Raw genomic sequence first — 57,671 nt, 5'->3', positions numbered from 1 at the left:
CGCTCGGTGCGGTAACCGATGGCTGTCAGTGCCTTGATGCCGCGCTCGTCGAGGCTGCGCCACTTCTTGCCGCTGGCTTCGACGGTCTCGCGCACGGCCTTCCCCATCCCCTTGGGGACGGACTCCATGAGCTGTGGCAGGTACTGGATGGCGAGTTCCGCGGCTCCCTGGTTGGCCTCGAGCATGGGCAGGAGGATCGTCTGGATCAGGTCGCGGCGGGCGGATGGGTTCGTGACGTTCGCGGCCCGCCACAGGTCGAGAACGGCGCGGCGGTCGGGATTCCGGGATGCGCGGTCGTACCTCTCGATCAGCAGCTCGGCCGTATGGGCGTCCGGGAGCGACGGCCATCCGGCCGAGGTCAGTGTCTGGGTGGGCAGGCGAGTGCCTGGGCCTGCGAGCAGATCCTTCCAGAAGCCGGCCTGGTCCTGCGTTGGCAGAGCGGCCAGCCGTGAGGCCACCGCCTGAAGCAACGCCGCGTCGGCGTGGGTCGGCGACTGTTGCCGCAGGCCTGCCGATACGGCCTTGAGTAGCTCCGATGCCGAGGGTTCTTCGAGCGTGATCCACGCGGCCAGTGTTTCGCCGGCGTGGTCGGGATTTTTCCGGGCGTGATCGGCCATGGCCGCTGCCGTCGGCAGCGGCTGAAGACCGTCTCTGTCGATGCCGCCGCTCGCCAGCAGATGGTGTGCGCGGACCCGCAGGCGAGTGTGCTCGTTCCCGGGCAGCCAGTCGCTGTGGTCAAGGGCGTTTACCAGAGCGCGGGCTTCTCCGGGGTTCAACGGAGCGGGACCGGCAGCGACCAGGTCACGTAGGCAGTTGTTCACGAGGGACTCGATGTAGGTCAAGATCGCGCTGTCGTGTGAAACGAGGAGGTCATCCCCGTCGGTGAGCAACTCGGTGACTACTGCCGCCTGGTGGCGAACGAAGGCTGCGCGCTCCAGCAGACCGCTGTTCTCCAGTGGCTGCAGCACGTCGAGCAGCCGCAGTTGCTCCCCGGCTTCCTCGTCGGTCGAGGGACGAGACAGCGCCGGCAGCACGAAAGGCGTGATGTGTGGATGCTGGCCCGGGGGCTGGTTGTCGAAGAGCCGCATGAGGCTGCCCGCGGTGCGGTCGACCTCCTCCGGTTTTGGAGTGTTGGTGGGGCTGCTGGCCAGTGTCCACAGCTTCTTGAGCAGGGTGTTGAACTCGCCGGTCATTTCGGGGATAGCTGATCGTGGATCCAGCAGTCCCAGCCACGCCGGCCAGTAGGGGAGTGAACGCCGGTGGGAACTCGACAGCACCGCCCGAGCCAAGGCGGTCTCCCGCACGGTGGGGATATTGTCGGCGTGCTGTTCGACGATGTCCCGGCCCGGCTTGCTGTCCGACGCCAGCAGCAGTCCTACGACGGAGTGTGCCGCTTCAGAGCGCTCCTCGCACCAGTGCTCCAGAAGTTCCTCCAGCCTCCGCAGCGCCTCGTCGGGACTCCTCGGCTCCGGAGACGGAGCCGACGGGACGGCTGCCGGCTGGTCTTGCGCTCTTTCCCATTCCTCGTGTTTCTCGATCAGCGCCCGCAGTTCCTTGGCAATGTGGGGCCCGACCTGCTCCATGAGGATCGCCGCTTGAGAAGGGGGGAGTTCGGCGAGCATTTCGGCCATGTCCTCCTCGTCGCCCAGTAGATGATGTGACACCAGTTGCTGCACGAGGCCGGGGTCTGCCGTCAAGGCCGACTCGACATAGCGCATCACCATGGCGGCTGTGGAGGCACTGTCTCGGACGGCAGAGTGCCGCAGGACGATCGTACGCATTTCGATTGCTGCCGGACGGTCACTGGCCAGTGCTAGCCGCCAGCATCCGGGCAGTACCTCATCCGGCAGCGCATGCGGGGAGTTCGTCAGGATTGGTGTGAGTGTTTCGACCGCAGTGTCCGCTGTGCCGTTCAGGGAGAGAGCCGCGTCACCGCAGACGGCCAGGACGGCGTGGGCGACGTTCTCCTCCTCCAGACCGATCGCGTCCCGTGCCTGCTGGAGGAGGAGAGCCAGCGCGGCAGAACGGTCCTCGGCAGGAAGACCGCCGACGGAGGAGAGTACCGCGTCCAGTTCGGCGTTCTGTGCCTGCTGCTCCAGTGTCTCGGCCGCAGTGGAGGGCAGTCCGAACACGCTGCCGCTGGTCTCCATGAAGATCAGGTCACGGCCCGGGCCCGGCACGATCCGTGTCTTCTTGAGATAGGCAACGAGTTGCTGGCCGTGATGCTTTCGGATGTCGTCCGCCTTCTGGTCCTCGGTCTCGATCTCGTCAGGGTCCTCAGGGACACTGAGATGCTGGTCGACGGCTGCGTCGAGGTTCGCGTAGCGGCGGGCGGCCTCCTTGGCCTGCTCGCTCACGGCGAAGCCCAGGTCGGCCTCGGGGTTGGAGTCCAGCGCCAGTACGAACGCGCACAGCCGGTGGTCGAGCAGCAAATCCCGGGCGAACAGCGGGAACTCCACCCGGAGGCAGACCAGTTTGGCGATCTCCTCGACCCGCGTGGCTGGGTCGATCTCCAGCAGCCCGTCCGCGGCACGCCGCTGAGCCAGCCGGTACGTCAGAACGAAGGTGTTCAGCAGCGCCTTGACCCGGCGGGGACTGCGCACGTGCGAGGGCACGAGAACGCTCACAACCAGATTGACGTCGACCGTCGCCCACACGCCGCCCCGCCCGCGCACCAGGTCGGCGGCGAAGCTGGTCACCTTGGGCACCAGCAGTGGAGGGAGACTGAGCTGGTACTGGAACACCTTGTCCAGGTAGCCGCTTCCGCTGCTGTAGTACGGGTTTACGGCGTCGGTAGGCGTGGCCTGTTCCAGGGCACGGGTGAGTGCTTCTTCCAGGACCTGCTGGTCGGCGGCGACGACGAAGACGCAACCGCCAACGCCCAGAAACGTGCGCAGGGCGTCCAGGGTCGCTACCACGTCGGAGGGTTTACACCGGTCCAGCTCGTCGACGAACACGACAAGCCGTTCCACTCGGGAGCGTTTGACGAGGTCGGCGAAGAGCTTCTCGAACTGTTCGTCGCTGTCGGCGGCTTCCGTCTTGTGCTCGCGAGTGAGAGTGCGCGAGACCAGGACCATCAAGGAGGTCAGCAGCGCGGCCGGCGCGAGCCCCGCCTTCAGCGCTCCGGCCGCCATGTTGGCGAACGTGGGCCGGAACGCCCCTCCGTGCAACCAGGCGAAGAACGCCATGGCGGCGGCGAAGAACGCGACGACAGCACCGAACATCCACGCGAACATCTTCAGGAGGCGTCGGACGTCGCCCTTTTCGAACTGAAGCTTTACGGCGGCTCGCCCGCCGTACAATTCCTCGTGGAACTTCGCGTCCTTGATTCCGAGGGCGGTGGCGGCCGCGATGATGAAGTTCCTGCGCAGTGGGTTCTCTGCGTACTTGAAGGCGTCGAACCGCACGAACCGCACGTTCCGCTGCTTCTCGAGCAGCCCCTTCAGGAGATTGGCCACGCCCGACTTGCCGGAACCCCAAGGACCCCACACCGCGATGTTTGTCGGTGTGGGGACCGAGAGCGCCACGTCATTGAGCTGCTCGGCGATGTGACTGTGGGCCAGCCGGTCACTCTGGGCGTTGTCGACCTCGCGGTCCCGTATCAGGTCGTCCGGTTCTATGCGGCTGCTGTCCCTTGGTGCCACTGCTGCCCCGCTTTCGGGCTCTGTGCCCACGTTCCCCTGAAGTGCACGGTCGGCACCGTTACTTCACCTGGGCAACACGATAAACGGCAGCACCGACAACGGGACGCGCCCGCGGTCACGGGCGGGATCCGACCTTGTCGTTGGCGCCGAGCCGCACAGACCGGCACACATACCGTCGACTGTGCGTTGGGCGGGCACGGTCGGCGGTGGGTCATCGTGACGGCGGGCCGGACCTCACACTCTTCTCGGAACCCCAGGGCCTTCCAATGGCGTGCCAAGCCTGTTGTCCCGACCGGGGAGGGGAGCGGGGCGCCGACGGCTCGTACGACGACTTCGTCGACCGCTATATGTTCGCCTTCTGGCCGCTCATCACGCAGGGTGTCGCAGCCGCCGCCCGGCCCGTCGCGGGCCCGCACCCCTTGGCCGTCTGCCGCAGCCGTTACCAGCGCAGGGGCCCGCACGCAGAACAGTCGAAGGGAACGTTCATCGTTGTCCCGGTGCGAGTGTCCAGTGCAGGTCCTCCGACTCCGGGCAGAACCGCCACCCGTCCAGAAAGCCGTTCGCCGTCAGGCGGCTCAGTGCGCCCGGGAATTCCTGCTCGCGGATGCCGCAGCTGTGGACGACCCGGTCGGACTCGATTAGTCCCTCTCCCGAGGATGGCTCACTGTGCGCGCTGAGATAGACGCCCAGCAGCCGTAGTTGGGGCTCTGTCGCCCCCGTCCGTGCAGGGCCTGCGCATTGCCCAGTCGGCAGCCTGTCCCGCGTGAAAACCCGAGTTCGGGCCCCTGATCAGGACGTTTCGCTGCGGGACGGTCGTGGACCGGGGAATGATCGAGATCCATGCGGTGGTCATGGATCCATCTGCTGACGCGCAGGTCGCTGGAGCTGGCAGGCCTGCGGCTGCTGGGCGACGTTGCCAAGGACGTCGAACTGCTGGTGCTGCGGCACCAGCTCGCTGCGTTCCAACGCCAGCTCGGTAAACCGAAGTTGGAACCGGCCGACCTTGTCCTGCTGGCCGCCCTGTCGCGTCTGCTGCCTAGACAGAGCTGGAGCAGCTTCTTCGTCACCCCAGCGACGCTAGTGTGCTGGCACCGAGAGCTGATCGCCGGCAAGTGGACCTACCCCCACAAGAGCCCCGGTCGGCCGCCGATATCGGAGGAGACGCGGGAGCTGATCCTGCGTCTCGCGCGGGAGAATCCGCTGTGGGGACAGCGCAGAGTGCAGGGAGAGCTGGCCCGGTTGGGCATCACGGTCTCCGCCGCCACCGTCCGGTCAGTACTGCTGCAGGGCAACACTCCGCCCGCGCCCCAGCGGGCTCACGACACCTGGGTCTCCTTCCTACGCGCCCAGGCTTCCGGACTGCTGGCCTGCGACTCCTTCCATGTGGATACTGCATTCTGCCGACGGCTGTACGTGCTGTTCGTCATGGAAGTCGCAACGCGCCGAGTGCACGTCCTCGGCATCAGCGCGCACCCGAACCGAGACTGGGTGACCCAGCAGGTGCGGAACTTGATGATGGACCTCGAAGGCCGGGTGGACCGGTTCCGGTTCTTCCTGCGCGACCGGGACGGGAAGTTCTCCGACGCCTTCGACGCCGTGCTCGCCGACGCGGGCGTGTAGGTACTACTTTCCCCGCCGAGATCCCCGAAGGCAAACGCCTTCGCGGAACGCTGGGTCGGCAGCGTCCGCCGCGAGTGCACCGACCGCCTACTCATCATGAACGAACGGCACCTGCGCACCATCCTGAACACCTACACCGACCACTACAACCGGCACCGCCCCCACCAAGCCCTCCACCAACGATCTCCCCAAGCCTCGGAGACCGGCCAGACGACACCTGCCATCCCCTTCGGACGCCGCGTCCGCCGCACTCAACTACTCGGCGGCCTCCTCAACGAGTACCGGCAAGCAGCCTGACGGCAGACAGACAAACGGCCTGATCAGCAGCCCGAACCAGGATTTTCGCGCGGGACAGGCGCCGCCTGGCTTTGCGTGACGTTCAAGGCCCAGCGGATGGACCCGGTCCGGAACCGGGTCTCGGTCACCACCCGGACCGGACCGGACGGCAACGGCCCCGCCCTGGACGGCGCCGCACGCGAACTCCTGCGCGCCACTGCTGCCGAGTATGGCGCTGGAGGCGCCGCTGGCATGGGGGCGATCTTGGCCCGGCGGGCTTACACGGCCTCAGCGTTGGTCGTGTGGGTTCTGGTGCATGGAGAAGATCTTCGCCGAAGCCGATCCGGGCCGTACACCGGTAGACGTCTTGGTGACGGCTGGAATTGATGACGCGCGCATGACACGACTGGTGTGGTTGATCCGGGCCCAGTCTCGCTGCGTAGCGGCACGGACCAGCGCTGCAGCTGGTCCAGCGAGATGTGGGATCTGGAAGCAGCCAGGGCTTCCGGAAGTACGGTAGCACCGGGGTTGCGGTGATCTTGGCTCCCACCGCCTCTTCGAGGCCCTCGCCACCTGACGCCGGGACCTGGAGGTCGCCGTCAACCGTTCACCCCCGTGTAGTGGTCCAGGCTCCAGTGCCACAGCAGCCGCGCGCCGAGGTACGCGAGTGCTCCGAGTAGCGGGGAGGCGGCCGCCAGCCAGTACGGGACACCCGTGTCGTGGCCGTGGCCGGTGAGGACCGCGGCCGGGAAGTAGGCGACGAACGCGAGCGGGAGGCCGAAGGTGAGGAAGCCGCCCACCGCCCGGGGCAGCACGTTCAGCGGGTAGCTGCCGAAGGTGCCGAGCAGTTCCTCCAGCCAGCGGCCCCAGTAGTCGGCGGCCGGGAAGCGGAGCGAGGCGCAGGCGACCGCCGTGAACAGGGCGGCCTCCAGCAGCATGCCGCCGATCAGGCAGGTGATGAGGTACGTGATCCGTCCCGCCGTCCAGTCGAGGTGGCTGCGGGACAGGGCGCCGGCCATCAGGCCGGCGGCCACCGTGAGGTCGCCGATCGCGTTGGTGGGGAAGTACTGCAGCTGCACCTGTCGGTGGACCGGCATGGGCCGCAGCAGATAGATGTCGATGCGTCCTTCCTGGATATATCGGCCGAGGCCGTGCATCCGGCCCAGGACCAGTACGAACAGCCCGTGCGCCAGCATCCGCGTCGCGGGGATGAGCAGCACGTCCGAGCTGTCCCAGCCGCCCATGCCGGTGAACCGGGTCAGCAGCACGGTCGCGAACACGATCACCGACACCTGCCAGATCGCGCCGATCGCGATGTTCAGCAGGAACTCGACCCGGTATTCCATCTGGGCACGGATGTTGAGGCGCGTGATGCGCCAGGCGATCCGGACGGCGTTCACAGGCCTCAGCCTCCTTGGGAGATGACACGGCGGGCGGCCCGCCGCCACAGGAACCGGGTAAAGAGGAAGAGCACGACGACCCAGCCGGCCTGGATGGCCAACTGCCTGCCCGCATCGGACAGTTGGATCCGACCCACGTAGAGGGACAGCGGCACGTTGAGCGTCGCCTGGAAGGGCAGGTAGGTGCTCAGGGTGCGGAACCAGCCGGGGAAGAACCACAGCGGGGCGTACACCCCGGACATCAGGTTCTGCGCGAAGATCAGGATCAGCACGGCGGAGGTGTTGCGCAGCATCCAGAAACACCACTGGTCGATGAGCAGCATGATGAAGTACAGGATCAGTTGGCCGAGCAGCAGGCTGAGTACGAACACCCCGGCCACGGCGGCAGACTTGGGCGGCTGGACGACCCCGACCGCTAGGCACACCGCGAATCCGGCGAGCGCCCACGCGGCTCCGTAGATCTGCTCGCCGAGGGCGCGCAGCGCGTGGTAGCGGGCGGGCGGCAGCGGTCGCAGGTACCAGTAGACGATGGTGCCGAAGTGCACGTGCTGGATGACGGTGTCGCGGCCCGCGTACTGGTCCAACTCCCGTAGCCGGGAGGCCAGTGCGGCCAGCACGGCGTACGAGATGGCCTGTTCGCGGGTCATGCCGGCCGTGGCGCCGGTGTGCGCGTACAGGCCGCTCCACAGGGACGCGACCAGGACCACCTGCACGGTCAGCCGGACGAGGACGGCCGTCATACGGGGCGGTGCGTGCAGTTCGCCGAGCGGGGTGACGCGGGCGGTGCGCCACGCGTGCAGGACCGCCATGTCAGGCCCCTTCCGCTGGCGGGCCCGCGTGCGCGTAGGCGACCCGCATCACGTCCTCCAGGTCCGCCTCGTCGATGGCGATGTCCGTCACCTCGTACCGCTCTATGACGGCCTTGAGTGCCTGGTGGACCGTGGGAGCCTCGGATCCGTCCGGGCCGAACACCACCTGCGGGCCGTCCTGCCGCAGCAGCGCGATGCCCGGCGGCGGTACGACGTCGGTGTGCCCGTCGGCGAGCGTCGCCCGCACCTGCCAGGTCGAGCCGAACTTGCGGCGGATCTCGTCGAGGGTGCCGTCCAGTACCAGCCGCCCGTGGTTGATGAGCACGACCCGCTCGGCGAGCCGCTCGACCTCGGTCATGTCGTGCGTGGTCAACAGGACGGTACGGCCGCGTTGTTCGACCTGATGCCGCAGGAATTCCCGCACCTGCTCCTTGACCACCACGTCCATGCCGATGGTCGGCTCGTCGAGGAAGACCACCGGTGGGTCGTGCAGCAGGGCGGCGGCCAGGTCGCAGCGCACGCGCTGGCCGAGGGAGAGGTGGCGGACGCGGGTGTCCCAGAAGGCGGACAGTTCGAGGATGTCGTCGAACTCCCGCAGGCGGGCGGAGTGTTCGGCCTTTGGTACGTCGTAGATGTCCCGAAGGATGGCGAAGGACTCCTTGACCGGCAGGTCCCACCACAGCTGGGTGCGCTGCCCGAACACGGCGCCGATGTTACGGGCGTTGCGCTCCCGCTCCTCGTACGGCACCACGTCGGCGACCCGGGCCTCGCCGGAGGTGGGTGTGAGGATGCCGGTGAGCATCTTGATGGTGGTGGACTTGCCGGCGCCGTTCGGGCCCAGCAGGGCGAGGAGTTCGCCCGGTGCCACGTCGAAGCTGATGTCGGAGACGGCGTGCTTGGCCACCCGCTCCGGGTTGACCAGGGAACGCAGCGCGCCGGCGAAGCCGGGGCGGCGGACGGTGGTGTGGAAGGTGCGGGACAGGCCGCGGACCTCGATACTGCCGGTCAATCGAGAGACCTCCGGGTGAGTTGGATTAGCCAGACGGTCGCCGCGAGCGAGGCGGCGGAGAGCACGGTCAGCAGCAAGGGGACGGCGTGGATGCCCAAGGCCTCGATGCCCACCCCCAGCAGCGGGGGAGCCGCCACTCCGCCGATCATCGACGCGGCGATGACCCAGGCACCGGCGCGCCTCGCCTGGGGAAGGGCCCTGTTCAGCCAGGGCAGTCCGGTCGCGAAGCCGAGACCACCGAGGAAGGCGGCGGCGAGGGCGAGGGGCCAGTCCGGGGCGAGCGCGAAGCACGCGGCGCCGAGCGCCATCAGGCCGTAACTCGCCGCCAGCAGCGCCCTGTTGTTGATCCGGGAGTGGATTGCGTTGAAGGCGAGGACGCCCGCGACGCCGCCCGAGAAGTGCAGGCTCAGACCGAGTCCGGCGCCGGACGGGGACAGGCCGAACTCCGTGCGCAGGCCCGGGATCGCGGGGCCGTACAGCGCCTGGAGCATGCCGATGAGGACGAAGCCGACGCAGGACGCGACCGCGGCCGGCCGACTGAAGAGCCGGCCGACCGCAGGGGACCGTATGTCCGTGTCCGTCAACTGATCTCCGAGAAGACGAAGGAGAACTCGACGGGTTCGGCGCGCAGTTGGTACTGCGGCAGCACGCCCGGGCCGCAGGAGCCGGTGCCGATGCCGTGCAGGGCGTGGTCGAGGTTGACCCAGACCGTCTCAACGGCCTTGAGGTCGGTGAGGTGGGCGGCCGCGTCCAGCTGCTCCGTCGTCCAGCGGCGGGCGGTGAGGAAGAACTCGGGGTCGCCCTCGATGCGCAGCCCGCCGAGCTCTGCCCAGCGGACGTCGGCACGGGCGCCGTTCTCCTGCGGGCGCAGGTAGGGGGTCTGCAGCCCGTCGACCGTGGACTCCCAACGGTCAAGCCTGGAGGCCGACTTGGTGTCCGGGTAGCCCTCGCCTGGACCGCCGCCGTACCACTTGACACCGTCGGCCTGTGCGAGCCCGAAGCGCACACCGAGGCGCGGCAGGGGCACCGGCCACTCGCCTTCCGGCCCCACGGACACGGTCAGCTTCAGCCGGTTGCCGTCCGAGGTCCAGCGGTACACCGCGGCGAGCCCGAACTCCCAGGCGGCTGGCGCCACCCGGGTCCGCACCGTCAGTGCGTCGTCGCCCACCTCCACGCCGTCGAGGCGGTGCCGCATGCGGTGCAGGCCGTACTTGCGCCACAGTTCGGCGTAGCGGGTGCCGGTCTGCCACTCGGCGCCCTCGTCGTTGTCGGTGGTCGCCCGCCACACGTCCAGGCGAAGGCCGCTCACCTCGACACCGCCGATGGTCCTCAGCGCACCGGTGCGGGCGTCGAAGGAGGCCGGGCCCAGGGTGATCACGCCGTCGCCCGGCACGGGACCGTCAGAAGCAGCGATCGATGGCAACGCCCTTGCTGTGCCCGGGAGTTGGCCCCAGGCCACCTCGTGGCCCTCCGGCCCCCAGGCGGTGTCGGCCGCCAGCAGCGCCCGTACCGTCCACTGCGACTCGCCGCCACCGTGGTCGGCCGGCGGCTCGGGCAGCTTGACGTCCGCGGACGCGCCCGGGGCGAGCGCGGGTACGGACAGGGAGCCCGACTCGACCGTCTCGCCGTCCACTTGGTAGGACCACTCGAAGGCGAACGCGGAGAGGTCGGCGAAGTCCTGCTTGTTGGTCACCCGCACGGTGCCGTCCGTGCCGTCGCCCTCGATGCCGACCGGCTCGATGACCTTCTTGAACTCCAGCAGGCCCGGGGAGGGCCGCCGGTCGGGGAAGACCAGACCGTCGCAGACGAAGTTCCCGTCGTGCAGCTCCTCGCCGAAGTCGCCGCCGTAGGCGTAGCCCAGCTCGGGGTGGGTGATGCCGTGGTCGATCCACTCCCAGATGAAGCCGCCCTGGAGGCGGTCGTACTTCTCGAACAGCTCCTGGTAGTCGGCGATGCCGCCCGGGCCGTTGCCCATGGCGTGCCCGTACTCGCAGAGGATGAAGGGGAGTTCGCGGCGCTTGTGCGTGCCGCCGTCCAGCTCCTGGCCGATCTGCTCGATCTCGGCGTGGGAGGCGTACATCCGTGAGTACATGTCCGTGTCACGGGAGTTCCAGTCGCCCTCGTAGTGCACGAGGCGTGAGGCGTCGCGGCCGTGGATCCACTCGGCCATGGCGGTGAGGCCGCGTCCGGTGCCGGCCTCGTTGCCCAGGGACCAGATGACCACCGACGGGTGGTTCTTGTCGCGCTCGACCATGCGGGCGGCGCGGTCGAGGAGGGCGGGGGTCCAGCGGTCGTCGTCGACGGGGTTGTCGCGCCAGGCCTGCTCGGTGAAGCCGTGGGTCTCCAGGTCGCACTCGTCGATGACCCACAGGCCGTACTCGTCGCACAGGTCCAGGAAGGCCGGGTGCGGCGGGTAGTGCGAGGTGCGCACGGCGTTGAGGTTGTGCCGCTTCATCAGCAGCACGTCCGCACGCATGGTCTCCAGGTCGAGGGCGCGGCCCTTCTCCGGGTGCCACTCGTGCCGGTTGACGCCCTTGAAGAGCACCGCCCTGCCGTTGACCTTGATGAGGCCGTCGGCCAGCTCGACGGTACGGAAACCGATGCGCAGCGGCACCCGCTCGCCCTCGGTGACCAGCTCGCCGTCGTACAGCTTCGGCACTTCGGCCGACCACGGCTGGACCGCTGCCGTAACTGTTTCCCCGGTTGCGACATCGATGTCCAGGGCGGGCACGGACACCCGCCCGTCGACGTCGGAGTCGACGCGCAGGGTGCCCTCGCCCGTGATGTGGTCGTAGGAAGCGTTGACGAAGAAGTCGAGGACGCTGCCCGCCGGGCGGTGCAGCAGCGTGACGTCACGGAAGATGCCCGGCAGCCACCACTGGTCCTGGTCCTCCAGGTACGAGCCGGCGGACCACTGGTGGACACGCACGGCGAGCACGTTTCCGCTGGGCTTGAGCAGGTGCCCGACCGTGAACTCGTGCGGCAGCCGGGAGCCCTTGAACTCGCCGATGTCCGTGCCGTTCAGCCAGACGCGGGCGCAGGATTCGACGCCGTCGAAGCGGAGGACGGAGCCGCCCTCGGAGGGCCAGTCCTCGGGCAGGTCGAAGAGGTGCAGATGGTCGCCGGTCGGGTTCTCCGTGGGGACGTGCGGCGGGTCGACCGGGAAGGGGTAGAGGTGGTTGGTGTAGATGGGCAGGCCGAAGGCGCCGTCGCCCTGGAGGACCCAGTGGCCGGGGACCGCGACCTCGGCCCAGTCCCCGGCGTCGAATCCGGGCTCGGCGAACGAGTCGTCCTCGGCGTCGGCGGTCGGCGACACACGAAGCCGCCAACTGCCGTTCAGTGACAGGGACTTCGCGTCCGAGGATGCGTACCAGGCGCGGGGCGGGAGGGCCCCGCTGCCCGGTGAGACGTCCTCGACGTAGTCGATGGCCGATGGGGAGGTGCGGAAAGACATCGGTCTCCAGGTCGTGAGTGGAGGGCGTCAGCCCTTGATGCCGGTCTGTGCGATTCCCTGTACCAGCCAGCGCTGGAGGAAGAGGAACACGAGCACAAGGGGCAGGATGGAAATGGCGGTGGCCATGAAGATCAGGTGGTAGTTGACCGTCTGGTTCGTCATGTACGAGGAGAGCGCGACCTGGACGGTCCACGAGCTCGGGTCCTGGCCGATGACCAGCGGCCACAGGAAGGCGTTCCAGCCGTTGATGAACGTGATCGTCGCCATCGCCGCGAAGAAGTTCAGCGAGTTGGGAACGACGATCCGCCAGTACGCCGTCCAGTAACCCAGCCCGTCCACCCGCGCCGCCTCCTCCAGCTCCTTCGGGAACCCGAGGAAGTACTGCCGAAAGAGGAAACAGGTGAAACCGCTGAACAGGCCCGGAATGATCAGGCCCCGGTAGGTGTCCACCCAGCCGAGGGACGAGACCAGCACGAAGCTGGGCACGAACGTGACGGCGGTGGGCACCATCAGGGTGGCGAGAACCGCGTAGAAGACCTTGTTGGCGTGCCGGTAGGGGATACGGGCGAGACCGTATCCCGCCAGGGAGCAGACCAGCAGGATGCCGGCGGTCATCAGAACGGCGACGACCAGCGAGTTCCACATGGACTGGGCGAAGTCGACGGTCGGATCGTCGAACAGCTCGGAGATGTTGCCCCACTGCAGACTCGTGGGGAAGAACTGCCAGTTCTCGCCCGTAATCTCCTGGTCCGTGGACAGGGCGTTGCGGACGATCAGGTAGAAGGGGATCAGGAAGAGCAGCGCGGCGATGCCGACGGCGACGTAGAGACCGGTGTTTCCGAGGAGGCCCCCGCGCTTGGGCCGACGTCCCTCGCCGACCTGGGGTGCGGTGGTGGTCACTTGGACTCCTCCCCCCTTCCGAAGCCCATGAACTTGCCCTGCAGCAGGGTGACGGCGCAGATCAGCACCGTCAGGATGACAGCGCCCGCGCTGCCGGAACCGTAGTCCTGGTTCGCGCCAAGTGCCGTTTTGTAGAGGACCATCAGGGGCGTCTGACCCCAGGTCGCCCTGGTCGAGATGATGTTGTAGAACTCGTCGAACGCCTGGTAGGCGGCGACGAGCAGCAGCAGGATCACCGCGGTCGAAGTGGCGCGCAACTGGGGCAGCGTGATGTACCGGAAGGTCTGCCAGCCCTGCTTCGCACCGTCGATGGCGGCGGCCTCGTACAGCTCCTGCGGGATGTTCTGCAGCGCCGCCAGGAACAGGATCATGTAGAAACCGGCCTGCAACCACAGGCGGACGGTCAGGATGACCAGCCAGTACCAGGGCGGGCTCGGGTTGGAGACCCAGGCGACGTTGTCGGCGGCGAACCAGCCGATGACCGTGTTGGCCAGGCCGAAACGGACGCCGTTGAAGATGGACATCTTCCAGATCAGCGCGGCGGCGACGTAACTGCACGCGGTGGGCAGGAAGAAGACCGAGCGGAAGAACGCCCGCATGAACCGCAGCCGGTGCACCAGCAGGGCTAGGCCCAGCGAGAGCGCCCAGGTGGTGGGCACGATGAAAGCGGCGAAGACGGTGAACGTCACCAGCGAGCCGGTGAAGGCGCTGTCCGTCAGCATCTGCCGGTAGTTGTCGAAGCCGACAAAGTGGCTGGGGGTGACCGTGAAGCGGGCTTCGAAGAAGCTGAGCCAGATGCTCCAACCGATGGGAACGAAGACGAAGATCACCAGGCCGATGAGGAACGGGCCGGTGAAGAGCCAGAAGTTGAGGGTGTTGTTCGCCGTGAGCCCCCGCCGCGGCCGGGCCTTGGAAGGCTTGGCCGCGGCGGGGCGGGCGACCCCGCGGGTGGTGGTGGTCGACATGTCCTTGGTCCGTCCGCCGGCCTATCCGAAGAGCTTCTTGAGCTCGCGCGTGACGGTCTTGTCGGCCTTGTCGAGCGCGGCCTTCGGGTCCCCGCCCTTGCGGACGGAGTCGGCGATGACCGTGTCCAGGGCGGTCCACATGGCCTGGGTCCAGCCGATGTTGTCGAAGTGGCCGTAGGTGTTGAAGAGCTTCACGCCTTCAGCCGGCAGCCCCGACTGGAGCTTGGTGGCCTGCTGGGCGATCGAGGTGCGCGGCGGGATGTGGAAGCCGTAGGAAGTCGCGAAGTCCTCCTGGTTCTTCTTCTGCTCGATCCACAGCCACTTCACGTACTCCTTGGCCGCCTCGACGTTTTTGCCCTTGGCGTTGACGAACATCGACCAGCCGCCGTTGTAGACGGACGGCTTGCCGGCGCTGCCGACCTTCGGGAAGGGGAAGATACCGAGGTCGTCGCCGAGTGCCTTCTGCATCACGGGCATCGCCCACATGCCGCAGAACTGGATCGCGCACAGGCCCTGGTCGAGGGCGGAGGGGTCCCAGAAATCGGCCGGGGCGTCCAGCAGCAGGTTGCCGCTGGTGAACAGCTTGCGCAGCTGGCTCAGACCGCCGGCGACCGCGTCGGTGTTGAAGCCGACCTCGTTCTTGTCGGTGAGGGTCTCGGCACCGGCCGACCAGATCAGCGGGGCCTCGATGGCGTGCAGGTCGTTGCCGAGGAAGAGGCCCTTGACCTTGGATGTGGTGAGCTTGTCGGCGGCCTCGATCAGCTCGTCCAGCGTGGTCGGGACGGCGACGTTCGCCTTCTCCAGCATCGACTTGCGGTAGAAGAAGAACTGGGGGTCGTCGATCATCCGGACGCCGTAGATCTTGCCGTCGACCTTGTGCGAGGCGATATCGGCCTGGTTGAAGTCGCCCATGACGGGCTCGATGATGTCCGTCAGGTCCGCCACCTGACCGCTCTTGACGAGCTGGATCTGCGGGTGGAACTCGAAGACGTCCGGCGCCTGCTTGGTGAGCAGGGCGGCGAAGAGCTTGGTCTCGTAGTCCGAGCCGGTGATCCACTGCGTGGCCACATTGGCCTTGGTGTACCCCTTCGCGTACCGCTTGACGGCCTGCTCCACGCCCGCCTCTCCGTAGGCGTGGAAGTACTGGGTGAGCTGCGTACCCGAACCGCCGCTCCCGCCCCGGCCGTTGTTGCTGCCGCACGCGGCCAGCGTGCCGGCGGCGGCCATGCCCGCGGCGGCCCGGAATATGGACCGGCGGGAGAAGTTGCTGTTGCTCATTGCCGACATGCTGACGTCCTTGTCTCGATTGCGGCTGCGGCTCCACGGCTTCAGCGCTACGCGGCTGCTACGTGGCTCGAAATGCGTTGCGGTGCGGGGACGTTAAACTTTTTAGTATGACTTAGGCAAGGGGTTGGACGAAGTCTGCTCGAAGCGTTGTATCCGGTTCAGAATGACGAACATGGGGGTGGTGCAGGGGGGTTGAGGGCCGCCGGGGCAGGGTGTGGCCGGCGGCCCTCGGTCGTGAGGGTCAGGTCGGGTCAGGTCAGGGTCAGGGCGGGGTCACGCCTTGTTCCAGGCCTCGTTGGTCCCGCCGTTGCAGCTGTACAGGATCACTTTGCTGCCGTCGGCGGTCGCCTGTCCGCTGACGTCCAGGCACTTGCCGGACGCCTCGCTGAGGATCTGGCCGTTGGCGTTCAGCAGCCAGCGTTGGCCTGCGTCACCGGTGAAGTCGGCGGTCGTCGTCAGGCCCGAACTCCCGGCCGTCAGATACCCGCCCGCGCCCTTCAGGGTCCCCTTCGCGTCGTACGACCACGACTGCTCGGCCCCGCCCGTGCACGTGTTGATGGCGGCCCCGGACGTGTCCGCGGTCAGGCACTTGCCGGACTGCTTGCCCTGCAGCGCACCCGTGATCGCCGAACTGCCCTTGCCCTTCTGGTCGAAGACGTACGTCGTGATGGAGCGGGCCGCGAGAGTCGAGGAGACCGTGCCGCCGCTCACCGTCGGCTTGGCGACGTTCGCCCAGTCCTCGGTGGCCGACGTCCGTACGGCCTGCGCGGCTCGTACCGGCGACTTGTTATTGAAGTGCAAACTCAGCGGTGTGTCGGTGGAGTTGTGGTTGTTGACCACGACCACCCACTTGCCGTCCCGGTCGTACGACGACACCTCGACGCCGTCCGGCGCCCCGGTCACGTTGTGCGCGACCGAGCCCGGCCGGACGAACCTGCTGTACTGGCCGAGCGCGTAGTACCGCTTGGTGAAGTACAGCTGCTGGTTGCCGTTCGTCGCGTAGTCGGGGTCGTAGTAGATCAGGCCGTCGTTCCAGCCCACGTCGTTCTTCTCGGTGGGGGAGGTGCCGTAGCCGCTGGCCAGGGCCACCCACCACTGGAACGCCGAGTCGTGCGAGCTCGCGAAGTCCTTGTAGATGATCCGGGACATCAGCAGGGCGTTGTCGATGGTCGGGTCGTACTCCTGGTTCCAGCCGGTCGACCCCTTGCCGAAGCAGCAGATCTCGGTGGCCCAGGACTTCTTGCCGACCGTCCTCGACGTCTCGTAGACATTGGCGAGCTGGCCGTCGTTCGGGTTGTTGTACGTGTGGTGGGCGAGCGCGGACACGTACTGCCCGGTGCCCGGCTGCGAGATCCACTGCGGGAGCTCGGAGGTGAACTGCGTGGTCTTGCTGGACTCGTCCGCGATGATGCCCGTGCGCTGATGCCGGGCCTGCTGCTCGGCGCCCAACGCCCGTACGATGTCGTCGCGTTGGTCGACCGTGACCTGCATGCCCTCCTGGCCGCAGTCCCCGAAGTCGTTGTCCGGCTCGTTGAAGGGGCTGATGTAGTCCAGTTTCGCGCCCTGCTTGGCGAAGTGGTCGGTCACATCGGCCACGTACTTGGCGTAGTCGGACTCGTTCTCCGCCTTCAACTGGCCGCCGCAGGACTGACCGTTGGTCGTCCACCGGGCCGGCGCGCTGTTGATGAAGCCGATCAGGTCCTTGACGCCGTACCGGGCGGCGTACTTGAGGAACGTCTGACCGCCCTTGTCCTTGCTCCAGTCGTACGAGCCGTCGGCGTTCAGGAAGTCCTCGGCGGCGCGGGCCGGTGTGGTGACCGCGGTGCCGCCACCGCCGATGTTGTAGCGGTAGGAGCTCAGGGCCAACCCCTGCTGGGAGAACAGCAGTTGGGCGACCCGGGCCTGCACCTCGGGCTTGAAGTGCTGCAGGTCGTTGACCCACCAGGCGCCCGACGCACCGATGTCGTCGATGGTCTGGGCCGCATGGGGGGAGACCTCGGCCGCCGTGGGGGTGGCGGCCGAGGAGGGCGGGGCGGATATCAGGGGCCCTGTGACGGCGAGTGCGGCTGCGGCCGTCAACAGGAGAGGTCTACTGCGGTGGGGGTGAGACACGTGCATCCCTTCCGTCGTCATGAAGGTGGTGCGGTACGGCTCCTTGCAGGGATGGTGCGGCTTGCGGCCCTCTGTCCCACCGACTGCAGCGCGCCCTCCAGCGCGAACGTCGCCGCGCCCAGACACACCGGGTCGGTGGGGATCGGGGAGAGGACGATCTCGGTGGCGGCCATCGGCCGCGGCAGCGCATGCCGGGCAACGGCCTCGCGCACCTCCGCGACCAGGGGCTCGCCCAGGGCGGCCGCGACCCAGCTGCTGAGCACGACCACTTCGGGGTTGAACAGATTGACCAGGTCGGCGATGCCCGCGCCGAGATAACGGGCGGTGTCCCGGACCACCTTGACCGCCACCGGATCCTGCTCCCGCATCCCCCGGGCCAGCGCGGCGATGGTGGCCGTCTGATCCTCCGGGTGCAGCAGCGGGCTCTGCGGGCCGAGTTCGCGCAGGTTTAGCATGATCCCGGGCGCACCGACGTACGTTTCCACGCAGCCGTGGTTGCCGCAGTGGCACAGGCGCCCGTCGAGCACGAGCGTGTTGTGGCCCCACTCGCCGGCGCTGTTGCTGACCCCCCGGTACAGCCCGCCGTCCAGGATCAGCCCCGCGCCCACGCCGGTGCCGAGGTTGACCACCACCGCATCCCCGCGCCCGCGCGCCGCGCCGAACCATAGCTCGGCCACCGCGGAGGCACGGAGCGGGTTGTCCAGGTACAGCGGAAAGGCGATGTGCTTGGCGAGCAGGTCCAGCAGGGGCACGTCGTGCCAGTCCCAGTTGGGCGCGTACTCGGAGACGCCGGTAGCCCGGTCCACCTGCCCCGGCACGCTCACCCCGACGCCCAGCACCCGCGCACCCTCCACGCCGGCCTGCATGACAACCGAGCCGACGGCGGCGGCCACATGGCTGACCACCTGCTCCGGCAGGCTCTCGCCGGGGCGCATGTCCTCGTCGGCGCGGGCCAGCACGTTCAGCCCGAGGTCGAACAACTCGACACGCACGTACGTCTCCGCGATGTCGACGCCGATCAACGCGCCCCCCGACGCGTTGACCGCCACCAGGCCCCGGGGGCGGCCGCCCGCCGAGTCCTCGAAGCCGACCTCGGTGATCATCCGCAGATCGAGGAGCTCCCCGACGAGCGTGGCGACCGTGGCCAGGCTCAGACCGGTGGCGGCCGCCAACACGGGCCGGGAGGTGGGAGACTCGGCGATGATCTGGCGCAGCACCTCATAACGGTTCGCGGTGCGGATGTCACGTGACGTGCGCTTTGCTGGAGTCTTCACTGACGTTCGTCCCGATCCTTTCCAAGGCCAGCTCAGGCCGGGTCGGCACCGGCGCGGCGCAAGGCTATGGCTTGCGAGGGACTTTCTACAAGGGTTTGGCGAAGAGTTGCAAAAGTAGCCATCCCGGAGGTTCGGAGAAAGCGTAAGGCTTCCGGCGCGCTGTTCACTACGCGATCAGGCAGTCGAGGCTGGATCCGGATAGTGCCAGGTTCGGCAGTTGTCTACTGATCTCTTCGGGTTGTTGTCCGAGGCTGATCCCTGCGGTGGGCTGGCTGCATGCGGTACGCGCAGGGCGGCGGGTTGACCGCCGAGCGGCGAGAGTTTCGCGAGCGCATCCCGTACGAGGCAGGCGAGCGGTTCACACGCGGTGAGAAGACCGCGGTGATCGCAAGGGATCTGCGGGTGAGCGAGCGGTCGGTGGAACGCTGGCGCGTGCCTGGCGGGAGGGCGGGATGGACGCCCTGGCCTCCGCTGGTCTGGCTAAGCTGCCCAAGCAATTCAACGGCCAGTTTGCCGAGTTGGAGGAGAAGCCGACCCTGAGACGCTAGCCCGTCGAATCCTCGCGCTTCGGTTGCCCACGCCACCGGTAGGACACCGCGCTGGCTGTGGATGGCCCCTGGTGTCCAATCGAGATCAGGACGTTGGCCGAGCAATCGAAGATGAAGTTGTCCTTGGACATGGGTGAGAGCCCGGGTAGCGGGCTCTCACCCAGCGGTCATTCCTCACACGTCGTCCGGCGTGATTACGGACAGGTCGTCCATGTCGAACAGCGACAACGAGTCGAGGCGGCGGTCCGCTGCGGTGAAATCGTGTGACCGCGAAAGTATGTGCGGTACGGCCACACAGAAGGCACCGGCGGCCTTGGCCGCCTGCACTCCTCGGCTGGAGTCCTCGAAGGCCACGACGGCCGAGGGATCCACGCCGAGTTGCCGTGCCGCGAGGAGGTAAAGGTCGGGGGCTGGTTTGGTGCGGCTCACATCTTCCATGGTGACGACCACGTCGAACGCGTCGCGCAGCCCGAACTGCTGAAGGTGGGGCAGCACAGAGGTCCGCCGGGAACTGGATGCGACCCCGAGTGCCAGGCCCCGTCGCTTGGCGTCCGCCACCAGCCGCCGGACGCCGGGCAGCGGCGCCTCGTACGCCATCCAGTTCCGGTACAGGCTTTCCCCGCGCTGCTCCAGTTCGGCCGCACTGACCGTGCCGCAGCGGGCGGCGAGGTCCTCGAACGGGTCGAAGTCGTGCAGCGTACCGCCGATGGACTCGACGTACCGGGTGTGCGGCAGTTCCTGAGAGAACGACCTGTACAGCTCTCTGAGTACCGCCAACCACAGCACCTCGGTATCGGCGATCAACCCGTCGAAGTCGAAGACCAGCGCCCGGTCCCGTCCGCTCACGTCGTCGCCACCGTGTCCGGTCGGCCCCGCCGCGGAATGAGCCGGACGTCCGCCTGGTAGGACAGGTGCCTGCCGAACGTGCACATTGCAGCGACGGCGTAGAGCGTGGCGATCGCACCGAACAACATCAGGGGTCGTGATTGGAAGATCACTGCCGCCAAGTACCCGGTCGGGATGGACACCACCGCGGTGAAGGTCTGGACGGCGGCGAAGAACGTAGCCCGTTCTTCAGGGTGCACACAGCCCACCACGATGGCATCACGGTAGGACTCCACTAGCAACGGGCCCGCGGAGGTGAGCACCGTACAGACGAAGAGCAGTGCGGGGTTGTCCGGTCCGAGTGCCAGGAACAGGAGCCAGCCGGCGCAACTCGTCACGAGCGACCATCGGGCCATGGCACCCTCCGGGACCCGGCCGGCTGCCCAGGGCATGACGACGGCGTAAGAGAACAGCGCGGTGACCGCTCCGACGGCCGGCACCGTGCCCACCACGACGGCGCTGTACTCGAGGCTCTTCGTCAGGTACACGGCCAGGAAGATGTTGAGTTGGAAAGCGACGAAGCTCAGCATGTACATGAAAATCAGGCGGCGAAGTGCGGTGTGCCGCCCGGCCGCCCACAGCAGTTTCCCGCTGTCGAGCACGCTCCGTAGCATGCGTGTGCCAGCATGGCGGTCCATGGCTTCGACGCCAGCCTGCGTCTCCACGGTGTAGTGGTGGCGAAGACAATTGTGCAGAAGCATGGCGAGCCCGCCGATGAAGAACAACATGCGCAGCGTGGGCACGGTTCCGTACCTGTCCATGAAGAACCCGACGATCGGTACCAGAAGTCCCGCGAACATGATCACCACCTTGATGGCGGCGAAGATGCGGGGGCGGTCCTTCTCTGGGCTGTCTTCCGTGGCGAGCAGCCAGAACGAGACGTTGACGATCTTCGACGAGGCGTTGAGCAGGTAACCCAGGAGGAACATCCAGGAGTTGTTGCTGAATGCCCACACGAACATCGGGATGACCCAGGAGGTCACGTCGAACCAGAAGGTGGCCCGGCGTCTGCCCATCCGGTCGGTCACCGCGCCCGCCACGAGCTGGAACATGAACGCGACGTACAGGTTGGCCGAGAGGATGGCTCCGATGGCCACTGTGCTCAGACCGACGCTTTGCATGTAGAGGGTCGCGTAGTACAGCGCGGCCGTGCCGAAGATCGCCCAGAACGGTTCGGTGTAGATGCAGTATCGGGCGTTACGGTGGAGGTTCGCCACGAAGCTTCTGCGCTTCATGAGCGGATCACGGCCTTGACTGCCTTGACGTCGACCTTCTGCCCAGTCTGCAGGTCGACGCCCATGGTCGCCTCGAAGGCGTCGCGGAAGTCGCCCATGCTGACTTCGGTGGTCACCAGCTTCGCCAGCTCCGGCATGTCGGAGGCGAAGTCGATGGCCGGGCCGATGGCATCGTGCAGCGGCACGGCCGCGACGATGCTGAGTCCGTCGTCAATGAGAGTGGTGGGAGCCACCTCGACCCGGTAGGTGTCGTCATAACCCATCGGCACTACCCGGCCGCCCTTGGCGACAGCTTCCAGCGCGGTGGCTAGTTGGTTGCCGACAGCGTCGATGACCACGTCGAATTTCTTGCCGCCCGTGAGCTCCGCGATGATCTGGGGCGTGAGTTCGTCGGGGTGCAACGCGTGGTTGGCGACGCCGGCCGCGAATTCACGGCGGAACGCGTTTGGTTCCGTGGCGACGGTGAGCCGACTGAGCCGGCGCGTGATGCTCTGGCACAGCAGGCCGATGGCACCAGAGCCGATCACCAGAACCGACTCGTGCGGCTGCAGGCCCGCTTTGAGAACGCTGTTCAGCGAGCAGCCCAGCGGCTCGATCAGGCTGGCGACCTGCCAGCTCATCCCCTCCGGTATCAGGTAGAGGTACTGCGCGCTGCCGACGTAGTACTCGGCGAACGTACCCGCGAGGGTGAAGCCGACTTGATGGTCGTCGAAGTTGAAGCAGTAGCAGTATGCCCCCAGTCGGCAGTTGCGGCATGTGCCGCACGACTGAGTGGGGTTGATGATGACTCGATCACCGACGGTGAGATGTGTTACGGCGTCGCCGACCTCGACCACCGTGCCGACGCCCTCGTGACCCAGCACTGTGCCCTCCTCGGCAACGGCCAGTTTGCCGGCGAGGATCTTGTGGTCCGTGCCGCAGATCCCGGTCATCTCGACCCGGACCTTCACGTCGTTCGACGTCCGCAGAACGGGCTCCTCGACATCGGCGAGGTCCATCTGACCCTTGCCTGCATAAACGAGTGCTCGCACTCTCGGCCTCCATTTGGTTGTGGTGTCAGAAAGTGGTCAGGGCGGCGTCGATCGCACGCTCCACCTCGTCCAGCTGGGCCGGCGTGTGCCGGTCCGAGAAGACGAAGTAGCCCTTGGTGAAAATCTGCCGGTCCGCGAGGGTCGCCATGGCATGGGTGCGGAACGGGTCGGTCCAGAAGTCACTCGCCCCGGGGGAGCCGAGCGAGAAGCTCGAGTAGTCGCCCCGCACCTCGACTCGGCCGGCCAGGTCCAGTTCGGCGATGCGGGAGCGCAGGGCGGTCATCATCGTGAGGGTCCGCTCGCGCCACGACGGCCACACCGGTGCGGCGTCCAGCAGCTCCTCGCATGCCAGAGCAGCGGCGAAAGCCAGGGACTCGCTGGAGTGGGCGTTGCTCATTCGAACGTCTTCGCCGCGCATCACCAGCCGACGGTCGCCGAGGACCGCCGCTAGCGGGAGGCCGTTGGCCATGCCTTTCGAGATGCACAGCAGGTCCGGCCACACGTCGACCTCGCCACAGGTGGCCCGTCTGCCCATGCGCATGCCCGAGGTGACCTCGTCGAAGACCACCAATGCGCCGTGCGAGCGGATCTCCGCCGCGACTGCGCGCAGGTGTTCGGCCGACCAGCGGTTCGGACACAGCACCACCGCCGCGATCCTCCCCGAGTGCTGCCGCAGCAGGGCGACGAGTCGTTCCGGGTCGTCCGGCGGGCAGGTCAGCGTCAGAGCCGCCACTGCTTTCGGGATGCCGAGCTCCGTGTGATGAGCCGAGTAGTGGGACGGCGCGGCCCAGTCGTGCCACCCGTGGTACTCGGTCGCCACCACGACATCGCGTCCGGTGGCCGCACGGGCTATGCGCACTGCGCCACTCACCGCATCCGCGCCGCTCTTGGCGAACTTCACGGACTCGTAGACCCCGAACCGCGACAACAGCCGTTGCGCCAGCTCCAGTTCGAGGGGGTCGGCGACCGAGAAGGACGTGCCACGCCTCAACTGGGCAACGACGGCCTCCTCGACCTCGGGCCGGGCATGGCCCCAGGTCGTCGTTCCCATGGCCATCTCGCAGTCCAGCCAAGTACGGCCGTCGACGTCGGTGAACTCCGCGTCCTTGGCGCGCGCCGCGGCTATCGCGCCGCGGCCCGGCAGCAGTCGATGCGGCGTCTTGGCCAGGGTGCTGCAGCCTGCCGGTATCACCTCACCGACCTTGGCGAGCCACGCGAGGCTCGGTGCCTCGCGTGTGGTGTCCGTTCGCACACCCGTCACCTGACCTTCACGCCGGGCCAGCAGCTCGCATCCAGGTCCGCGAGTCCCATGGCGTTGCCGTGCAAATCGATGACGATGTCTTGCGACTGCGTCTCCAGGCGTTGCGCCAGCCACATACGGTTGTCCAGCAGGCGAACGAAATTCTCGACCAGAATCAACAAGGGCCGCGGTTCGGCGACCAGTTGGGCCGGCAGGATCTGGGGCAGCAGGATGGGCTGCTCGCCGTCCACCGTGGTCGAGTAGTCGAGCACGGTGTGCCGGTCGATCGCCGACGCGTCGGCGAGGGCCTGCCAGAAGTCCCCTGCCTCGGTGCGCGTCTCAGCCAGGTCCAGCGGCAGGTAGTGGCTGAGGTCGGCGGCCCGGCCACGCAACGCGTCGAGCAACCGGGGTGTGATGTCGTTCTCGATTTGGCTGCCCCAGGACTTCCAGAACCGGGCCAAGTTGGTCTTGCGGTTGCCCGCCCGGTGCACTCCGTTGCGCCGTTCCCAGTGGTACGACGTGACCTTCGGGTCGATGACCGTGCGGTGGCCGAGCATCCTGGCCCGCATTTGGTAGTCGAAGTCCTCGTACCCGTTGAAGTAGCGCTCGTCCAGCAGGCCCACCGAGTCCCTGACCTCCCTGGTCATCGCGAACAGCGCGAAGGCGGCCAGTTGGACCGTGTACGGGGAATCAGGCAAGTCCGATGTCCTTGCGTTCAGGTACAGGTGCCTGCCGAGAGTCTCGCTGAACGAGATGCCGCAGTGCTGCACACCGCCGGTCTGCGGGTACAGCAGGACCCCGGCGGTCATTCCCGCGTTCGGGTGGTCGCTCAGGGTCTGCAGCATTCCGGACTGCCAGCCGGACTTGAGGATCAGATCGGAGTCGACGAAGAAGATGTGGTCCCCGTCGGCGATGGCCAGACCCTGGTTGAGGGCTTGACCACAGCCATGGGGTTTCTGGTTGTGCAGGGTTGTCACGGTAACGTCGGCAGCTCGGTCTCTCTTGATCTTCCGGGCGAACTCCTCGACCAGCTCGCTCACCTCGGTCCCGGAACCGTCGTTGACCAGGATCAACTGTGTGTCCGGCTCAACGGTCAGCCTCAACGATTCCAGGAAGAGCAATAACACGCTCTGGGTCTGGAATATGGGCACGATGACACTGCTGCGCACGAAAACCCTCATTCTTTTTGCACAGCGCAGTGCCAGGGCGCAGCATGAGCTGTACCCCGACCTACGCGATTTCAAGTGCGGTGCGGATAGTGGATCAAGCCTTCCCGGCACGCTCCCGCGGGGCACGACCGCGTTTCCTGTCGGAAGGCACACACGGCGACACCGAGACAAGACGGAAGAAATCGGGAGCTGGGCAGGCGGGAGAAGGACGTCCCAGGCAATGAGAAGGGTGAAAGTGGGCCGGTCGACATCCGGCAAGCGAACCGGGTGACGCACGATGGCGCTATGTTCAGCCGACGGACGTTTCGGTGACTAGCCTGTCAACTGCCGTCGCGAAGCTGAGCGAGGGGCTCCGGGCTAAAACGGATGTTGTCGAAGACGGCTGTGCATCCAGCGCCGAACGGCGATTGGGCGAGAAACCCGACTTTCACCGCGGCCGAGTCGGGCAATGAGCCGAGGGAGAAGTATCGGATCAGCCGCCACCACTCGCCTTCATGGGAGGCGTGAAAAGCGAAGGCGCGCCCCGACCTGGATATGCGAAGACGGGTGCGGTTTCCGCTCACCTCGTCGGCGTTGGCGTCGTCGGAGTCACCTCGGGTGACCACCGATACGACACTGGGCCGCCCCTGTGGCGTGTACTCGAAACACAATTTCGCCCAGGTCTGCTCGGCCGCCTGAACGAACAGGACGCCGGCATCGAAGGTGTCCTTGAAATCCACCTCGACGTGGGCCGTCAACTGGAAGTCACCACTGACATCCCCTACGAGCCGCAAAAGATCAGCACCTGCAGAAGAGGTCTGGCGTGCCGGGTCGAGGAACAGGTCGGTGCGTGGGCCTGCCGTAATGGCAAGAGCCTCATTCTCGACGCGCCATGTGGTGCCGACGGCTGGCCCCTCCGGCGCGATATCGAAGGGCAGGCCGGGAACAGTCACTGAATGGTTCACGAATCCCCCGTTGAGGCGTGGCGTACCCCTGCGTAGCGCAACAAGAGCTGCGTGAGGCCGCATCTAGGTGTCCTTTTCCCCCGCGTCGCGAGGAACGGGAACAGATTCCCTATGCAGCGGACGTGATGCGGCTCTTGCTCTGCAGGGCGTTGAAATGATTACCCGCGGCGAGGGTGTTGGGTAGGGGGTACACATATATCAATAATGGACATTTAGCCCAGATGAGGGAAATGCGGTTGGTGATTTGCAATGATCAAGCCGTGACGGATAAATATTGTCAAATCAGGACAAAACCCACTCGACGGAAAGCGTTTTCCCTTGTGGTGGCAGCGTGATATGACGCGATAGTGCCTTTTTGGTCCGGAATCTCGAGTGGCCGGAGATTGGCAGTTTTTCGCCTACTGGAGAATGGGTTCATACGGATGTGGTCGCGTAGCGGCTGGTCTCCACGCTTTGGCCAAAGGATTGCTGAAGGTGAGGATTGAGTGAAGGTGGGGTGCATTGACTGGATGGTTTATTTGGTCAATTCGGACAAGGCGTGCTCATGTTCGGGCTTTCGAACCGAGTTGACTGACTTCTCGTACCCCTTGTGAGAAGCCCTTGACGATCAGAGTTGCTCGTGTAAGCCTCGATCTTGCTTGCTTCCGTGCGCCCACCGAGAGTCCGAAAGTGAACGCTCGAGAAATACGGATGGAGCTGGATCATGTCTGGAATCGCCCAGAGCGAAGAAGAGTTAACGCTGATCGTCGAGTCATCGACGTGGTCTCGGCCCGGGTTACCGAGACATCGGCTCCAATGCCGAGCTGATTGGGCCCGGCTACCTCAACACCCCGGGGATCCTGGCTCCTACGGCCTTTATCGAGAGGGGATTCGAGAGGGAATCCTGGGGGACCAGGTCACCAATTTCGCGACCGCTCGTACGACCTTAGGGCTGGTCACACGCAACAAGTCGGCCCAGGCGGGCAGCCCGTGAAGGCCGCTCACCGGGTGGAGTACGACGACTGTCGCGGGAAACCTGCGGGCGATGATCCCGAAGAAGATCTCCAGGTTTCAGTGCTGGGCCGGGGGGCCAGGGTGATGAGCAGAGTGACCCGCGGGTCCTTCGGTAGCCATCCCTTCACGCGGGGGTGCTTGTGGAGGCGTAGTTACCTGCGGCCCGGGCGGTTTCATTCTCGGGTGGGCCTTGGTGACCTGTTTGAGCAAGCGCAGGACCTCGGCGTTTCGGTCGGGGTAGCAGCCGCCGGCGGTGATCTTCCTTGTGCCGACCTCCAGGGCTGCGAACAAGGTAGAGGGGTGTCATGGCGGCTGCAGTCGTGGATGCGCCGCTTGAGCAGGCCCGGTCGCACCGGAAGCATCGGCTCGGTCCACTCCAGAGCCTGGACATGCGAATTCTCGTCCACAGGGACCACCATGGCCTTCTCCGGGGCGCAGGTGCAGCCCGACCGCGTCGCGGACTTTGGATTGATGGAGAACTTGATGGTCCGGTGCGCCCAGGGCTGGATTTTCCATGTGCGCCGCACTTTGGCGATCGCCCGGCAGAGGGGCTCTCGCGGGCTAGCAGTTGGGGCCAGCGTCTTCGGCGGGCGTTCCAGGGTGCGCGCTACGCCCTAGGCCTCGTCCACCGTGGTGGGCCGGCCCGAGCGTGGCCGGTTCTCCAGTTGGCCAGGTCAACCGCACGCTAGCGGCGCCGCCAGGTGATCGCGGTAGGCCGGGACAACTCCAGCCTCTGCGCGATCTCGGTGCTCGAGACCCCCTGGGCCGCCGGCAGGACGATCCGGGCTCGCATCACCATCCCCGACGGAGCCGACGGAGACCGCACCCATGAAGCCAGGATGTCGCAGTCCGCATCGGACACGACCAACGGCATGGCGACAGGCATTAGCCAGCCCATCGGAGTCCCAAACCGATTGCCAGGAATTCACGAAGGACTAGGGGTGACGAGGGTGCATGAAAGTCCCATGGCGCAGCATCCGGGACACGATATTTCGCGATGGAGAGACATGATAGTTGAAAGTGGTATCGGACTGGGGGGCGAGATCGTTGAGATTCACTCCAGGATGTCCGCCTTGAGTGCACGGGAGTTTGAAGTTCTTCGCCTGGTCGCCACTGGTATGACCAATTACAGCATTGGCATGGAACTGGGAATCTCCGAAAGAACGGCGAGAGAGCACATCGCGCGCATCATGCTCAAGCTGCGAGTAAGCTCTCGGGTCGAAATAGCCGTCATCGCTACCAAATGGGAATTGTACGAGCTGGCGCGCAGGGGGCAGTCCAGCGATTCTGATGAATCGAGTCACGGGGAGCGGAATGGCGCTAGGCCGTGACGCGAGACAGTAAGGCTCCAAGCTTGATCTTGGCGTCTCCTGGTGCGGCAGCATGATCAGCGGGCATGCTCGCCTGTTTCGAAGGCCTATGCGGTAGCGAGGCACTGCTGTCTCTCCGCCCCCGTTTCGGTGAGCAAGTCCTGTCACTGATTGCGCAGATCGCGTCGCGCGGGAAAGTAACTCGGAGTTTACGGCGGCGAGGTGGGTGAGAGAGCAGCTGAACGGGCTCTGGTGCCACGAGGACTTTGTCGACTGGTGCCCACGTGGCGGGCGACCTGGTCTTTCGCCCGCGCAGCTGGCCACCAGATCGGTTCTGCAGTTCCTGCTCGGCCTGTGTGACTGACCGGTCCCGACGAGGAGGTGCGTTGCCACATCGACTTCAAACGCCGGGCGGGTCGATTGTGCGGCGGTTTGGTCGAGTTGGCTCCAGCGGTGCTGGCACTCGGATTGAGCGCCGGCGCGTTCGCACGCCGGGCCTCCAACGCGCTGCGATGTCGGCGGTGATGGTTGCACCGTGGTTACTGTAGGCGGGCCGTCGTTGCCGAGAACGAAGCCGTGCAGCGGACCGAATAGGGCTCGATGGCGTTGCCCAGGACGCCACCGATGCTCTCTGAAGGGCACAACGCCTCTCGCGCTCAATCTAGCCCCCGGAACTCGCCCACGCGCGGCTCCCTCGTCCGCACGGCATCGAACGACAGCAGCATTCCCGCGTGTCGTCCGACGCGCCAAACATCGTCTCGTCACCTGAATAGCCAAACGGCTGTAGTGCTACGACGTTGTACGAATGCTTGCTGGTCGGATGTCCGTCCAGTTGGCCTTGATGTACGCCAGGCACTCGGCTCGGCTGCCAACTCCGAACGCCCTCCGCCAGCCAGTCGGCAAGTCCAACTTGTCCGGCCAGATTGAGTGCTGATCCTCGTCGTTCATCAACACCACGTAGCCGGCGGACTCGTCTTCGAAGGGATTGGTGGACATCTCAAGCCTCCACAAGTATTGGACTACTGGTTAGGGCCGGATCAGGCGCTGACAGGCGTCTGCGCTGGTGCTGGCTGGTTCCTCCAGGGCCGGGGATAGGTTGGAACCAGCAAGTCGATTCCATCGACTATCCGTACTCGCAGAGCACGGTGACGAATCTGCAGGCGCAAAGGCCGCGGCGGGCAGCACCACACCGAGGTAGATCTCCCAGTTCTCCAGTTGCCCCACGAAGTGCACAGGCCCGTTCGGTCCGCGGCCGTGGACCCAACGGAGGTCTTTGCCCGGGACGTGGCGATGGCGGTGGTGATCGAATGTGCGGCCGTGGACGGCACGATGGTCACGTTCGCCACCTTGATGAGCTCGGGTACCCTTAGGTCGTCGATGTAGGTGCCGCCCGAGGTGAGCACTGCAGGTCCTCCGCCCGGTTCGCTCAGGTGTTGAAGACGCTCACGGTGCGGCGTCCAGGTTTTTTGTGGTGCGCAGGCAGCGGCACGCCATCGGCAACTCGATCGTCTGACCCGCCGACAGAGCCAGCTCATCGTGCACGTACCGGGCCACCTGCTCGTCCACGGCATGCTGGGCTTCGGCCGGAAGTGCGATCGCGCTAGCGTCGGTGCCCATGAGCCCGACGATCTCCTCGGGGGTGACGGCCATGGACCAGGTCAGTCGCAGTTCGGCGAGAGGGCTGAACAGCGACCCGGTCGGCGGATCCGCGACAATGCGGCTCGGCGTCTGACCAGTGGCACCCTGGCCGCTCTCGCGGACCCGCAGTGCGCGGGTGAAGCGGTCGAGCTCGGCTACCCAGGGTACGGACAGGTCCCTGTGGTTCCACAGGACGCCAAACGTGCCGCCGCCTCGGAGCACTCGCGCGATCTCCGGGACAGCATGCAGCGGGTCGAACCACTGCCAGGCCATGGAGGTCAGCAGCGCGTCGGCCCGGCCGTCGGGCAGCGGCATCCGCTCTGCGGTCCCCGGCAGCAGAAGCGCCTTCGGACAGTTGCGGGCGAGGGTCTCACGCATCTGCGGGTCGGGCTCGATGGCGACGACGTGCCGCACGCGGTCCACCAATTGGCTGGTCATCGCGCCGGTGCCGGCAGCGAGGTCGACCACAGTTTCGCAATCTTCGGGGAGAAGCCAGTCCAGTGCCGCTGTCGGCACACCGGGACGAAAGCGGTCGTAACGAACAGCGATCTCACCGAAGGATAGTCCCGGTGATCCTCTCTCGGCCATGCCCATCACCTCCTCAGCGCCACATCTCTCAGTCGGAAACGTGCCGCGTTTTTGTAGACCTTCACCCTGATCTCGTGCTGCAATCCGAGACCGGTAATCCCGGCGATCCGTCACGCGCGCACAACATCGGCCAATTCTTCCCCAACGCGATCCCTTCTCTTACGTCGCGCTGAAGGAATCGCTTGCCTTCTCCTGGAGCATGCAGGAATCCAACGGTATGCCGGTGGTGATGCGGCCCTTAAGTGCCTTGTTACCCCACGCCGTAGATAATTGATGTCCAGGTATTTCTTCCGAAGGCGGGCGTGATCGCCCGTTTGAATACGACTCAATACTCCTGATAAACTGTGACCGTGTCCAGTGGCCCTTCGGCCACGGGGCATCGGCCGGGTCAAGTCTGGTAACAGTGGATTTGTTCGGCTGGGCACACCAGTGGACTGATTGCTTCCGTCCGTGAGCCCGCGGACCGAAGGGGGCGAATCGCCGCAGGGAGCGCATGCGCGCGGGTATGGCTGCTGAACTGGTGACAGTTGTTCTGCTGCTACGGAATTGGTCAGCGATGAGACCACCATGTGAGCCAGCTTCGCGCAAGGAGAGCACGGCCACCAGGTGCTCGATGCTAAGCGTCGGCAACAGCTAGCGGCAGACCCATCGCCAGTGCACTATTGCTCTCCGATTATTGTTCTCATTCCGATGCATGCCAATGATAGGAAGTTCCTCGATGGACGAGTTGAAGTTCGAGCAGGAGCTGGTGCGCGCGCTACTGAGACCGCGTTTGAGGTCTTTGCAGGTGGCACTGTGACTTGCCCTCCACGATGAGCCCGACCATTGGCGGAGCCGAGCATCAGCTGGCGGGTGAGCGCGGCCGGCTGCACTTGCCCGCAAGTGCTTCAGAGAGCTCTGTAGATCCGGCCGGGGAGTTGGATCTCCCAAAGTGCAAGGTGGCCTCCGCCTACCTCGGCTACGGTGACTCGGCATGATCGAATCCGAGATTGAGATCAGCGAGGATCTGGTCCGCGACCTGCTTCGGGAACAGCATCCGGACCTGGCCGAGCTGCCCATCCGCGAAGTGGCGGGCGGCTGGGGCAACCAAATGTGGCGCCTCGGTAACGAGCTGGCTATCCGGATGCAGCGGATGGACACGAGCCCCGATCTGCAGCTCAAGGAGCGCCGGTGGCTGCCGACTCTGGCCACGCGCCTGCCGCTGCCGATTCCTGTCCCCCTTCGGGACGGTGCGCCGTCCGAGCGCTTCCCCAAGATCTGGACCGTCATGACATGGGTCGAGGGCACGCCGCTGGACCACGGCTCGATCACTCGCGGCGACCACGCGGCTGAGGCGCTGGCGGGCTTCCTCAGGGCGCTGCATGTGGAGGCGCCTGCCGACGCACCGGCCGCTTCGGACTTCGGCGCTCACCCCAAGGACTGCACGGACGGCTTCGAGCACTTCTTCCAGGCCGTTGCCCCTACCGACCTCGCCGACGAGATCCGTGAAGTCTGGGGCGAAGCGGTGGCGGCCCCGGAGTGGGAGGGCCCACCGGTGTGGGTGCACGGCGACCTGCATCCCGCGAACGTCGTCGTCGCGGACGGGACACTGGCGGGTGTCGTCGACTTTGGCGCACTCGTCGCCGGCGACCCGGCGTGGGACCTCGCGGCCGCCTGGTTGCTACTTCCCGCGGGCGGCGCCTCACGGCTTTTCAACAGCTACGCACAGGCGGACGAGGCAACGGTGCGACGGGCGCGCGGACTGGCCGCGATGAAGAGCCTGTTCCTGATGTTGATGGGCCAGAACGGGGACCGCGGCTTGCCCGGCGGCAAGCCGCACTGGGGACCCGCAGGCCAGTCCGCACTTGATCGTGTCCTGAAGGGCCTTTGACGTCGGCACGGATTGACTGTGCTCCCCGGCGCCGTGCACTCGCTGACAGGAATCGGTGCAGTCGCGGCCATGGGAACCGTTCAGACCGAGCCCCCGCTCGATCCCGGTCTGCTAACTGGCTCAGTCGGGCGGACCTGCTCGCGTTGGAGCCCATGCTCCTTGGTGATGAGGAAGAGAAGAGGTCCGCCAGCAGCGGGCAGTCCGGTCATACCGCAGAGCTCCGCGTGAGCGTCGGGGGCCTGGGCGGACAGCTGGTCCTTCGCGGGTGAGAGTCGCCGAAGCATGATGCCGATCACCGCGCAGCGGTCCATGGTCTCCGAGCGAGCGGGGCTGGTCTCGTAGTCCCGCGCCATAATCCGGTGGGCGGTCAGCCACGACAGCGTCCGCTCTACCGCTCACCGCTTCGGTTGGACCTGAAAGCCGCGCTGATCCGGTTTCTCGCGCACGATCTCCAGTTCGTGCCTGAGGATTTGTGCGGCCCAGTCGACCAGGCGGCCGACGAAGCCCTGGTCGGCTCGGATCTTCCGAACGCTCGGTGTTCGAGGCGAGCCCACCTCAGCGGGCGACGTCCCCCTCACGGTCTTGAACGTTCGCCGCAACGACGTGCACGGCCAGGAGCAGACCGAGTGTGTCCGTGACGATGAACCGTTTTGCGACCTTTGACCTTCTTGTTCGGGGGTGAAGCCCTTGGCCTCAACCGGCACCGTCTCGGCGGTGCGGACGGACTGGAGTGGAAGCTGCCGTCAGTCGCCCCTAGTCCGCATGACGTAGAAGATCGCGTCCAAGACTCGCCGCCGCGGATACTTCTCCCGCCGACCGCCCTTCGGCCCCACCCTGGTCGGTGCCTATTGACGAGGCGGGTATCGCAGATGTCGCCCTGGACGAACGTCAGCCGGGGATCACTGAGATCGATGTTGTCCAGTCTGCCAGCGTAGGTCAGGCTGTCCAGCACTGTGATCCGGGACGTGTCGGAGGCCTGCGCCGCGCCGACTGTGAGCAGCATCCGTACACTAACGGAGCCGATGAACCCGGCGGCGCCGGTGACGAGGAGATTCACAGATCGTCCGAGAAGGCCGTGGGCGGCATGCCTGTGCTGAAGAAGCGGGCCCGCTCCATGACGTACTGGCCGTACGGCGAGGTGCCCATCTCCGCCCCCAGCGCGTAGCAGTCGTCTGGGGCGATGTATCCCATGTGCATGGCAACCTCTTCGATGCAGGCCAGCCGGATGCCCTGCCGGTGCTGTACATCCCTCACGAATGTGCCCGCTTCGAGCAGAGACTCGTGAGTGCCAGTGTCCATCCAGGTGACGCCCCTGCCCAGCCACACCAGCTCAGCGGTGCCCAACTCCAGATAGGCCCGCAGCACGTCTGTGATCTCCAGCTCGCCTCGCGCTGACGGCGTCAGATCTCTGGTGATATCTGACACATGGGTGTCGAAGAAGTACATGCCGGGGATGGCAAGGTTGGAGCGGGGACGCCGGGGCTTCTCCTCGATAGAGACGAGCCTGCCCCGTGGATCGATCTCGGCGACGCCGAACCGCTGCGGGTCGGCGACCTCGTGACCGAACAGCACGCAGCCACTCATCTTGAGCACGCTGTGGTGCAGCAAAGTGGGCAGGTTTGCGCCGTGGAAGAGGTTGTCGCCGAGGATCAGCGCGCATTGCTCGCCGCGGATGTGGTCCGCCCCAACGCGGAAGGCGTCGGCGATACCACGTGGCTCGTCCTGCGCGGCGTAGTCGATATTCAGTCCCAACTGCCGTCCGTCGCTCAACAGGGCACGGAAGACGGGGAGGTCGGTCGGACGCGTGATGACGAGGATGTCCTGGATACCCGCCAGCATGAGAACGGAGAGCGGGTAGTAGATCATGGGCTTGTCGTAGACAGGAGCGAGCTGTTTGGAAGCCGCGAAGGTGAGGGGCTGCAATCGCGTTCCGTCGCCGCCAGCGAGAATGATGCCTTTCATCGGCTCTGTTCGCCCCCTCCGAGTCTGATCTCACATACTTTGCCGCGTTTTTGATCAACCCTTGGACAGGTCACCTTGTGGAAGCACGAGGTCAGTCGCGGCAGTTGGTCGTCGTAGATACATCGAGCGCCGGAGGTGCGTGGAGCCGGGCTCGGTCGACCTTTCGATGAACTACGACCACGTGTATGCGGCCGTCGATCCAACGGTGTCGCGACATCCCCGTTGCGGTATTTACTGGGTTGCGTTGGAAGGGCTCAGTGTTCGATTTTGAGCATCGTCAACTGCTTCGTCTGGATGTCCAGCGCGTCAGGGCGTGTTGGGAGCGCTGGCATAGAGCGCTCTGACCAGGTGGCGGCGGGCGTCTGGTTTGTCCTCGTAGGGTTGTCGGCCGTGGGAGAGACGATCGTTGCGGAATATCAGGGCTTGGCCGGGTGCCAGGCGCACTGCCAGTCGGTAACGCGGATTGTTCGATGCAGCGCGAAGGAAGGCCAGTGCTCTACGCAGGCCGCCCGGTGGGCCGGCTGAGAAGTTCCACGTGCAGGTTTCGTTGTCCGTGTAGCGGGTGATGAGGGCACCCTTTTCGTCTACTGAAAACACCGGGCCTGTGGCGTTTACGTCGATGGCGGGGATGGTGGAGCGGCGATTGAGTGCTTTGGGAGAGAGGAGCGTTTCCGCCGCGGCCGGGTCCTTTTCGCGGAGTTCAGCGAAGGCGGCCAGCGAGTTGAAGAGCAGGGTGTCCCCACCCCGGTGGGCAGCGCGGACGCAGTAGAGAATGGTGGTCTTGATGTCTCCGATGTCGTCGAGGAGACCGTCTACGTGCCAGGCCTGGCCGGCTGTCGTGCTGAAGCCGGGGTGTTCGTCCTTCGTGTCGCTGCGGATGTCGCTGTAGGGGGCGGAGTAGTCCTTCGTCTCCGCATAGCGATATAGCGCTGGGATGTAGGGTTCGCCAAGTCGTAGTGCCGCGGACAGCGATGTGATGGTGGCGTCGGGTGCCCCTGGCTCCGCCATCGTGGCTACGGCGAAACCGCGTCCTTCGAGGTTGTGCATAAGTTGGTTCGGGGCGTCGTGCTCCGTGAAGTCCACAGGCTGCACGCACTCCGGATCCCTGAAGTCGGCTTGCAACTGCTGCACGCTGTCACCTCCTGCAGGCTCGTTTCGGTGCGTGTCTCTTGCTATTCACTGCGCGGTTGATTGGCACGGCCGAGAGGATTCGGCTCCTGGAGCGGTGAGGACCTGGAAGCACAGGCAGGCCTCGTGGGCTGTCGGGAAGTCCTCCCGAGGGCTCGATAGGCCAACTGAGCTTGCCCGGCAGGCGAGGCGCATGTGTCACGACCATGTATGGGTCTCTTGGCGCCGCCGCTAGCAGATAAGCCCGCAGGGCAGGCTAGGGAGATGAGGGCGTCGTGCAGGTCGATGCGCCGTGCGACGGTGCTGATCAGGCAGAGCATGCGCACCTGCCATCTACGCGGTCGTGTTGCAAGCTCTAAGACACCGATGCCGCTCGAGTGAGTCGAGCGAGCGCCCGGGCATCGCTGAGCAGGGAGACACCGAAGTCCTGTGATCCGCTCTCCGCTGCCGCGAGGACTTCGGACAGGAACAGCCGCATGCTGTCGGCGGGCTCGACGGTGTGCACGTACACCTGGTCCCCGGCCTGGACCCGCAGGTCGACCGCCATTCCCGGTACTGCGGAGAAGGGCCGCTCGACCTCGATCGTGAACCCCCTTCCCATGAGCCGGACCATGTTCTGGTAAGCCGTCGTGAAGCCGAACTGACCGACGAGGGTCCGGCCTCCCGGGTAACCCGCGAGCATGCTGTACGACGTCTCGAGCGCGTCGGCGGTGCGGTCACCGACGATCGCGTCGATCCGCTCGGGTTCCACGCCCCACAACACCCGCCCCAGGGACACCGCGTAGGGACCGGTGTCGAGCAGTGCCCCGCCGCCCTTGGCTCGGTCGTACCGCCAGTCGTCGGCTGGAACAGGGGGAGTGAACACGGACAGCGCCTTGGTCACCTCCACGTCGAGGTCCGCGACGATCGACTTGACTGCCGAGAACACCGGGTGGAACGAGTAGCAGGTGGCCTCAGCAATGACGAGCGATGACAACCGGGCCAACGACACCATCTCCTCGGCGGTGTCCGGATCCGGCAGGCCCGGCTTGTCGACCACCACGTGGTGTCCATGCTCGAGCGCAGAGCGAACCACGCGCGCGTGGTCGCTGTTGACCAGCGAGACGTAGACCAGGCCGGGGCGTGCGTCGGCCAACGCCTCGCCCCAGTCCGTGTACACCATGCCGAGCTTGGCCACGCGGCCTAAGGCCTGGGCGCCGACGTGCGAGCTGACGACATTGATCGTTTCGATCTGCGGGATGGACGAGGCGGCCGGCAGCACGCGCCGCTGGGCGAACCGCGACATACCAATCAGTAGTAGGTCCATGGCCTCGGGGTCAGCGGCGCGGGATGAATGGGACGACGTCACCTGCGCGCTCGCCGCCCGACAACTGGCCGTTCTTGTCGGTGCGGACGTAGGCCCGGTGCAGCCAGCGGTCCTTGCCGTCCCAGCGCGCGGTGAACGGTGCACGACCGTGGGTGATCCTGAAGTTGTCGATGATTAGCAGGTCGCCCCGGGTCAGGAGAACCGGCTCGGTGACCTTTATCAGGGCCGTCGACAGCGCGTCGAAGGCTTCGATGTCCTGCGGGGTCTCGGGGGTGAGGAACGACCGATTGAAGCTGACGTACGGGTCGTCCTTGTCGCCGTACAACGTCTTCACGTTGGCCGTGGCGTCCGGGTCCGCGGCGTCGTACCGCCGCGTGAACACCCGGTCGAACAGGTAGTCCCGCACCTCATCGCTGAGCAGCGGCAGCGCTTTGCGGATCGAACCGACGAGGGTCGCGGCCTTGCCCTCGTGGTCGCCACGCGAGCAGGACAGGAGTATGTAGTTCGGCTGGCGGGCATGGTGGGAGAGGTCCGTGTGGAACTCAAGCTGGATCTTGGAGGTCTCCCCGGATAGGGGATGCGCCTCGGGCGTCGGGTACAGCTCGTGGAGGACCGTGATAGCGCGCCGATTTCCGTAGCCTTGATCATAGGCGCTGAGGAGCCCGAGCGCTCCGCCGATGATGCAGAGCATGGCCTCCATGTTCAGCAGTCGCCTGTCCTCCGGCGCCGGGCTTGATGTAGGAGTGGCTGGCAGCTCGTCATCCGGTTCGACGGGAAGACCCCGCAGGAGCAGGTAACCGTCCAGGTTGCCGTTTGCGTTGAAATCGTCCAGACCGTCGCGCAGTTCCTGCGGCAGGCGCTCCGCCAGCCGCTTCGCGTCCTCGAAGAATGCGTAGAGGTCGGCCCGCGGCACTGTCGGCAGCGTCGAGGCGAGAGCAAGAAGTTCAGCCCGGTACGGAGAGCAGTCGATGATGGATGGAGGCACGGTGCGGATCTCCCTTGGTGTGGTGTGAGTCAGAGAAGGCAGGCGATGAGACTGCGAGCCTCGACGTTGACGTAGTGACCGGAGCGGATCAGGCGGTTGAGCGAGCCCAGGGTCATCCACCGGTAGTTGTCCGGCGCGTCGATCGTGTGTTCTTCCGGGACGTTGACGACGAGGTGTGTCGTGTCTGCATGTAGGAACCGCCCACCGTCCTCCGACTGCACAGCCTTCAGGCGGATCCAGGACTGAGGGGCGTCGAGGTACTCCGCGAGTGGTGGGAGGTCCTCCGGTCCGCTGTAGGTTCCCGGGGTCAGCTGCACAGTCGGGGCGAGCTCGAGCCGGTCCGTGAGGCCGGGCTGGATCATGGCCTGGACGAGGAATTGGAGTACTCCCGCACGGCGCTGGCAGATCAGGGCCACGACGTTGCCGCTCGTCGGCTCGAGCATCGGTTGAGACCAGGCGCCGACCTCCCGGCTCGTAGCCGAGACCGACAGCCCGACGATCCGGAAATAGCGGTTCTCCCGGTGGCGGATGCTGTCCGTGCCGCTCGCCCACTCGTCCATCTCGCCGAGGCTGATGCGCCTGACGTCGAGGCTGAACTTCGACTTCTGGTCGATAAGCCAGGTCATCGCGGCGGAGACTTCGTCGTTTGAGCGGCCCGCTGCGTGTGACTCGACCACCTGGAGGCGAAACGGGTCCCGGATGTCGCCGTAGGAGTCCGCATCGTCCTGCGCGGCATAGGAGATGCCCGACAGCACCGTACGCGCGTTCATGTTCACGCGGTTCCCGCGCTCGAGCTGATGCCGCAGCTGCCCGAGCGTCAACCAAGCGAAGTCGTCCGCCACCGCGATGTGTTCGTCCTCGGGAATCTCGACGATCATGTTGCGATTCCGTTTGTGCAGGTACCAGGACGCGTGTTCTGAGAGGAGTTGGTCGAAGACGATGCGTCGTCCGGCGTGCTCCCGAAAGTACTCAAGGTATGGGGTGGGCCGGCCACCGTGCACGCGCTGATAGTTGCTGGGGGTCGCCTGAACGGTCGCAGCGTACTGGACCAGCTCGCTGTTTCCCGGCTCCATCTTCGCCTGCATCAGGAAGTGGTGGACGCCGTGGATGCGCTTCACGATGATGCCCAGGATGCCGATCTCCGGCTGAATGATGATCGGCTGGCACCACTCGGGCTTCGGACCGAAGTCCGTGCGTATCGACAGTCCCTCCACCGCGAAGAACCGGCCGGACGAGTGGGAGAGGCGGTCGCCGATCCGCCAGTTGGGCAGTGCGTCCAACGGAACTTCTTCGACGCTGTAGCTGGAGGACGCCGATCGCTTCTCGAGGAAGGAGTCGGAGTCCGGAGTTATCGCGGTGCTCGGGGTCAGGGACGATGCCAGAAATCCAGCGGAACGACTCACCTTGGTTGGCATGAAGCAGCTCTCTTCCGGGATACGGCGATGTACGACGAGATGTCACAAGCTTTCTAGGGGCCCGCAGGCCGCGATTTCCCTGGCCATGAGCTTGATTCCGGCATCGAGATCGAGCGGCTCGAATTCGATGATGTTGCGCAGCAGCGACAGATCGACCGCCAGGTTGCCGGTGTCGGTGTGTGCGCTGGGACCCGGGGCGGTCGCAATGGTGGAGCCCGTGGCGGCCCCGACTGCGTCGAGCACATTGGCGATGGAACTCCCCACGCCGGTGCCCACATTGATGGTCCCGGGGAGGTCTCGGCCCGATTCGAGCAGGTTGAGCGTCGCCGTCACGAAATCGTCGACATGGATGAAGTCCCTGGTTTGCCTCCCGTCGCCGTGGAGGGTGAAGGGCTTACCAGTCAAAGCGCTCCAGAATGCCGCAGACACGACACCCTGCCCTCGCGACCGTGGCAGGAGACGGCCGTAGACATTCACGCAGCGCAGTGAATGCGTAGAGAGGCCGTGAACTCTTCTGTAGTACTCCATGTATTCTTCGCCGACGCGTCGAGACATCCCGTAGGGAGAGGTGGGTTCTCCGGGATCCGACTCGTACTTCAGCTCGTCGCTGGGCGCGTACACGGCACCGGCGGACGACAGGAAAACGATCTTTGTCTGGGGGCTGAGCGAGCGAACCGTCTCGCAGAGCCCGATCACCAGCGAGAGCGTCCCGATCGCGTCGGCTGCGGGTGCCGCTGCCGAGGGCAACGGAAAGTGGCCGCCGGCGGTGATGATGATTGCGTCGACGTCCTGTTGGAGAGTTTCCGGCAGAAGCTCGACGCCGTCGCCGGTAAGCAGTCGGATCTCACCCGGACCGGGATCCGTGTTCTGGATGGCGAAGGGGTCGGAACGACCGATCACGGTGGTGTCCCAGCCACGGCGGGCCGCGCCCAGGGCGAGTGCGCTTCCCAGGAAACCCGCCCCGATTAGCGTGATTTGTTTCATCGTGCCGCCTGAACGTCGGTCCGTGCGCCACTGTGGCCCAACAGCAGTTCCTCTAGCCGCCGGACGACGGCTTCCTCTCCGTCGGGGCTGAGCGCGCGCGGGTCTACCTCGAGTTGGCCCAGGTGCAGCTTGAAGTCGCGCATGTAGATGGATGGAACGCCTGCTGTCATTTCCCCGGCGAGGTCAGCGGCGTTCCGCCCGGCCGAGGCGGGGTCGACGTTCAGCAGGACGCGGTGGATCAGGCGCCCGGAGTCGTCCTGGGTGACGTGGGCGGAAAGGCCGGGGAGCTTGTCCAGCCGAGCCGCGAGCCTGGTCATCCGTTCGTGTTGTGCCGCGGCACGCTTCTCTTCCGGTACGGCGGTGTACTCCCGGACAGCTTGGAGCAGCCCCAGCAGGTTCTCCTTGCCGACCTTCATGGGCCGGGCGATGCCGGCGTACTGTGCCCGGCACGCTGCGACAAGCCCGCTGTTGCCGCAGATGAATCCGGAGGTTGGTGCGCCCAGCATCTTGGGCCCGCTGTAGATGACCAGGTCGGCGCCACTCGCCACCCAGCGCCGCAGATCGCTCTCGCCCGCGGCGTCCACGATCACGGGGACGCCGTGATCGCGGCCGATGGCGACCAGCTCCGCAAGTGGCACTCCCTTGCGGTGGACCGCGTGGGTGCGGGAGGTGACGTACACCAGAGCCGCGGTCTTACTGGTGACGGCGCTGGCGACATGGCTCCGCAGAGTCTCGTTCACGGCTCCCACCTCGACGGTGCGGCCACCACCCAGCGCGATCATCTGTGTGATGGGCGCTCCTCCGTAGCTGATGGAGTGGCCCTTCTGCAGCACGATCTCGTTGGGCTGGTCACCGGGGTCGGGCAGACGCTGGACGCGGAGGGCGTCTGTCCCGGCGACAGTGGCAGCCACCGCGATCGCCATGCCGGCGGCCGCGCCGGTGACCGGGCACGCGTCTTCGCTGCCGGTGACCTCGGCGAGGAATCCGCCCGCGGCCCGCCAGAGCTGATCCAGATCGACATGGGACCGCGCGGCGTTTCCCATGGCCGTGATGACGCCCTCACTGAGCGTGCAGCCGCCCAGCGGGGTCGAGTTGGCCTGTGCGCTGACGACGGGTGCTACACCGAGGTCCTGGTACTCCATAACGTGGCTCCCTGTTCGCCTGCCGACATTCGGATGGAAGTCCGACTCATCCACCGCGTAGTTCCTTGTCCAACCAGTCCATGAAGGTGGCCATGCTGTTCTCGTAGAGCCGCTCCATACGCCGGCCGGGCCTGCCGACCGCGCCGGACTTCACCTGCTGCAGCGCGTCGGCCAGGCTGTCGGCACTGGGCTCGCGCAGGACGACTCCCAGGTTTTCGCGAGCGACCAGGTCGCCGGAGATCCCGTGGGGGTCGATGATCGTGGGTATGCCGTGCAACCAGGTGTCGCGCAGGCGCAGTCGTGTGCCGGTCTCGTTCTCTGCGCCCGGCCTTGCGATGCAGACGTATGCCTGGGCGGCCTTCACGTACTGGTCGCGTTCGGATAGTGCGAGGGGCTTCGTGTGCAGGTGGATGCGATCGCCGAGCCCAAGGTGGTCGATCGCCGTACCGACCTCGACGATGGTGGTCCGGGTGTCCTCGGTTGGCGCCGCGTGCAGGAAGGCGGCGCTGGCGTCCACGCCGCGGTCACGGAGGATCTTCATTGCCTCTACCAGCATGACGGGCTCGAAGAAGGCCCAGATGCCACCGGTCCACAAGAAGTCGGCCATATGGACCGGCTCGGCGGCGTCCGCCGCCTCGAGGCCGAGCCTGCTGAACCCGACCGGCACGGTGGTGATCAGGTGGTCCAGGGTCCAGGACCGCGCGATGTCGGCGGGCGTCGTCCGGCCGAATGCGCACAACGTCGACAACAGGGCTGCACGCTCCACCTGGGAGCGGCAGAGGAAGTGGTGTGTGACCTGCAGAAGGCGTCGGTAGGTGCCGAGGAATCGCTGATGCTCGCCGATCGGGTCGGCGCTGGCGAGCACCGAGGGATAGCTCATGTGCTCGATGGGTGCCCGGCATTCGCCGATGATCAGTTTGCGGTGGGCGACGGCGAGCTCGATCCGGTCCCTGTCCGGGGTGTCGAAAAACATGACGGCGTCGGCCGTAGCGATGGCGCGAGCCGCCTCCTCACCGGGCGGGACTTCCTCCGCCGCACCCAGATCGACGGTGTCAGAGGCGGATGACGTGATTACCCGCACCGTATACCGTCGGCTGAGGACCTGGGCGATCTCCGCGAGGCGCTGGCCTGCGCCGGCGATGGAGGTCTCGGACAGGGAGTACGAACCTGCGTCGACGACGACGATTGGTTGGTCGGTCATTGCTCTGCGCGCACCATCCAGTCAGGAGAACTCGACGAAGTAGAAGGGTGGGCCGCACTGTTCGCGAACGCGCAGGCTGCCGCCGCCGTCCCTGCGGATGCCGGCCCGAGCGTTGCTGAACTCCTTGGCCAGCGCGTGGACGGCGGGCTCGCGTCCCCCCATGAAGGTGAGCTCGTTGACCCCCAGGCGGAGCGCCGGGCCGGGCAGTCCGGGGAGGTCAACCTGGACGTTGACCCGGATGCCGTGGTCGTACAGGGACTCTGAGAACCGGTCGGTCTGCTCCGCGTTTCCGATCCTCACCCAGACCTGGTGGGTGCTCGTGGTGTGGCCGTCCTCATCTGCGGCCACATCGAATCCGTCCGCCGCCAGCAGCTTGCTGAACAGCCGCGCGTTGCCGATCACCTGTTCCGCGTAGGCCTGGCCGAAGTGGCTGAACTCCGCAGCGGCGAGTCCCAGCGCTAGCGTTTCGGAGAAATGGTGACTGCTGAGCATCGTGAACTGTGCATCCTTGAGCCGCTGGTGCAGCTCCGGGCTCCGGGTGAACAAGACACCCTTGTGTGGCCCGGGAAAGGTTTTGTGCGTGGAGCCACCCATCGTGTCGGCGCCGGCGTCGAGCGGGTTGCCCAGAGCGCCTCCGAGGATTAGTCCCATCGTGTGGCTGCAGTCGACGTGCAGAAGCGTCAGCGGGGAGTGCTTCCTGATGAGTTCTGTGACACGGGAAACTTCCAGTTCGTGGCGGCTGTTCTGAAGGTCCAGATAGACCAGTTCGGGTTCGTGCTCGCGTAGGACCTGCTCGAGTCGTGGCTCGTCGACCTGGCCGCGGACGACGGGAACCGTCGCCGACTTGAAGCCGAGCCGACGGGCCATGTCCGCGGTGGCGTAGTGCCCGCCGGACGCTGCATCGATGGAGACGACCGAACCACCCGGCTTCCCGCCGAGACCGGCCATCGCCATCATCATGGCCGACAGACCGGATATGGGGCGTTCGTTGACGTGGGGAGCGCGGGCGAGCCGACTCAGGTGACCGATGGTCAGCTCTGTCTCGATCTCGGCCACGCCCTGGCCACCCCGGAACTGCCAGAAGCCTGGGTCCAACGCGTCGTTAAAGAAGTATCGGTTGTAGTAGTCACTGCTGAGAGGCAGCTGAGCCAGCGGTGACAGCTTGTTCTCGCTCGGCACAAGATTGACGGCGACATCCGACTTTCGCTGCTGACAACGAAATCGATCTATGATCTTGTGGAGTTCATTGATGTCAGTCATGTCCTGGATCCCCCGAGTAAGTTTGCTTGTCGAGTAATTATCGGGCGAATCGTGAATGCCTGATATCCGGGAGGTGTGGCTAATCTGCGCGCTTTCCCTGTACGACAATCCAGTCTTCTGAATGTGCAGCCAGTTGTCCACCGACTCTTCGTCGTCGGCGGATCGGCCGACCCTTCCTGATGTGGATCAAGCGAAATGGACTTCCCTGAGCGCCGCCAATACGCTCACGATGCCGTTCACAGGTTTTTCGTGGTGCGCAGACACCGGCACGCCATCTGCAACTCGATCGTCCGGGACCCCGACAGACCCTGCTCGTCGCGCAGGTATCGGGCCACCTACGCGTCCACGGCCTGCTGGGTCTCGACCGGCAGCGCGATCGCGCTGGCGTCGGTGCTCAAGAGCCCGACGATCTCCTCGGCGGTGGCGGTCATCGGCCAGGTCAGGCGCAGCTCGACGAGAGGGCTGAACAGCGAGCCGGGCTGCGGATCCTGGACGTTGTGGCTCGGCGCCTGAGCGGTGGCTTCCTGGCCACCCTCGCGGACCCGCAGTGCGCGGGTGAAGCGGTCGAGTTGGGCCACCCAGGGGACGGACAGGTCCCGGTGGTTCCACAGGACACCGAACGTGCCGCCGCCTCGGAGTACCCGTGCGATTTCAGGGACAGCGCGCCGCGGATCCAACCATTGCCAGGCCATGGAGATCAGCAGTGCGTCGGCCCGGCCGTCGGGCAGCGGTATCTGCTCGGCCGTCCCCGGTATCAGAAGCGCATGCGGACAGTTGCGAGCGAGGGTCTCACGCATCTGCGGGTCAGGCTCGACGGCGACGACCTGTCGCACGCGCCCCTCGAGGCTGCGGGTCACCGCGCCGGTGCCGTCGGCGAGGTCCACGACCGTCTCGCAGCCGTCCGGCAGGAGCCAGTCCAGAGCTGCTGTCGGAACACGGGGACGGAAGCGGTCGTAACGAACGGCGATCTCCCCGAAGGACAGCCCCGGTGATCCTCTGTCGGCCATGTCCGGCGCCTCCTCAGCGGTCGCTTCTCTCAAGAGGAACATGTTGCTTTCTTGTCGACCTCGACCCCTTGGGCCAGTTCGCCCGTCAATGCGATTCCTGTTCTCCGGGAGAATGTAGAACTTCAACGTCGGCGATTGCCTGCTTGAATACTAATCAATACTCTGATTGGCTTGTTGCCGTGTCCAGTGGCCCTTCGTCCATGGGGCAGCAGCCGGGGTGACCGGCGCGCGCCAGTGGCTTGATCACTTCGGTAAGAGGGCCCTCGCAGCCCCAGGAGTAAATAGCGGGCGGACGGCTGGTGCGATATTGCTCTCCGGTTATTGTTCTCATAGCGATACATGCCAATGAGGGGAAGTTCCTCGATGGACGAGGTGAAGGTCGAGCAGGACCTGGTGCGCGCGCTGCTGCGGGATCGGCACCTGGATCTCGCAGACCTTGAGCTGCGTGACGTCAGTGAGCCCTTTCCAACCTCCCGTGTCAGCTGGGAAGTTGGGATGACAGACAGATGAAGCCCCTGGTAGATGGGTTTTCGACCAAGAGAACCGTGTCCACCAGAGGCTTCGTATGCTTGTCTACCCGTCCGGCGTCGACGTGTCCAGCTCTGCCCTGCGCTTCCTCGCTGCTCGCCTGAGGGAGCACCGCCGCGCTCTCGGAACCCGATGGCGGCGCCTGAACGCAGGCCGACAGGCTCTGCTTACCCTCGCCCACCTGCGTAACGGCCAGCCCTACGCCCAGCTCGCGGCCGGATTCGAGATCGGCACCACCACCGCCTACCGATACATCACCGAGGCCGTCAAGCTCCTGGCCGCCCTCGCCCCCACCCTCACCGAAGCCGTACGAGCGGCGTCGGCGAAGGCGTACGTGATCCTGGACGGGACGCTCCTGCCCATCGACCGAATCGCCGCCGATCGCCCGTTCTACTCGGGCAAACACAAGAAGCACGGCATGAACGTGCAGGTCATAGCCGATCCGAAGGGGCGTCTGATGTGGGCTTCACCAGCCTTGGCCGGCGCCGTCCACGACGTCCGGGCCGCACGCGAGCACAGCATCATCGAGGCACTCGCCGAGGCCGACATCACCTGCTGGGCTGACAAGGGCTACCAGGGCGCAGGCGGCACGGTCCGTCTCCCTTACCGCGGCCCATGGGACAGCCTCTCCGCCGGCCAGCAGGCCGTCAACCGGTCCCACGCGAAGATCCGCGCACTGGTCGAGCAGGCCATTGCCACCCTCAAGTCCTGGCGCCTCCTGCGCAAAATCCGCTGTTCGACGACCCGGATCACGAGCCTCGTCCAAGCCGTCCTGGTCCTCCAGCTCGCCGCCACGGGCTGAGATCAACCCGCAGCATTCACCAGGTCCGTCAATTCGGCCTCGGTCGTCCCAGCCCGCAGACGAACGTCGAAGGTGTAACCCTCATCGCAGAACACCAGGTCAAGGTGCCTGGGCGTCAGCCTGCGGAAGACGATCGCCAACCAGATCGCGTCTTCCTCCCAGACGTCCATGTACAGGCAGGCACCGTCCTCGTGCAGATACGCCTCACCTGGGCCGTTCTCCGTCTTGAACTGCCATATGAGGCTGCGCACTTCGCTGCGGTGCATCGAGTCGATCTCGACCTCAGACCACCGGACACGGATCGCGTCCGTCAGCGCATCCCGATCGATGCGCCATCCGTCCGCATCACCCTCGACCACCGCCAAGAACGTCATAGTCAGGGTCTACCAGACGTCCGTGACACATCGCCGATCAGCTGTCGCCTGAAGTTGGAATGGGCTCAGTGGAGGTTGGGACAATCAGGTGTGGCGCCTCGGGGAGAAGCTGGCTGTGCGCTTGCCGCGCACCGAGCGAGCACCGGCGCTGCCGCGCACGGAGCACAGGTAGCTGCCGGTGCTGGCCGAGCGCCTGCCGCTGCCCACGCCCACCCCGGTCCGCGTGGGCAAGCCTTCTCAGCTGTTCGAGCACACCTGGGCGATCGCGCGCTGGGTCGAAGGTGAACCGGCCGATCGTGGACCGATCACGCGGATGGAGGCGGCCGAGACTCTCGCGTGCTTCTTGAGCGCGCTGCATCATCAGGCGCCGGCTGACGCCCCGACCAGCCAATCGCGCGGCATCCCCCTTGCAGAAGTCCAGCAGATCGACCACTGGTTCACGGTCGTCGGGGACTACGCGGACGCCGAAGCCGCGCGGCAAGTACGGGAAAAGGCCGTTGCGGCGCCCGCTTGGCAGGGCGCGCCGCTCTGGCTGCATGGTGACCTGCATCCGGCAAACGTGGTCGTCCGGCACGGGACGCTCGCCGGGGTGATCGACTTTGGCGAGATGTGCGCAGGTGATCCCGCGACCGATCTGTCAGCCGCCTGGATCCTGTTGCCTGTCGGCGCGGCGACTCCGTTCTTCGACGCCTACGAACGCGCCGACGAGGCCACCATCGCCCGAGCTCGAGGCTGGGCCGTCCTTCGCGCCCTGACCCTGATCGAGATCGGACAGAACGGAAGACTCGGTCTGCCCGGAGGCAAGCCGACCTGGGAACCAGCAGGTTACGCAACCCTTGAACGGGTCCTGGCCACAAGCTGATCGCGCGGCTGGGCGGTAAGGAGTAGGCGGAGTGCGGCCGCGGTGTCGGCGTGCTGTGCACGCCCTCGCCGCAACGATCACGTTGATGATCCCGGGGGTTCCGAGGCGAGAACCTCTGCCAGGCGGGCCACGCTCGGTGCTGCGAACAGCGTGCGCAGTGACACTTCCAACCCCAGCGACGACCTGATCTCCGCGATCAGCCGGACGGCCAACATGGAATCGCCGCCGATCTCGAAGAAGTTGTCAAAGACGCCGACCGGCCCTGAACCGAACGCCGCCTGCCACGCGGCGGCCAACCGCTTCTCCAGTTCCGTGCGCGGGAGCGTGGGCTCGCTGTCATTCTCCAGCTCAGCCAAGTGGGCTGCCACCAAGGCGTCAATCGCCTTGAGGTCCCGTTTCCCATTGCTGGCTTCCGGCAGCCCGCCCACGAAGATCACATCACTCGGAACGGCGACCGAGGGCAGCAGATCCAGCAGTCGGCCCCGGAGGTCCAGTGCGCGCGCCGAGGACGGGTCAGGGTGTGCCACCACGCCGATCAACCGCTGCCGCGCACCGTCGCCCCGTTGCACCACTGCTGCGTCGTGGCCGGAGGTCACCTTGCACAACGCTGTCTCGATCTCGCCCAGTTCCACCCGGACCCCGCGGATCTTCACCTGAGTGTCCGCCCGGCCGACGAACTCCAGATCGCCTTCGGGCGAGCGGAACACCAGGTCCCCGGTGCGGTACATGCGCTCGCCCGGTTCGCCGAACGGGTTCGCCACGAAAGCCTTGGCGGTCAGATCGGCCCGGCCCAGGTAACCACGGGCCAGCCCGGAGCCCGCAATGTACAACTCCCCCGTGGAGCCGTCGGGTACCGGCTGCAGCGTCTGATCCAGGACGTAACACCGTGAATTCAGCACCGGACGCCCGATAGGAGCGATTCCCTGCGCCAGTCCGGGCCGGCATGCCCAGGACGTGGACTCTATCGATGCCTCGGTGGGCCCGTACACATTCAGCAGGCCGACGCGCAGGAGAGAGAAGAAGCGATCGACAGTAGTGGTCGGCAGCGCCTCGCCACCACAGATCACATGGCGCAGGGTTGTGCAGTCGGCGGCGTTCGGATGCGCTAGGAACTCCCGAAGCGTGGTGGGGACGAACTGTGCCGATGTGATCCCCGCCCCTCGGATCAAAGCAACCAGGTAGTCCGTGTCTCGATGGCCGCCGTCCTCTGCCACCACCAGGAGTGCGCCGACCCAGAGCGGCCAGAACCACTCGTGAATGGAGGGATCGAAGGTCAGCGGGGTCTTCAGCAGCACGCGATCCCGCTCGGTCAACGGATGGTCGTGCTGCCACCAGCGCAGAGTGTTGACGATGCCGCTGTGCGGCACCACCACGCCTTTGGGCACGCCCGTAGAGCCAGACGTGAACAGCACGTAGGCCGCGTTCCGTTCAGAGAGCGCCCCAGACCGTTCCGCTGACCGCAGCGGGCTCCCGTCCAAGGCCTCGATCGCCAGAACCGTGTCCGGATCGTCGAGTACGACCTGAGGCACGTGTCCAGCAGACAGGCCTGGGGCAGCTCCGTGGGTTGTCAGTACCGCGACAGGCGCGGCGTTCCGCAACACCTGTCTCGTGCGGTTGGCGGGGCCTTCGGGGTCCAGCGGCAAGTAGGCTGCACCGGCTTTGAGAACGGCCAGCATCGCGATCACCGCTCGCGCCGAACGCGGCATGTGCAGTGCGACGAGCCGCTCCGGCCCAGCTCCCAGGATGATCAGATACCGCGCCAACTGGTCGGCTTGCGCCGCCAATTGGGCGTAGGTCAGAGTCTGCCCCTGGAAGAGCAGGGCCGGCGCTTCGGGGGTCAGGGCCGCTTGCCTGTCGAAGAGTCCCGGCAAGGTAGAGGCTGAACTGCGAATGTCCGGTAAAGACACCATGGTTTCCTCGGCTTCCCGTTCGGCTACGCCTTGAGCACAGGACGGCAATAGCCTGCTCTATTGATGACTGCCCTGGACGGGGGTACTCACCCTGGCTTCGATGAATTCCAACAGCTCAGCCGCCTGATCGACCAGATACATGTGCCCCCCTTCGAATTGATGCCGAGTCAACGGCTGCGCACTGACCTCTGTCCACCCTTCCATTTCCTCGGCGCTGACCAGATTGTCGTCCCGCCCACGCAGAATGGTAAGCGCGGCCTTGAGGGGCTCCGTGGTGGATGGGCGGTAGTTTTCATGCATTCTGACGTCGGCGCGAAGAGTGGGGAGCAGGAATTCGCGTAGTTCTGGCCGCTGGAGAGCGGGATGAGAGTACTCGATGAAGCGAGTGAGCTCGATGAGAAAAGCATCGTCGTCGAGGTCCGAAACCAGGTTCCTCAGGCGTTGGGGGGGAGCGGGAGCGCCGCTCGCGAAAAGGTGGTCGATCCGGAACTCTCCGGATCGCGCTACGCGGTGAGCCAGTTCAAACCCCAGAACTGCTCCGAGGCAGTGCCCGAAGAACGCAACGGATTCCGCTCCCGCAAGAGTCCGGCTCAGGGCGGGCAGCATGTCGTCGATTGCCGCCGATACCTCTTCGTAGGGCGGATCCAGTATCCTGTCCTCGCGGCCCGGAAGGAGCACCGGGACAATGGTGAGCCCGTCCGGTGCGAATTCCTGCCACTTGCGAAAGAACGCGGTGCCTCCGCCCGAGAAGGGCAAGCAGATAAGATGTGTCGGTGGCATGTCCGGCTTCTCCTACTCGTCCGTCCCGGAACGGGACCGGCTGTAGAGGGTTCCTTCGCTCCAGATGTGGTCCACGCCTCCCCACTCCGCGGCTGAGGCGACATCCGGAAAGAAGCCGCTTCCGTTCAGATTGGCGCTGGTATTGCAGAGCACCGGGATGCCGCTGAGCCGGTGGTATTCGTTAAGAATTGTCGCCAGGTTCGGATCATCGGCCTTGCTCACCGTTTGTAGCCGCGCTGTCCCATCGAGGTGCATCGCCGCCGGGATCCGGCCGACCCATTCCGGGCGTACCCAGTGCTCGAACAGCATGTACGGGTCCGGTGTCCCGGGCTCGAAGACCTCAGGGGCGTGCTCGACCAGACAGATCGGTGCCACGGGACGGTAGTGCTCACGCCGCTTGACATCGTTCAGCACCGCCTTCATGGCGGGGTCGGTCGCCGGCGCAAGGATGCTGCGCGCCCCGAGGGCGCGCGGGCCCAACTCGGCGCGACCGTGCAGCACCACCACCGGTCGGCCGGACGTGTGCAGGAGCCTGGCCACTTCCTTGGGCCCGCAGGCGGTGACCGTCCAGCCCTCGGGTGTCGGGTCTGTCGGACGCAACGCGGGGCCTAGCCGGACCCCCCACTCGATCGGCCTCAATCCGTGCCCCGAGCCGAGGTGGGCGCAGGCGGTACCGATCGCCGATCCGGAATCGTCGGGGAACGGCGGCACCCACAGAGAACGGATCATCGGGTGGGAGCGCAGGGCGCTGTTCCACTTGATGTTCAGTGCGCAGCCCCCGGCAAAACACAGGTTCCAGGGCTCATCGCCCTTCCAGGTCCGTATCTTGGCCGTCACCCGGTCGAGGAGGAGCTCTTCCAGGAAGGCGTGCACGCTGGCCAGCACATCCTCGTCGCTCACTCCCAGTTTCTCCGTGCGCTCCTGCACCTCGGTGAGATAGGCGTGCACGTACGAGTGAGAGGGCTCGCCGGTGCTGCCGCAGCCGATGATCCGCGCCCGATATGCCCGGACTGAGGCGGTGTCGGCCTCGAAGTGCTTCTGGAACAGCTCCCGAAGGACCTGCTTGACGCTCTCGACGGGCTTCCCCAACGCAATGTAGGCCATCATCTTTCCGGCCACGGACAGATCGTCCACCGTCCGGGATTTATTGCTTCGACGGAAGGGTCCGTAATATTGGGATGCCATCGAATAGGTGTGCCCGATCAAAGGAAACGCCTCGCCGCCGGGCTCGACCCGGCCGTCGGGCGATACGCAGTAGAGCCGTGGAAAGCAGCCACCGTCCCAGACCAGTACCATGGATGGCTCCCCCCTGCGCGCAAAGGGGCTCGTGCTGTAGGCCGCAGCCATATGACTGGCGACATGCACATAACTGGCGTACTCCGTGGATCGGCCGCCGAGACTCAGCTTTCCTACGTAACCCGGCTGACATGGGTCGGGTACCCGAGCGGTCTCCCGGTACGGAGCAAGCTGCACGTCGACGAGTTGGCCATTGATGCGCGCAGCTGCCTGTCCGTACTCTGAACCGTCCCAGCCGTCAATGGCCCACTGGTCCACGTCGGCGAGTGTGTAGCCGTATTCGGCGAATATTTCGGGGAGCATGTCGAGATCATCGAAATTGCTGTACCGGCGATTGTTGGCGAGTTTCTGCATCTCGATGTGAAACTCAAGCTTCCCGTCGTTGATGAGAGCGATGCCGCCACTTTGGGTGAGTTTGAGTCCTGCGATGATCACGAATATTCTCCGTTCGGTGTGGGCTGTGGAAAAACCGACTGGCCAAGACCCATAGCGGTAGTGATTGCAGGATCAGTTACTCATCGCCTGGTAGGCGGCTCTCCAGAATTCGAGATAGATTGGCAAGCCTTTCCAGTCCGTACGCTGGATGATGAGAATCGTCGTCATGCCCGTCGCCGGGTCATTGATCCAGGAAGTTCCGTACTTGCCATACCATCCGTAGCTCCCGACGGAGGGCCCCATGCGCGCCGGCCACGTGCGGACTGACACCCCAAAACCCCATCCGTATTCCTTGAAGAAGGACGCTGGCACAAATCTAGAGAGCTCCTTCTGCGCTGGCGTCAAATGGTTGCTCGTCATCAGCGTGACCGATTCCCGTGAGAGAACCCGCTGACCGTGGAGCAGGGCCGATGCGAAGGCAAGGTAGTCGTCGGCGGTCGACACGAGCCCAGTGGCGGGGGCCTTGAACGTCGGTGGCTGCCTCCATCGCCCGTCGGGACCATCGGCGGCGACGAGTTTGCCGGTGACTTCGTCACGTTCGTATGCGGTCGCCAGCCGACTGGCGCTGCCGCTGTCCACACTCAAGGCTGTGTCTCGCATCCCGAGCGGCTCGCAGATCCGTTCGCGCAGAGCGTCCTTCAGGGACAGACCAGTGGCTCGGGCGATGAGGATGCCCGTCACGATGGGGCCGATGTTGTACATGAAGCGCTCACCCGGCTGGTGGACGAGCGGCAACCTGCCGAGTCGGCGGATCCAAGTGTCCGGCGACGGCTCGGCGTTGTCCGGGCCTTGCCCTTGCCCTATCGCGTCAAGCGCGTCGGCGATGGGCACCGTTCCCGGTTCCGCGATGCCCGCACCGGTCACGACCGTGCCGGTGCCGAGGCGGCAGGTGAGCAGATCCCGCAACGTGATGGAGCGTTCCGCCGGCACGGTCTTGTCCAGCGGCCCGTCCGGGTCGGCGAGCACGCTCATGTCGGCCAGTTCGGGAAGGAGCGAGTCGACCGGGTCGTCGAGTTGGAGCGTGTGGTCCTGTACGAGCGTCATCGCGCAGGCGGCAATGATCGGCTTCGTCATCGATGCGATGCGGCAGATGGTGTCGGCTGCCATCGGCGTCTTCGACCCGGCGCCCTCGAAGGCGAGAGTGCCCGCTGCTTCGAGGTGGACGTCACCGCCGCGGGCGATGACCCCGACCACGCCCGGGCCGTGGCCGGCGTCAACATAACGATCAAGCACGTCTCGTACGCGGGCCAGCCGTTTCAACGAGAGGCCGCCAGTGGTCACTCTCCTCCTCCTCGCCGTCATGGTCGCGAGCCTTTGCCGCGCCGGATGCTGACCTGAACACGGAGCGATCCGTTTCAACGGGCCGTCCCTCACATACGGCATGAGTCGAGGACCGCCAATAGAGACACTGGGCGCGATTGGCGTCCAGGTCACGATATTGGTAGCACCAAATGGCCAGTGAGGGGAAACGGTGGGGTCCCACACGCTACGCGGATATTGGTGCGCTCAACAGTGGCTGATGCTCCAGGTACGAAGAGCCGATAGACAATGTCTCCAATCGGACGGGATTATCCAGCTCCACCCGTCTCTATCGCTAGGGCAAGGGGAGACCGATTCTTGAAGACGCCTCCGACGGCGCGCGGACTCGGCGCGCGAACGCCCTTGTCTTCCTGAGGCCGGCGGAGGTGCAGGCAGAACGCGAATATCATTTAGCTCCGGTCATCGATGCTGCCCAGGTTCACCGCGGCGTCTTTTAATGGGAGAAGCCATGTCGCAAGGGATGATTTCCGGCGGGCAGAGCGAGTATCGCGGCCGTGTCGACGGTCAGCTCAACATTCGTGGCGAGTTGGTCGAGTTGGGCGAAGTACGGGAGGCGCTGCACACCCACGAGAGTGTTCTTGATGCCCACGTCATGCCCCATAAAACCGGGAGCGGCCGCATACTATTGGTTGCCCATGTGGTGCTGGACGAGGAGCACGACCTTGCTGATCCGGCCCACGCCCTCCGCGAATATCTTGTACCGCAACTCACATCCGCTTCCATTCCCTCCAAAATTGTTCTACTCGACTCGATGCCTTTGAGTGATGAGGGGAAAGTAGACGTGGGGCAGCTGAAGTACTCAGGACGGGTTCGGCCTAACCTGGAAGTCGATTTTCAAGAGGCTGCAGGGCAGATAGAGGAAGTGATCGCAGGTATCTGGGAAACCGTGCTTGATCTGGATGAGGTGGGGGTCCATGACAATTTTTATGACCTGGGTGGAGATTCCCTCACGTCCTTGGAAATATCAGTCGCCTTGATGGAGCGGCTCGGCCTCAAATACGACGACCCGGTGGTCCGACAGATCCTTATGAGTGGCAAAACAGTCGCGCGTTCGGCCGAAATGGTAGAGGAGGCGGGGGTTCGGCTGAGTTGACCTTCAAGAATGGTTGTGGGTGAACCGGCACCTGCGTGGAGGAGGGATGGATCTATGGCTCCCCAGAAAACTGCGCCGCAAATAAGGCCAACTGCTATTCACGCTGTAAATTTCTCGGGTGTGGGCTCCGGGAACCTTGCGCTCACTTGGGCGCAGAAATGGTTGTGGCGATCGGTCGAGTTGAACGCGCCGCATATTCAGTGGCTGAATTTGCGGTACGGCATCGATGTCCCGCCCGGTACTACGCTCGACGCTGTACTGACTGCGATCGGGGCCCTGATCAGTCGTCATCAGACACTCAGGACCAGGTTTCACATCGATGAGAATGCCACCGCACGCCAGGTGATCGCTGAGCGTGGCGAGCTGAGTGTGGCCGTATATGAGGCGGGTAATCAGGTTCTTGAAGATTTCTCGGAACAAGCGTCCGAGGCTCTTGCGGCAGCCCCGTTCACATCACCAGAAATCTCCATGCGCGCTGCTGTTGTAGTCGAAGCGGAGGTAGTCCGTCAGGTCATTTTCACGGTCTTCCATTTGGCTTCCGATGCGCGCGGCACGAAGACGTTGGCCGATGACTTCACGCTGGTGCTCGAGTCGATTGTCAAGGGGGATGGCCTCCCTTCTGGTGGCCATCTGGTTCATCCGTCCGAGCGCCTCGAATTTGAGAAGAGTCCATCCGGGGTTGATCAGTCATCGAAATCCATGCATTACTGGCGAGAGCAGGTGGCCAGATTTGGTCCGAATTCCTGTCCTGCGGCGCGAAATGCTCCTGAGTCGCCGCAATTTAAAGGAGTGCGGATGAACTCGCAAGCGGCGTCTGTCGCTGCCTACTCCTTGGCGCGGCATCTAAAAGTTAGTGTGGGTGCTGTATTTGTCGGCCTCGCGGCCGTATTGCTGTGTCGGCACACCGGCAACTCCGGGGCTGGTTTTCTGATGCACAACCACAACAGATTGAGCCGCAAGTGGGCGTCATTGTCTGGGACGTTGACCCAGAATGTTCCCCTCTATGTGACCGTCGGCGAGATGACTGCGGAATCCGTCATACGTGATGTCGACCCCCTGCTCTCCGAGGGGATCTTCTTTGGCCAGTACGACCCAGAGCACTTGGCCCCGATGATGACGGAGCTGTCAAGGGAGCTAGGTTTCCTTCCTGACACCACTTGTGCTTTGAACGTGTGGGGCGAACAGAGTCCTAGGGCTGTAGAGAGCTACTTGGCGGGCATTGCGGATCCTGCAACAGAGGCACGCCAGCTGCTTGTCGAGACGCGGATCAACGATGGCACTGAGGTGGAACATGAGGAGAAGAATTTCTACTTCTCGGTATCCCCTGACCCGAGAGAGACGACAGCCAGCCTGCGATTCAACACGAGAATGTTCTCTCGACAGGATTGCGAAAAGTTCCTGAGGGACTTGGAGCGATCCCTTGTCGACATGCTCTCCGGCTTGGGTCGACCTGTGAGCGCTGCAGAGGCGTTGCGCCCAAACGGCGATGGGTGCGGCTCTGTCTGAGTGAGATCCTGCGTCAGGATGGCGTCCCATGAAGGACACCGTTGGCGAATTCGGCGGTGGTCGCCAAATGACCTTGCGGTGGCGGGATGATGACCGGAGGGACGTGGGGGCGCGAGCGTGAGGTGATCGAGGTGTCGCTGCGTCCACGTCTGCCGGGCGAGGTTCCGGCCCAGACCGCCGAGGTGGCCCGGCTGGCCTTCCCCAAGGGCTGTCTGTGCATGCGGATCCGGGAGGCGCTCGGGCCGCTGTTTGCCGACCAGGACTTCGTGGACCTGTTCCCGCAGCGTGGTCAACCCGCCTGGCCGCCACATCAGTTGGCGATCGTGTCGGTGTTGCAGTTCGTGGAGGGCCTGTCGGACCGCCAGGCGGCCGCTGCCCTGCGCGGGCGCATCGACTGGAAGTTTCTTTTGGGGCTGGATTTAACCGATCCCGGGTTCGACCATTCCGTACTGAGTGAGTTCCGGGACCGTCTGGTGGCCGACCGGGCACCGCGGCGTCTGCTGGACCTGGTTCTGGACCGATTGCAGGAGGCCGGCCTGCTGGTGCGGCCCGGCGGCCAGCGCACCGATTCCACGCATGTCCTGGCCACGGTGCGCCGGCTGAACCGGCTGGAGAACACCGCGGAACACCTGCGCGCCGCCCTGAACGCGCTGGCCGCCGCGGCCGGCGACTGGCTGCAGCGAACGGTGCCGGCCGACTGGTTCGACCGCTACCAGCGGCGCATTGAGGACTACCGGCTGCCGCGCGGTGAGGGCCCGCGCAGGCAGTACATGGAGCACACCGGCGAGGACTGCATACGGCTGCTGACCGCGATCAACGATCCGCATGCCCCGTCATGGCTGCCGCAGATTCCGGCCGTTGAGGCGCTTCGCCTGTGCTGGATCCAGGAGTTCTTCATCGCGCAGGACCGGGTGCGGATGCGTGACCCGAAGGACATGCCGCCCTCCCGCGACCGCATCGAGTCCCCCTACGACGGCGAGGCGCGCTACTGCATCAAGAACGCCACCGAGTGGAGCGGCTACAAGGTCCACCTGACCGAGACCTGCGACGCGCATTCCCCGCACCTGATCACGCATGTCGTCACGACCGAGGCCACCGTCACCGATGTCGAGGTGACCGAGACCATCCACGGTGCTCTCGAGCAGAGCGGGCTGCTGGCCGGTGAGCACTTCGTGGACCGGGGCTATGTCAATGCCAAGCTGCTGGCCACCAGTGCCGGCAGCCACGGCGTCGAACTGACCGGCCCGATCCGCCACGACATAACCTGGCAGGGCAAGGCCGGCGAAGGATTCGCCATCGACGGCTTTCTTATCGACTGGGACACCCGCACCGCTGTGTGTCCCCAAGGCCACCGCAGCGTCCGCTGGAAGCCCCACCGGCAACAGCGGCCCGGCTACTGGCAGTCCAACGTGTTCTTCGACCGTCACGACTGCGCCGCCTGCCCCGTGCGGTCGAAATGCACCCGCTCGAAGACCGAGCCACGCAAACTCGCCCTGGCCCCACGCGAGGAACACGACGCGATCCGTGCCAGGCGCCAGCTGCAGGAAACCGACCAGTGGCGACGGCACTACGCCACCCGCGCCGGCGTCGAAGGCACCATCGCCCAAGGACTACGCCGCTGCGGCCTGCGCAGAAGCCGCTACATCGGCTTGACCAAGACCCGCCTTCAACACGTGCTCACCGCCGCCGCCCTCAACCTCATCCGAACCGACGCCTGGCTGACCGGGACGCCATTTGCCAGCACCCGTACCTCCCGCTTCAGCCGCCTGCGCCCCGCATAGACACCGCCGAATTCGCCAACGGTGTCCCCAGCGGGACATGACCGAGCAGCAGCCTCCCGCCGCTCGATCTCCTCATGCCACGACACCATCGGCTCCACCCCCGGATTCCGTCACCCGACACCACGACGATCGAGCAACAGACCCCATTCAGCAACCATGCAGGTCGAAGCTCCCTACAGGAGAGCTACACCCCCACGAAACCGGGGCCAGCTCATGCCGCCCTGTGGCCCAGACCGTTACGAGTCGGCGTCGAAAAGACTTTCCTGTGTGCTGGTTACCTGGCGGGGTATCTGGGTCGGCTCCGGGGGCGGGGGAGGGGCCAGCGCCGCGCGGCAGTCCGCCCGCAGCTGATCCAGTGGCTGGCGGGCGCCCAGCAGGTCGAGAAATTCCTGG

Annotated in this window: 44 protein-coding genes and 3 pseudogenes (2 of these 47 cut by a window edge); 11 read left to right on the top strand and 36 right to left on the bottom strand. The window is 65.5% G+C overall.

Features of this window, described 5'->3' with window-relative positions; translation table 11 throughout:
- Nucleotides 1-3,644 carry the 5' portion of a KAP family P-loop NTPase fold protein gene (locus P2Q00_RS40245; RefSeq protein ID WP_275779456.1) on the bottom strand. The gene continues 49 nt to the left of window position 1, outside the view, so only the first 3,644 of its 3,693 coding nucleotides appear in the window; the start codon lies at nt 3,642-3,644; the stop codon falls past the left edge of the window.
- 840 nt (nt 3,645-4,484) lie between these two features.
- Between P2Q00_RS40245 and P2Q00_RS40240 the strand changes: the two genes are divergently transcribed.
- Both P2Q00_RS40240 and P2Q00_RS40235 read left to right on the top strand, forming a co-directional pair.
- Nucleotides 4,485-5,264: a helix-turn-helix domain-containing protein gene (locus tag P2Q00_RS40240; protein ID WP_275779455.1), complete on the top strand. Its 780-nt coding sequence runs from the start codon at nt 4,485-4,487 to the stop codon at nt 5,262-5,264.
- A 21-nt stretch (nt 5,265-5,285) separates the two neighbouring features.
- Nucleotides 5,286-5,561: pseudogene (locus tag P2Q00_RS40235) on the top strand (integrase core domain-containing protein); the annotation flags it as partial.
- A gap of 578 nt (nt 5,562-6,139) precedes the next feature.
- On the opposite strand, the gene P2Q00_RS40230 reads toward P2Q00_RS40235, so the two are convergent.
- From P2Q00_RS40230 to P2Q00_RS40185, 10 genes are all read right to left on the bottom strand, one after another.
- Entirely contained in the window at nt 6,140-6,940 is an 801-nt protein-coding gene (locus P2Q00_RS40230; RefSeq protein ID WP_275779454.1) for an ABC transporter permease, read from the bottom strand.
- 5 nt (nt 6,941-6,945) lie between these two features.
- Nucleotides 6,946-7,749, bottom strand: coding sequence for an ABC transporter permease (locus P2Q00_RS40225; protein WP_275779453.1), 804 nt, complete (start codon nt 7,747-7,749; stop codon nt 6,946-6,948).
- Between the two features lies 1 nt (nt 7,750).
- The gene (locus P2Q00_RS40220) at nt 7,751-8,758 is read right to left on the bottom strand and encodes an ABC transporter ATP-binding protein (RefSeq protein ID WP_275779452.1); all 1,008 of its coding nucleotides are present in this window, start codon (nt 8,756-8,758) and stop codon (nt 7,751-7,753) included.
- Nucleotides 8,755-9,342: an MFS transporter gene (locus tag P2Q00_RS40215; protein ID WP_275779451.1), complete on the bottom strand. Its 588-nt coding sequence runs from the start codon at nt 9,340-9,342 to the stop codon at nt 8,755-8,757. The genes P2Q00_RS40220 and P2Q00_RS40215 overlap by 4 nt, the downstream gene beginning before the upstream one ends.
- Nucleotides 9,339-12,212: a glycoside hydrolase family 2 TIM barrel-domain containing protein gene (locus tag P2Q00_RS40210; RefSeq protein ID WP_275779450.1), complete on the bottom strand. Its 2,874-nt coding sequence runs from the start codon at nt 12,210-12,212 to the stop codon at nt 9,339-9,341. Before P2Q00_RS40210 ends, P2Q00_RS40215 begins: the two co-directional genes overlap by 4 nt.
- A 27-nt stretch (nt 12,213-12,239) precedes the next feature.
- On the bottom strand, nt 12,240-13,112 hold the full coding sequence (locus P2Q00_RS40205; RefSeq protein WP_275779449.1) for a carbohydrate ABC transporter permease: 873 nt from the start codon (nt 13,110-13,112) through the stop codon (nt 12,240-12,242).
- Nucleotides 13,109-14,077 (bottom strand): carbohydrate ABC transporter permease, encoded by a 969-nt coding sequence (locus P2Q00_RS40200; protein ID WP_275779448.1) that lies wholly within the window; start codon nt 14,075-14,077, stop codon nt 13,109-13,111. Before P2Q00_RS40200 ends, P2Q00_RS40205 begins: the two co-directional genes overlap by 4 nt.
- Nucleotides 14,078-14,098: 21 nt before the next feature.
- Complete coding sequence (locus tag P2Q00_RS40195; protein ID WP_275779447.1) at nt 14,099-15,364, bottom strand: ABC transporter substrate-binding protein; 1,266 nt, start codon at nt 15,362-15,364, stop codon at nt 14,099-14,101.
- A 273-nt stretch (nt 15,365-15,637) separates the two neighbouring features.
- Entirely contained in the window at nt 15,638-17,482 is a 1,845-nt protein-coding gene (locus P2Q00_RS40190; protein WP_275779446.1) for a glycoside hydrolase, read from the bottom strand.
- 11 nt (nt 17,483-17,493) lie between these two features.
- Nucleotides 17,494-18,750 carry an ROK family protein gene (locus P2Q00_RS40185; RefSeq protein WP_275779445.1) on the bottom strand — a complete coding sequence of 419 codons (1,257 nt, stop codon included), beginning with the start codon at nt 18,748-18,750 and terminating at the stop codon, nt 17,494-17,496.
- Nucleotides 18,751-19,026: 276 nt separating this feature from the next.
- Between P2Q00_RS40185 and P2Q00_RS51205 the strand changes: the two are divergent.
- Nucleotides 19,027-19,289: pseudogene (locus tag P2Q00_RS51205) on the top strand (helix-turn-helix domain-containing protein); the annotation flags it as partial.
- Between the two features lie 183 nt (nt 19,290-19,472).
- Here the strand turns inward: P2Q00_RS51205 and P2Q00_RS40180 are convergent.
- The 6 genes from P2Q00_RS40180 to P2Q00_RS40155 all read right to left on the bottom strand — a co-directional run bounded on the left by P2Q00_RS40180 (nt 19,473) and on the right by P2Q00_RS40155 (nt 25,802).
- A complete protein-coding gene (locus P2Q00_RS40180; protein WP_275779444.1) occupies nt 19,473-20,144 on the bottom strand; it encodes an HAD family hydrolase in 672 nt (223 codons plus the stop codon).
- Entirely contained in the window at nt 20,141-21,400 is a 1,260-nt protein-coding gene (locus tag P2Q00_RS40175; RefSeq protein ID WP_275779442.1) for an MFS transporter, read from the bottom strand. Before P2Q00_RS40175 ends, P2Q00_RS40180 begins: the two co-directional genes overlap by 4 nt.
- Before the next feature lie 14 nt (nt 21,401-21,414).
- Nucleotides 21,415-22,416: a zinc-dependent alcohol dehydrogenase gene (locus tag P2Q00_RS40170; protein WP_275779440.1), complete on the bottom strand. Its 1,002-nt coding sequence runs from the start codon at nt 22,414-22,416 to the stop codon at nt 21,415-21,417.
- A gap of 58 nt (nt 22,417-22,474) precedes the next feature.
- Nucleotides 22,475-23,701, bottom strand: coding sequence for an aminotransferase class III-fold pyridoxal phosphate-dependent enzyme (locus P2Q00_RS40165; RefSeq protein ID WP_275779438.1), 1,227 nt, complete (start codon nt 23,699-23,701; stop codon nt 22,475-22,477).
- 5 nt (nt 23,702-23,706) lie between these two features.
- Nucleotides 23,707-24,858, bottom strand: coding sequence for a glycosyltransferase family 2 protein (locus P2Q00_RS40160; RefSeq protein ID WP_275779436.1), 1,152 nt, complete (start codon nt 24,856-24,858; stop codon nt 23,707-23,709).
- A 320-nt stretch (nt 24,859-25,178) separates the two neighbouring features.
- Nucleotides 25,179-25,802, bottom strand: coding sequence for a DUF1349 domain-containing protein (locus P2Q00_RS40155; protein WP_275779434.1), 624 nt, complete (start codon nt 25,800-25,802; stop codon nt 25,179-25,181).
- 1,958 nt (nt 25,803-27,760) lie between these two features.
- Here P2Q00_RS40155 and P2Q00_RS40150 point away from each other — a divergent pair.
- Nucleotides 27,761-28,126: a response regulator transcription factor gene (locus P2Q00_RS40150; protein WP_275779432.1), complete on the top strand. Its 366-nt coding sequence runs from the start codon at nt 27,761-27,763 to the stop codon at nt 28,124-28,126.
- A 768-nt stretch (nt 28,127-28,894) separates the two neighbouring features.
- Here the strand turns inward: P2Q00_RS40150 and P2Q00_RS40145 are convergent.
- Both P2Q00_RS40145 and P2Q00_RS40140 read right to left on the bottom strand, forming a co-directional pair.
- Nucleotides 28,895-29,101 carry an MbtH family protein gene (locus tag P2Q00_RS40145; protein WP_275779430.1) on the bottom strand — a complete coding sequence of 69 codons (207 nt, stop codon included), beginning with the start codon at nt 29,099-29,101 and terminating at the stop codon, nt 28,895-28,897.
- 447 nt (nt 29,102-29,548) lie between these two features.
- The gene (locus P2Q00_RS40140; RefSeq protein ID WP_275779428.1) at nt 29,549-30,337 is read right to left on the bottom strand and encodes a class I SAM-dependent methyltransferase; all 789 of its coding nucleotides are present in this window, start codon (nt 30,335-30,337) and stop codon (nt 29,549-29,551) included.
- A 967-nt stretch (nt 30,338-31,304) separates the two neighbouring features.
- Between P2Q00_RS40140 and P2Q00_RS40135 the strand changes: the two genes are divergently transcribed.
- Nucleotides 31,305-32,201: an aminoglycoside phosphotransferase family protein gene (locus tag P2Q00_RS40135; RefSeq protein WP_275779426.1), complete on the top strand. Its 897-nt coding sequence runs from the start codon at nt 31,305-31,307 to the stop codon at nt 32,199-32,201.
- Nucleotides 32,202-33,045: 844 nt separating this feature from the next.
- Here P2Q00_RS40135 and P2Q00_RS40130 read toward each other — a convergent pair.
- From P2Q00_RS40130 to P2Q00_RS40080, 11 genes and pseudogenes are all read right to left on the bottom strand, one after another.
- A pseudogene (locus P2Q00_RS40130) lies at nt 33,046-33,258 on the bottom strand (GDP-mannose 4,6-dehydratase); the annotation flags it as partial.
- Nucleotides 33,255-34,163: a glucose-1-phosphate thymidylyltransferase RfbA gene (rfbA, locus tag P2Q00_RS40125; protein ID WP_275779425.1), complete on the bottom strand. Its 909-nt coding sequence runs from the start codon at nt 34,161-34,163 to the stop codon at nt 33,255-33,257. The gene rfbA and the pseudogene P2Q00_RS40130, both read right to left, overlap by 4 nt.
- 306 nt (nt 34,164-34,469) lie before the next feature.
- Nucleotides 34,470-35,294: a TauD/TfdA family dioxygenase gene (locus tag P2Q00_RS40120; RefSeq protein WP_275779424.1), complete on the bottom strand. Its 825-nt coding sequence runs from the start codon at nt 35,292-35,294 to the stop codon at nt 34,470-34,472.
- A 352-nt stretch (nt 35,295-35,646) separates the two neighbouring features.
- Complete coding sequence (locus P2Q00_RS40115; RefSeq protein ID WP_275779423.1) at nt 35,647-36,576, bottom strand: Gfo/Idh/MocA family protein; 930 nt, start codon at nt 36,574-36,576, stop codon at nt 35,647-35,649.
- A gap of 31 nt (nt 36,577-36,607) precedes the next feature.
- Nucleotides 36,608-37,582, bottom strand: a complete 975-nt coding sequence (gene cs1, locus P2Q00_RS40110) for a clavaminate synthase Cs1 (protein ID WP_338059396.1) — start codon at nt 37,580-37,582, stop codon at nt 36,608-36,610.
- Nucleotides 37,583-37,611: 29 nt separating this feature from the next.
- Nucleotides 37,612-38,997, bottom strand: a complete 1,386-nt coding sequence (locus P2Q00_RS40105) for an NDP-hexose 2,3-dehydratase family protein (RefSeq protein ID WP_275779421.1) — start codon at nt 38,995-38,997, stop codon at nt 37,612-37,614.
- A 42-nt stretch (nt 38,998-39,039) separates the two neighbouring features.
- Nucleotides 39,040-39,981: an NAD-dependent epimerase/dehydratase family protein gene (locus tag P2Q00_RS40100; protein WP_275779420.1), complete on the bottom strand. Its 942-nt coding sequence runs from the start codon at nt 39,979-39,981 to the stop codon at nt 39,040-39,042.
- The gene (locus P2Q00_RS40095) at nt 39,978-41,123 is read right to left on the bottom strand and encodes a PLP-dependent aminotransferase family protein (protein WP_275779419.1); all 1,146 of its coding nucleotides are present in this window, start codon (nt 41,121-41,123) and stop codon (nt 39,978-39,980) included. Before P2Q00_RS40095 ends, P2Q00_RS40100 begins: the two co-directional genes overlap by 4 nt.
- A 46-nt stretch (nt 41,124-41,169) precedes the next feature.
- The gene (locus P2Q00_RS40090) at nt 41,170-42,324 is read right to left on the bottom strand and encodes a hypothetical protein (protein WP_275779417.1); all 1,155 of its coding nucleotides are present in this window, start codon (nt 42,322-42,324) and stop codon (nt 41,170-41,172) included.
- 21 nt (nt 42,325-42,345) lie between these two features.
- Entirely contained in the window at nt 42,346-43,584 is a 1,239-nt protein-coding gene (locus P2Q00_RS40085; RefSeq protein WP_275779415.1) for a PLP-dependent aminotransferase family protein, read from the bottom strand.
- A gap of 335 nt (nt 43,585-43,919) precedes the next feature.
- Nucleotides 43,920-44,591, bottom strand: coding sequence for a class I SAM-dependent methyltransferase (locus P2Q00_RS40080; protein WP_275779414.1), 672 nt, complete (start codon nt 44,589-44,591; stop codon nt 43,920-43,922).
- A 363-nt stretch (nt 44,592-44,954) separates the two neighbouring features.
- Between P2Q00_RS40080 and P2Q00_RS40075 the strand changes: the two genes are divergently transcribed.
- Together P2Q00_RS40075 and P2Q00_RS40070 are read left to right on the top strand one after the other, a co-directional pair.
- Nucleotides 44,955-45,101, top strand: coding sequence for a hypothetical protein (locus tag P2Q00_RS40075; protein ID WP_275779413.1), 147 nt, complete (start codon nt 44,955-44,957; stop codon nt 45,099-45,101).
- 55 nt (nt 45,102-45,156) lie between these two features.
- On the top strand, nt 45,157-45,921 hold the full coding sequence (locus P2Q00_RS40070; RefSeq protein ID WP_275779411.1) for an IS5 family transposase: 765 nt from the start codon (nt 45,157-45,159) through the stop codon (nt 45,919-45,921).
- A gap of 2 nt (nt 45,922-45,923) precedes the next feature.
- Here P2Q00_RS40070 and P2Q00_RS40065 read toward each other — a convergent pair whose 3' ends face one another.
- The gene (locus P2Q00_RS40065; RefSeq protein WP_275779409.1) at nt 45,924-46,295 is read right to left on the bottom strand and encodes a hypothetical protein; all 372 of its coding nucleotides are present in this window, start codon (nt 46,293-46,295) and stop codon (nt 45,924-45,926) included.
- 178 nt (nt 46,296-46,473) lie between these two features.
- Between P2Q00_RS40065 and P2Q00_RS40060 the strand changes: the two genes are divergently transcribed.
- Nucleotides 46,474-47,157 carry a phosphotransferase gene (locus P2Q00_RS40060; RefSeq protein WP_338059395.1) on the top strand — a complete coding sequence of 228 codons (684 nt, stop codon included), beginning with the start codon at nt 46,474-46,476 and terminating at the stop codon, nt 47,155-47,157.
- Between the two features lie 77 nt (nt 47,158-47,234).
- Here P2Q00_RS40060 and P2Q00_RS40055 read toward each other — a convergent pair whose 3' ends face one another.
- The 4 genes from P2Q00_RS40055 to P2Q00_RS40040 all read right to left on the bottom strand — a co-directional run bounded on the left by P2Q00_RS40055 (nt 47,235) and on the right by P2Q00_RS40040 (nt 52,859).
- A complete protein-coding gene (locus P2Q00_RS40055; RefSeq protein WP_275779408.1) occupies nt 47,235-49,067 on the bottom strand; it encodes a non-ribosomal peptide synthetase in 1,833 nt (610 codons plus the stop codon).
- A 57-nt stretch (nt 49,068-49,124) separates the two neighbouring features.
- Nucleotides 49,125-49,847 carry a thioesterase II family protein gene (locus P2Q00_RS40050; protein WP_275779406.1) on the bottom strand — a complete coding sequence of 241 codons (723 nt, stop codon included), beginning with the start codon at nt 49,845-49,847 and terminating at the stop codon, nt 49,125-49,127.
- A gap of 12 nt (nt 49,848-49,859) precedes the next feature.
- A complete protein-coding gene (locus tag P2Q00_RS40045) occupies nt 49,860-51,578 on the bottom strand; it encodes a carbamoyltransferase N-terminal domain-containing protein (protein ID WP_275779403.1) in 1,719 nt (572 codons plus the stop codon).
- A 72-nt stretch (nt 51,579-51,650) separates the two neighbouring features.
- Complete coding sequence (locus tag P2Q00_RS40040; RefSeq protein ID WP_275779401.1) at nt 51,651-52,859, bottom strand: serine hydrolase domain-containing protein; 1,209 nt, start codon at nt 52,857-52,859, stop codon at nt 51,651-51,653.
- Nucleotides 52,860-53,346: 487 nt separating this feature from the next.
- Here P2Q00_RS40040 and P2Q00_RS40035 point away from each other — a divergent pair, with 487 nt between their 5' ends.
- The 3 genes from P2Q00_RS40035 (at nt 53,347) to P2Q00_RS40025 (ending at nt 57,278) form a co-directional block, all read left to right on the top strand.
- On the top strand, nt 53,347-53,991 hold the full coding sequence (locus P2Q00_RS40035; RefSeq protein WP_275779377.1) for a phosphopantetheine-binding protein: 645 nt from the start codon (nt 53,347-53,349) through the stop codon (nt 53,989-53,991).
- Between the two features lie 54 nt (nt 53,992-54,045).
- A complete protein-coding gene (locus tag P2Q00_RS40030) occupies nt 54,046-55,497 on the top strand; it encodes a condensation domain-containing protein (protein ID WP_275779375.1) in 1,452 nt (483 codons plus the stop codon).
- A 131-nt stretch (nt 55,498-55,628) separates the two neighbouring features.
- Nucleotides 55,629-57,278 (top strand): IS1182 family transposase, encoded by a 1,650-nt coding sequence (locus tag P2Q00_RS40025; RefSeq protein ID WP_275779585.1) that lies wholly within the window; start codon nt 55,629-55,631, stop codon nt 57,276-57,278.
- A gap of 236 nt (nt 57,279-57,514) precedes the next feature.
- On the opposite strand, the gene P2Q00_RS40020 is transcribed toward P2Q00_RS40025, so the two are convergent.
- Nucleotides 57,515-57,671 carry the 3' end of a hypothetical protein gene (locus tag P2Q00_RS40020; RefSeq protein ID WP_275779374.1) on the bottom strand. 227 nt of this gene lie beyond the right edge of the window, so 157 of the gene's 384 nt are visible here — the last part of the coding sequence; the start codon falls outside the window, past its right edge; its stop codon occupies nt 57,515-57,517.

The sequence above is a fragment of the Streptomyces coacervatus genome (assembly GCF_029223485.1).
In the GTDB taxonomy this organism is placed as follows: domain Bacteria; phylum Actinomycetota; class Actinomycetes; order Streptomycetales; family Streptomycetaceae; genus Streptomyces; species Streptomyces coacervatus.
Note: the sequence above shows the minus strand (reverse complement) of the source record. Positions and strands in the feature narration are given on the sequence as shown.

Excerpts from the sequence above, each read along its gene's own strand:
- P2Q00_RS40240 (WP_275779455.1), top strand. The coding sequence starts at position 4,485 with ATGCGGTGGTCATGGATCCATCTGCTGACGCGCAGGTCGCTGGAGCTG.
- P2Q00_RS40225 (WP_275779453.1), bottom strand. The coding sequence starts at position 7,749 with ATGGCGGTCCTGCACGCGTGGCGCACCGCCCGCGTCACCCCGCTCGGC.
- P2Q00_RS40210 (WP_275779450.1), bottom strand. The coding sequence starts at position 12,212 with ATGTCTTTCCGCACCTCCCCATCGGCCATCGACTACGTCGAGGACGTC.
- P2Q00_RS40200 (WP_275779448.1), bottom strand. The coding sequence starts at position 14,077 with ATGTCGACCACCACCACCCGCGGGGTCGCCCGCCCCGCCGCGGCCAAG.
- P2Q00_RS40195 (WP_275779447.1), bottom strand. The coding sequence starts at position 15,364 with ATGTCGGCAATGAGCAACAGCAACTTCTCCCGCCGGTCCATATTCCGG.
- P2Q00_RS40190 (WP_275779446.1), bottom strand. The coding sequence starts at position 17,482 with ATGCACGTGTCTCACCCCCACCGCAGTAGACCTCTCCTGTTGACGGCC.
- P2Q00_RS40170 (WP_275779440.1), bottom strand. The coding sequence starts at position 22,416 with ATGGACCTCGCCGATGTCGAGGAGCCCGTTCTGCGGACGTCGAACGAC.
- P2Q00_RS40150 (WP_275779432.1), top strand. The coding sequence starts at position 27,761 with ATGGCGCAGCATCCGGGACACGATATTTCGCGATGGAGAGACATGATA.
- P2Q00_RS40145 (WP_275779430.1), bottom strand. The coding sequence starts at position 29,101 with ATGTCCACCAATCCCTTCGAAGACGAGTCCGCCGGCTACGTGGTGTTG.
- P2Q00_RS40140 (WP_275779428.1), bottom strand. The coding sequence starts at position 30,337 with ATGGGCATGGCCGAGAGAGGATCACCGGGACTATCCTTCGGTGAGATC.
- P2Q00_RS40135 (WP_275779426.1), top strand. The coding sequence starts at position 31,305 with ATGATCGAATCCGAGATTGAGATCAGCGAGGATCTGGTCCGCGACCTG.
- rfbA (WP_275779425.1), bottom strand. The coding sequence starts at position 34,163 with ATGAAAGGCATCATTCTCGCTGGCGGCGACGGAACGCGATTGCAGCCC.
- P2Q00_RS40115 (WP_275779423.1), bottom strand. The coding sequence starts at position 36,576 with ATGTCGCGGTTCGCCCAGCGGCGCGTGCTGCCGGCCGCCTCGTCCATC.
- P2Q00_RS40105 (WP_275779421.1), bottom strand. The coding sequence starts at position 38,997 with ATGCCAACCAAGGTGAGTCGTTCCGCTGGATTTCTGGCATCGTCCCTG.
- P2Q00_RS40100 (WP_275779420.1), bottom strand. The coding sequence starts at position 39,981 with ATGAAACAAATCACGCTAATCGGGGCGGGTTTCCTGGGAAGCGCACTC.
- P2Q00_RS40095 (WP_275779419.1), bottom strand. The coding sequence starts at position 41,123 with ATGGAGTACCAGGACCTCGGTGTAGCACCCGTCGTCAGCGCACAGGCC.
- P2Q00_RS40090 (WP_275779417.1), bottom strand. The coding sequence starts at position 42,324 with ATGACCGACCAACCAATCGTCGTCGTCGACGCAGGTTCGTACTCCCTG.
- P2Q00_RS40085 (WP_275779415.1), bottom strand. The coding sequence starts at position 43,584 with ATGACTGACATCAATGAACTCCACAAGATCATAGATCGATTTCGTTGT.
- P2Q00_RS40080 (WP_275779414.1), bottom strand. The coding sequence starts at position 44,591 with ATGGCCGACAGAGGATCACCGGGGCTGTCCTTCGGGGAGATCGCCGTT.
- P2Q00_RS40075 (WP_275779413.1), top strand. The coding sequence starts at position 44,955 with ATGGACGAGGTGAAGGTCGAGCAGGACCTGGTGCGCGCGCTGCTGCGG.
- P2Q00_RS40070 (WP_275779411.1), top strand. The coding sequence starts at position 45,157 with ATGCTTGTCTACCCGTCCGGCGTCGACGTGTCCAGCTCTGCCCTGCGC.
- P2Q00_RS40065 (WP_275779409.1), bottom strand. The coding sequence starts at position 46,295 with ATGACGTTCTTGGCGGTGGTCGAGGGTGATGCGGACGGATGGCGCATC.
- P2Q00_RS40055 (WP_275779408.1), bottom strand. The coding sequence starts at position 49,067 with ATGGTGTCTTTACCGGACATTCGCAGTTCAGCCTCTACCTTGCCGGGA.
- P2Q00_RS40050 (WP_275779406.1), bottom strand. The coding sequence starts at position 49,847 with ATGCCACCGACACATCTTATCTGCTTGCCCTTCTCGGGCGGAGGCACC.
- P2Q00_RS40035 (WP_275779377.1), top strand. The coding sequence starts at position 53,347 with ATGTCGCAAGGGATGATTTCCGGCGGGCAGAGCGAGTATCGCGGCCGT.
- P2Q00_RS40030 (WP_275779375.1), top strand. The coding sequence starts at position 54,046 with ATGGCTCCCCAGAAAACTGCGCCGCAAATAAGGCCAACTGCTATTCAC.